Source organism: uncultured Sphingomonas sp. (assembly GCF_964021865.1).
GTDB lineage: Bacteria > Pseudomonadota > Alphaproteobacteria > Sphingomonadales > Sphingomonadaceae > Sphingomonas.
This window is the reverse complement of sequence record NZ_CAXIAM010000012.1, coordinates 1-56,464: the sequence shown is the minus strand read 5'-3', so window position 1 is coordinate 56,464 and position 56,464 is coordinate 1. Positions and strand designations below refer to the sequence as shown.

The window sequence follows — 56,464 nt, the reverse complement described above, 5'->3', positions numbered from 1 at the left end:
TGATGTAGTTGGTCGGAACCGCGGGCATCTCGACCGGCATCCCCTTGACCCGCCGTACCGACGGGATCGCCATTGCCGCGAACAGGTCCTTCATGCGGGAAACCGGCACCGATCCCTCGGTCGTGATGGCGAACACCTGCAAGCCGTGCGCCTTCAGACGCCGGTAGTAACGGTCGAGCAGCGGCAGCTCGGCGCGACATGGCACGCACCATGTCGCCCAGAAGTTGAGCAGGATCACCTCGCCCTTATGGTCGGCAAGCGTCGTCTTCGTGCCGTCGATCAGGGTCAGTTCGACCGACGGTGCCGGCTCGCCGACTTTGAACGCCTTCGCCGCGGCCGGTGCCGCTACCAGCGTGAGCGCAGCAGCCATCGCGAATGTTCGTAGCATGATCGTCCCCCCGTTGCCGAATGTGGCGCGCGCCACGCCACGTCGTCAACCGCATGGTTGACCCGCCTCCGCCACCCCGCTACCCGCGCCACCGACATTCCTGAACCGCCCGCGTGCCGAGTCCTGTCGAAGGGCGCGCGGGTTCGCAGCGGCAGGCGGGGAATCGCATTCATGGCAAATGTGGCAGTCATCGGCGCGCAATGGGGCGACGAGGGCAAGGGCAAGATCGTCGACTGGCTGGCGGAGCGCGCCGACATGGTCGTCCGCTTCCAGGGCGGGCACAATGCCGGGCACACGCTGGTGGTCGGCGAGAATGTCTACAAGCTCTCGCTGCTGCCCTCCGGCATCGTGCGCGGCACGCCGTCGGTGATCGGCAATGGCGTGGTGCTCGATCCGTGGGCGCTCAAGGCCGAGATCGAGCGGCTCGGCGCGCAGGGCGTCACCGCCACGCCGGAGACGCTGCGCATCGCCGACAATTGCGCGCTGATCCTGCCCTTCCACCGCGATCTCGACGGGTTGCGCGAGGATGCGAGCGGCGCGGGCAAGATCGGCACGACGCGGCGCGGGATCGGCCCGGCCTATGAGGACAAGGTCGGCCGCCGCGCGATCCGCGTCTGCGATCTGGCGCATCTCGACGATCTCGGGCCGCAGCTCGACCGGCTGACCGCGCATCACGACGCGCTGCGCGCTGGTTTCGGCGAGCCCCCGATCGATCGCGAGGCGCTGGTCGCCGAATTGCGCGCCATCGCCGGCTTCGTGCTGCCGTTCGCGCGCCCGGTGTGGCGCGACCTCAACATCGCCAAGGAAGCCGGCAAGCGCATCCTGTTCGAGGGCGCGCAGGGCGTGCTGCTCGACATCGATCACGGCACCTATCCGTTCGTCACCTCGTCGAACACGATCGCGGGCAGCGCGGCGGGCGGCTCGGGGCTCGGGCCGGCGGCGGTCGGCTTCGTGCTCGGGATCGCCAAGGCGTACACCACGCGCGTCGGCTCCGGCCCGTTCCCGACCGAGCTGGACGACCCGACCGGCGAGCGGCTCGGCACGCGCGGGCATGAATTCGGCACCGTCACCGGGCGCAAGCGCCGCTGCGGGTGGTTCGATGCGGTGCTGGTGCGGCAATCGGCGGCGGTCGGCGGGATCACCGGGATCGCGCTCACCAAGATCGACGTGCTCGACGGGTTCGAGGAAGTGAAGATCTGCACCGGCTATCGCCTGCGCGGGCAGACGATCGATTATTATCCCGCCCATGCCGCCGATCAGGCGCTGGTCGAGCCGGTTTATGAGACGATGCCAGGCTGGCAGGAATCGACCGCGGGCGCGCGGAGCTGGGCCGATCTGCCGGCGCAGGCGATCAAGTATATCCGCCGCGTCGAGGAACTGATCCGCTGCCCGGTGGCGCTGGTGTCGACCAGCCCGGAGCGCGCCGACACGATCCTGGTGCGCGATCCGTTCGCAGACTGAGGAACGACAAACGGCGACGAAAGCACGCTTCCGTCGCCGTTTGGCTGAATTGCTTATGACCGTCGCCCTGGGCCAAGCCCGGAACGACGAGGAGCGGCTTAGTTACGCGGTCCCGGCTGCATCGCGGTGCCCGCCGCGCCACCCTGCGGGAGCTGGTCCGGCGGCGTGTTCGTCGCTTCGGTCGGCTGACCCTGCTGCGGCTGGCCCATCGTGGTGCGCGAATTGGTTACCGCGTCCGGCCCGGTCGTCGTGGTGGTCCGGCCGCGCGCGCGCCGCGTCGAGCGGGTGGTCGTCGTGGTGCGATCGGTCGACGTGCTCGGCATGCCGGTCTGCGGCGTGCTGGTCATCGGATCCATCGTGGAGCCGCCCATCGTAGAGCCACCCATCGTGGAGCCGCCCATCGTGGAGCCGCCCATCGTTCCACCGGGCTGCATCGTGCCGCCCATCGTTCCGCCGGTCTGGCCCATCGTGCCCCCGGCGCCGGTCGTCTGCGCCATAGCGGCGGCGGGAAGCAACAGCGCAGCGGCGGTCATCGCGATATAAGTACGCATCGAACCTCTCCTTGTGGAATGGCTCGTCAACGATGCGCGGACGCCGAACGTTCCTGACAATCGGCGCAGATCATTCAATCGATGCCACATTGGGCGCGGTGGAGCAACGCCTGATCGGCGAGCACCAGCGCGACCATCGCCTCCACCACCGGCACGCCGCGGATGCCGACGCACGGATCGTGGCGACCCTTGGTCATCACCTCGGTCGCAGTGCCGTCGCGGGTGATGCTGGGCACGGGGGTGAGGATCGAGCTGGTCGGTTTGAACGCGACGCGCACGCGCACCGGCTGCCCGGTCGCGATCCCGCCCGCGATCCCGCCGGCATGGTTGGCGAGGAAGTCGGGAACGCCATCCGCGCCGGGGCGCATCGGATCGGCGTTCTGCTCGCCCGACAGCGCGGCGGCCGCGAAGCCGTCGCCGATCTCGACGCCCTTGACCGCGTTGATCGACATGCAGGCGGCGGCGAGTTCGCTGTCGAGCTTGGCATAGAGCGGCGCCCCCCAGCCCGCGGGCACCCCGGTCGCTTCGCACGCGATCACCGCGCCCAGCGACGAGCCGGCCTTGCGCGCGGTGTCCATCTTCGCTTCCCAGCGCGCGGCGGCGCCGGCATCGGGGCAGAAGAACGGATTGGCGTCGATCTGCGCATCGTCGAACGCGGCATAATCGATCGCATCGCCGCCGATCGCCTCCACCCACGCGCGGACGCGGACCTGCGGCACCACCAGACGCGCCACCGCGCCGGCCGCGACCCGCGCCGCCGTCTCGCGCGCTGAGGAACGCCCGCCGCCGCGATAGTCGCGGAAGCCATATTTGGCGTCATAGGCGTAATCGGCGTGGCCGGGGCGATAGGCCTGCGCGATCGCGGAATAATCCTTCGAACGCTGGTCGACATTCTCGATCATCAGGCTGATCGGCGTGCCGGTCGTCCGCCCCTCGAACACGCCCGACAGGATGCGGACCTGATCGGGCTCCTGTCGCTGCGTCGTGAAGCGCGACTGGCCGGGGCGGCGGCGGTCGAGCCACGGCTGGATATCGGCCTCGGTCAGCGCGATCCCCGGCGGGCACCCATCGACCACCGCGCCCAATGCCGGACCGTGGCTCTCGCCCCAGGTGGTGAAACGGAACACGCGGCCGAAGGTGTTGAAGCTCATGGCAGCGCGCTTTGCCAGAAGCGCGGGGCGGGGGACAGACCCTCTCCCGTCATTCCCGCGCACCCTCCCGTCATTCCCGCGAAGGCGGGAATCCAGACGCGCAGGTCTATCGATAGAAGCGAAACGTCAGAGGTTCTGGATTCTCACCTTCGGCTTACAGCCGAAGTTTATCCTGAGCGCCTGCCTTGCAGGCAGTCGAAGGGCGGGAATGACGAAGAGGGGGGTCACGTCACCAGTTTCTTCAATCCCGCCAGCGTATCCGCCTCCGCCGCCGGCTTGTCGGTCCTGATCCGCGCGATCCGCGGAAAACGCATCGCCAGCCCGGACTTGTGTCGCTTCGATTCGTGGATCGAATCAAACGCGATCTCCAGCACCAGCGTCTTCTCGACCTCGCGCACCGGGCCGAACCGATTGAGCGTATGCTGGCGCACGAAGCGGTCGAGCTGCGCGATCTCCTGATCGGTGATCCCCTGATACGCCTTGCCGACCGGCAGCAGCTCGCCGTCGTCTGTCCAGCAGCCGAAGGTATAATCGCTGTACCAGCTCGATCGCCGGCCATTGCCGCGTTGCGCGTACATCATCACGCAATCGGCGGTCAGCGGGTCGCGCTTCCATTTGTACCACAGCCCGGTGCGCCGCCCTGCGACATACGGCGAATCGCGGCGCTTGAGCATCATGCCCTCGATCGCGGCGTCGCGCGCACCGGCGCGAATGCCTTCGAGCGCGGTGAAATCCTCGGCCTCGATCACCCGGCTGAGATCGAAGCGGTCGGAGTCGAGCCGCGCCGCGAACGCTTCCAGCCGCGCGCGGCGTTCGGTCCACGGCAGCGCGCGCAGATCCTCGGCGCCGTCGAACAATATGTCGTAGAGCCGCACGAACGCGGGTGCCTCGGCGAGCATCTTCGCCGACACCACCTTGCGCCCGAGCCGCTGTTGCAGCGCATTGAAGCTGCCCGCTTCGCCACCCTGAAAGTCGCCGCGCACCATCAGTTCGCCGTCGACCACGCCGTGAGTCGCGAAGGCGGCGGCGACGTCGGGGAAGGCGCGCGTCACTTCGTCGCCGGTTCGGCTGTAGAGTCGTGTCTCGCCCGCAACATGGACGAGCTGGACGCGAATGCCGTCCCACTTCCACTCCGCGACATAATCGGAGAGATCGACGCGCAAATCGTCGAGTGGATGCGCGAGCATGAACGGGCGGAACACCGGCACGTCCGCGGCGGTCGGCTGCACGCCGGTCCCCTCCGCCCAGGCGAACAGCGTGGGGTAGGGCGGCTCCAGCCCGTGCCACACTTCCTCGACCGCCTCGACGTCGAGCCCGAACGCATCCGCCAATGCCTGTTTCGCGAGCCGTGACGATACGCCGACGCGCAGGCCGCCAGTCGCCATCTTCAGCAGCGCGAATCGCTCCTCCGCATCGAGCCGGTCGAGCATCGCGGCAAGCGCGGCCGGTGCATCGGATCGCGACAGGTGCGCGAGCCGGTCGACGACGTTCGCAACCGTCAGCGGCGCTGCGGCTTCGGGCGGCTGGTCGGGCTCGGGCCAGAGCAGCGACACCGTCTCGGCGGTATCGCCGACATAGTCACGGCTCATCCGGAACAGCACCGGGTCGACCCGCGATTCGACCAGCGCACGGATCACCGCCGGCTTGACGCCGGGCAGGTCGAGTTCGCCGGTCAGCGCCGCCATTGCCCAGCCGCGGTCGGGGTCCGGCGTCTCGCGTAGGTAATCGCCGATCAGCTTCAGCTTGGCGTTGCGCGACCGGGTGTAGATCAGCGCATCGAGGAGGGCGGCGAAGGCGTGCACCTCAGAAGATGCCCAGGAATTTCTTGCGCTTCTGCCCTTCGACCTTGCCTTCGCCGACATCCTTGCGCGGCTTGCCGTCTTTGTCGCGCTGTGCGGCGGCGGGCTTGGCGGCAAGCACCGGGCCGCATTGCGCCGCCTTGGCGTCACCCGGATCGACGAACGCCAGCAGCGCGGCGACCGGCGTCGCGACGATCGCCAGCCCCAGCCCCGCCCCGGCGCGCGCCACCAGTTGCGGGGAGATCACGTTGAGCGACGGCGACGCGAAATAGCCGCTGACCCCGACCGGCGATTGACCGGAGAACAGGCTGAACTTCTTGGCATCGGCGCGGAAGGCGAGATCGAGCGCTTCGCTCTTGAAGCTGAAGCCGCCGTTGCCCAGGATCACGTTCTTCTTGGTGTCGATCAGGATCGGGTCGGTCGCCGCGACGCCGTTGCGGACGGTGAAGGCGACCAGCCCGCAGTTGATCTGCACCGGCTCCTTCAGCTCCGCCTCGAACATCTTCTGGATGAACACGCCCAGATCGATCTCGGCGAGCTGGACGTTGCGCGTCCACAGGCTGCCGCTCGGGATGACGAAGGCGAGGCGGCCATTGGCGGTCGACAGCGAATCGTGGATCGTGTCACCACGGCCCTTGAGCTGGATCCGCCCGCGGATCGTGCCGCTGGTCCCCGATTCGGCGACGCCATAGCCCGCGAGCAATTGCCCGAGCGGGGTGGGGGCGAGCCGCACGTCGTAGCTCACCGCGCTCGGCCGCTGGCGCGTGTCGAACACGGTGTCGGTCGCAAGCTTGCCGCGCGCCATCGTCATCGTCAGCGGCGACAGCGCCAGCCGCCCGCGCTCCAGATCGAGCACCATGTCGATATCGGCAATCGGCAGCCGCTTCGAGCGAACGCGGTCGATATGCCATGTCAGGTCGGCGTCGAAGCGCTGCATCGTCGCGATCGGCAGCGCGGCGTCGGGCAGGATGCGCGCCGGGGCCGCACCCGCAGCCGCGGCGGCGGCAAGCGCGCCCTTGGTCGCGACGATGTCGGGATTGTAGCCGATGAACGGCGCGGCATCGACGATGTCGAGCTGGCGCGTGGTCAGTTGCGAATCGAGGTGGAGCCGCTCGCGATTGGCGATCGTCAGCCGCCCGCGCACGTCGCTGTCGCCGAACGTGCCGCGCAGGTGGGTGAAGCGATATTCCGGCCCGCTCTGCACCAGTTGCGCGCGCAGCCGATAGGTGCGCGTGTTCGGGATCGCGACGCCGATGATATCGAGCAAGGTCGCGAGGTTGCGCCCGCGCGCCTGCACCGCCAGCGGCACGTTCTCGAACGCGGCGATGCTGGGCAATGTGCCCGCGACATCGAGGGTGTTGCCCGCCGCGCGCGCGCGCATCACCAGCTCGTTCCTGCCGCGCGCGACGGTGGCGTCGGGCGACAGCAGCCGCGCAACGACGGTGAACGGCGTGCCGCGCAGCCGCCCGCCGCCGTCCAGCCCGACCGCCTCGCCGATCCGCGCATCGGTGGACCGAATGGTGTCGAGGTTCACATCGGCGAGCAACTGCAGACGCGGGTCGAGATAGCGGACCTGCGTGCCGGTAACGGTCGCGCGGTCGATCCGCGGCAGGTCGAGCGGCTTGCCGCCCTTCTTTTCGCTGAACGTCCAGCTGTTGTGATCGTGCGCCTTCGTCCATTCGAGATCGATCGCACCGTTGGTCAGCTCGAGCCAGTAGAGCCGGCGCTTGCCGAACAGCAGCGACAGCGGCGCGATCCGCGTGTCGATCCGGTCGGCGGTGAACAGATACGGCCGCGTCGCCCACGCCGGATTGGCGATCGTGAGCTTTTCGGCATAGAATTTGATCTTCAGCGGCGCGAAATAGAGCTGGAAGTCGCCGCCGACCGACACTTGGCGGTGGGTCAACCCGCCGACGACGCGCTCGAACGTACCTTTCAGGAACCGGCCCTTGGTGATGAACAGCACCAGCCAGATCGCCGCCAGCGTCGCGACCAGCACCATTGCGACGTTTCGCGCGACGCGCCGCCATCGCGGTTTCGTCTGCGGCGCTGGTGCGATCGTTGCCATCGCGGTACAATCGCGAGATCGTGGCGCGGGTTCCCTGCGCTTGCGTCCCCTCGGTGGTTGCTTTCCGGGCATCATGTCGCTATGCGGCCCGCTTCCGAGCGATCGGCGGATACGGACGGCCCGGCCAACTGGGGCTGCCGCGGCCGTCTCAGTCGATTCGCGCAGCAGAAAGGATGAAAATGCCCAAGCTCAAGACCAAGAGTGGCGTGAAGAAGCGCTTCAAGCTGACGGCCACCGGCCTTCTGAAGCATGGCGTCGCTGGCAAGCGCCACCGCCTGATGAGCCACAACGCCAAGTACATCCGCCAGAATCGCCGCACCAAGGTGCTGTCGAAGGCCGACACCGCCGCGGTGAAGGCATGGGCACCCTACGGTCTCAGCTGAGCGAGAAGGAATAAGATATGGCACGCGTCAAGCGGGGCGTAACCACTCGCGCCAAGCACAAGAATATCCTGGAACAGGCCAAGGGCTATCGCGGTCGTCGCAAGAACACGATCCGCGTCGCCCGTCAGGCGGTCGAAAAGGCCGGCCAGTACGCCTATCGCGACCGCAAGGTGAAGAAGCGCACCTTCCGTGGCCTGTGGATCCAGCGCATCAACGCCGGCGTCCGCGCCGAGGGGCTGACCTATTCGCAGTTCATGCACGGCCTGAAGCTGGCGGGCGTCGAACTCGACCGGAAGGTCCTGGCCGACATCGCGATGCACGAGGGCGAGGCATTCGCCGCTATCATCGCGCAGGCGAAGGCGGCGCTCCCGCAGGCCGCCTGAGGCGACCTGACGCGAGAACGAGATGCGGGGCGTCGGTGGCAACACCGGCGCCCTTTTCGCTTTCGGGTTCCGAGTGACCCAAGTCCGTCATCCCCGCGGAGGCGGGGATCCAGACGCGCAGGTCCGTCGATGGAGGCGCAACCGCCAGAGGTTCTGGATTCCCGCCTCCGCGGGAATGACGGAAATGGGTAACCGCCCCCCGCCGGCAACGAGGCAGCGTCTTTCACCGCCCTTGCCCCGCCGCTAACGTCATCCCCGCGGAGGCGGGGATCCAGACCCGCAGGTCTGTCGATAGAAGCGCAAACGTCAGAGGTTCTGGATTCCCGCCTACGCGGGAATGACGAAGGGGGCGGGAATTGGAGCGGCAACCGTGCGTCTACATTCTCGCCAGCCGGCCGCACGGGACGCTCTACATCGGCGTTACCTCGAACTTGCTGGCGCGGCTGATCCAGCATCGCGAGGGCGCCTTCAAAGGCTTCACCTCACGCTACGACGTGAACCGCCTCGTCTGGTACGAAACCGCCGACACGATGCCCGCCGCGATCCTGCGCGAAAAGCAGCTCAAGAAATGAAATCGCGACTGGAAGCTGCGGCTGATCGAGCAAACGAATCCGCAATGGCTGGACTTGGGCGCGAGCATCGGCTTGGACAGCGCGCATGACGGATGAGACGATGACCGACACCGACGACCTCAAGACCCACCTGCTGGTCGCGATCGACGCGTCCGCCTCGCTCGATGCGCTGGAGGCGGTGCGCGTCGATGCGCTGGGCAAGCAGGGGCGCGTTACGCAGCTGCTCAAGACGATGGGCGCGCTCAGCCCCGAGGAGCGCCAGACGCGCGGCCCCGCGGTCCACGGGCTGCGCGAGGCGGTGACCAACGCGATCGCGGCCCGCAAGGCGCATCTGGAGCAGGTCGCACTCGACGCGCAGCTCGCCAGCGAGGCGCTCGACATGACGCTGCCCGCCGACGCGCCGCTCGCGGGCACGGTGCATCCGGTCAGTCAGGTCATGGACGAACTGGCGGAAATCTTCGCCGACCTCGGCTTCGCGGTGGCGAGCGGGCCGGAGATGGAGACCGACTGGCACAATTTCGGCGCGCTCAACATCCCGGAGACGCATCCGGCGCGCGCCATGCACGATACCTTTTATCTCGCCGGACGTGAGGACAGTGATCCGAACGACCGCGAGACGCCGCGCGTCCTGCGCACGCATACCTCGCCGGTGCAGATCCGCACGATGCTGGCCAACAAGCCGCCGATCCGGATCATCGCGCCGGGGCGCACCTATCGCTCCGACAGCGACGCGACGCACACGCCGATGTTCCATCAGGTCGAAGGGCTGGTGATCGACAAGGGGATCACGCTCGGCCATCTGAAATGGACGCTGGAGACGTTCCTCAAGGCGTTCTTCGAGCGCGACGACATCGTGCTCCGCCTGCGCCCGAGCTATTTCCCGTTCACCGAGCCGTCGGCGGAGGTCGACGTCGGCTATTCGATCGTCAAGGGAAAGCGCGTGATCGGCGGCGATCCGACGAAGGGCGATGGGGGCTGGATGGAAGTGCTCGGCAGCGGCATGGTCCACCCGAAGGTGATCGCGGCGTGCGGGCTCGATCCCGAGGAATGGCAGGGGTTCGCGTTCGGCTGCGGGATCGACCGGCTGGCGATGCTCAAATACGGCATGGACGATCTGCGCCCGTTCTTCGACGGCGATATCCGCTGGCTGAAACATTACGGGTTCAGCGCGCTCGACGTGCCGACGCTGTCGGGCGGCGTCGGCACGCCGGCCTGATCGCCGTCCGGCAACGATATTTAGCCTCCTGCCTGCGCAGGAGCGACGGGATAAAAGATGAAATTCACCCTTTCCTGGCTCAAGGATCACCTCGAAACGACCGCGTCGCTCGACGAGATTCTGGTCGCGCTCACCAACATCGGGCTGGAGGTGGAAGGCGTCACCGACCCCGCCGCGAAGCTGGACGGCTTCACCGTTGCGCGCGTGCTCACCGCCGAGCGCCATCCGCAGGCCGACAAGTTGCAGGTGCTGTCGGTAGATGCGGGTGACGGTCCGTTGCAGGTGGTGTGCGGCGCGCCCAATGCGCGCGCCGGGCTGGTCGGCGTATTCGGCAAGCCGGGCGCCGCGGTGCCCGCGAACGGCATGGTGCTGAAGGTCGCCGCGATCCGCGGCGTCGAATCGAACGGCATGATGTGCTCGACGCGCGAGCTGGAGCTGGGCGAGGATCACGACGGCATCATCGAATTGCCCGAGGATGCGCCGGTCGGCACCGCCTTCGCCGATTATGCCGGGCTCGGCGATCCGGTGATCGAGGTATCGGTGACCCCCAACCGGCAGGATTGCATGGGCGTCCACGGTATCGCGCGCGATCTCGCGGCGGCGGGGCTCGGCACGCTGGTCGCGCCGACCGTACCCGAGGTAGCGGGCGAGGGCGACGGGCCCGACGTGCGGATCGAGGACGCGGCGGGTTGCCCGGCGTTCTTCGCGCAGGAAGTGCGCGGCCTCACCAACGGCGCCGCGCCCGAGTGGATGACGAAGCGGCTGCGTGCGATCGGGCAGAAGCCGATCTCGGCTTTGGTCGACATCACCAACTACCTGACGGTTGATCTCGGCCGCCCGCTGCACGTCTATGACAAGGCGAAACTGTCGGGCGGACTGGTCGCGCGTCAGGCGAAGGACGGCGAGACGGTCGAGGCGCTCAACGGCAAGACCTATACGCTGTCGGCGGGGATGACGGTCATCGCCGACGACGTCGCGGTGCACGACATCGGCGGGATCATGGGCGGCGCGCATTCGGGCGTGTCGGACGCGACCTCCGACGTCGTGATCGAATGCGCCTATTTCACCCCCGAGGCGATCGCGCGCACCGGGCAGAAGCTGGCGCTGACCAGCGACGCGCGCCAGCGCTTCGAGCGCGGGGTGGACCCGGCGTTCCTCGACGACGGGCTCGCGATCGCGACCTTTCTCGTCCTCGAATATTGCGGCGGCCAGGCCACCGGCGTCACCCGCGCGGGCGAGCCGCCGCTCGGCACGCGCTCTTACGCCTATGACCCGGCGCGCGCCGAGACGCTCGGCGGACTCGCGGTCGCGCCCGAGCGGCAGCGCGCGATCCTCGCGTCGCTTGGCTTCACGGTCGACGACGCGTGGAACGTCACCCCGCCGACGTGGCGGCGCGATATCGACGGCACCGCCGATCTGGTCGAGGAAGTGATCCGCATCGAAGGGATCGACAAGGTCGCCCCCGTGCCGTTGCCGCGCACCCCCGGCGTCGCGCGCCCGACCGCAACCCCCGAGCAGCGCGTCGAGCGCCGCGCCCGCCGCGCGGCGGCGGCGCGCGGGCTCGACGAGGCGGTGACGTGGAGCTTCCTGAGCGAAAAGCAGGTGGCGCCGTTCGGCGACGCGCCGTGGCGGCTGGCGAACCCGATCAGCGAGGAGCTGAAGGTGATGCGCCCGTCGCTGTTGCCGGGGCTGCTGTCCGCCGCCGAGCGCAACCTGCGGCAGGGCGCGGAGGGCGTGCGGCTGTTCGAGATCGGGCGGCGCTATCTGGCCGAGGGCGAGCGCGCGACGCTGGGCGTGGTGCTGGCGGGCGACCGCCGCGCGCGCGGCTGGCGCGACGGGAAGGCCGCCGGGTTCGACGCTTATGACGCCAAGGCCGAGGCGCTGGCGCTGCTGGCGGCGGCGGGCGCGCCGGTCGACAATCTGCAGGTGATGGGCGAGGCGGGCGCGGCCTTCCACCCCGGTCGCTCGGGCACGTTGCGGCTCGGGCCGAAGACGGTGCTGGCGGCGTTCGGCGCGGTGCATCCGGCGGTGATGAAGGCGTTCGACCTGTCGGGGCAGGTCGCGGCGGTTGAATTGTACCTCGACGCGATCCCCGCGAAGCGCGGGTCGGGGTTCATGCGTCCGGCCTATGCGCCGCCCGCGCTCCAGCCGGTGCGCCGCGACTTTGCGTTCCTCGTTCCCGCCGATGTGTCGGCCGAGGCGCTGGTGCGCGCGGTGAAGGGCGCGGACAAGGCGACGATCACCCGTGCGCGCGTCTTCGACGTGTTCACCGGCGCGGGTGTCGCCGAGGGGCACAAGTCGGTCGCGGTCGAGCTGGTGCTGCAGCCCGCCGACAAGAGCTTCACCGACGCCGATCTGAAGGCGATCGCCGACAAGGTGGTCGCCGTTGCCGCCAAACAGGGAGCGCAACTACGTGGCTGACGACTGGATCCGCATTGCGAACGGCACGCTGAGTGCCGCGATCAACCCGCTCGGTGCGGAATTGTCGTCGCTGACCGACGCCGCCGGGCGCGAGCTGATGACCGACGCCGACCCGCGTTTCTGGACCGGGCGCGCGCCGTTGCTGTTCCCGGTCGTCGGGATGACCGCCAGCGGCGCGATCAAGGTCGATGGCGTATCCTATCCGATCGCCAAGCACGGCTTCGCGCGGCGCAGCGTGTTTTCGGTGATCGAGACCAGCCCCGCACGTGCGGTCTTCGCGCTGACCGACGATCAGGCGACGCGCGCCGCCTATCCGTTCGCGTTCCGGCTGGAGGTGGCGTTCGAGCTGCGCGACGCGACGCTTGGCATCGAGGTGACGGTCGTCAACCCGGCCGATGCGCCGCTGCCGGCCAGCTTCGGCTTCCACCCCGCCTTCGCCTGGCCGTTGCCGTACGGGCAGGACCGCGCCGCGCATCGCATCGCGTTCGAGAAGAACGAGCCGGGTGCGCTCAAGGTGATCGCCGCCGACGGCACGATCGCCGCGACCGAGCGCCTTTCGCCGCTCGACGGTCCCGTTCTGCACCTCGCCGACGATCTGTTCGCCGACGACGCATTGGTGTGGGACCCGGTCGCCTCGCAGTCGGTTATTTACGGCGTCGAAGGCGCACCGCAGCTCCATATCGCGTTCCCCGATACGCCGAAGCTGGGGATCTGGACCAAGCCAGGCGCGGCCTATGTCTGCGTCGAGCCGTGGCACGGCATCGCCGATCCCGAAGGCTTCGATGGCGAGTATCGCGACAAGCCCGGCGTGTTCGAGGTGCCCGCGCATGGCGAGCAACGGATCACGATGAGCATCACGCTGCTCGACTGACGAAGGTATCCCCGACCAAAGTCCGCTTCACCTCCGCCTGCCCACCGGCTAGGCTGCAGGCAGGAGACGGATGATGCTGAAATCTTTGCTGATGATCGCGATGCTGGCGGCGGCGCAGGCGCCGGGCGACCCGCATCTGCCCGCGCCGGTCGTCGACACCGTCGCCCCGACGCTGCCCGCCGGGCTGAAGGGCGCGGTGCTGATCGTCTCGAAAACCAACGGCTGGCGGCATTTCGAGCATATCCCGCACTCCAACGAGGTGCTGGGCGAGATCGCCAGCCAGCTCGGCCGCAAGAGCTTCGCGACGGAGAATGCCGCGGTCTTTAACGACCGCGATCTCAGCCACTTCGCGGTCGTCGTGCTCAACAGTGCGAGCGGCAATTTCATGAGCCCCGATCAGCTGGCGGCGTTCGAGCGCTTCGTGGCGCGCGGCGGCGGGGTCGTCGCGCTCCACGCCGCGGGCGACGACAGCCATAAGGAGCCGTGGTACGACAGCACGATCATTGGCACGACCTTCATCGGCCATCCCAATGGCGACGATCATATCCAGACCGCACAGGTGATCGTCGACAAGCCGCAGCATCCGGTCATGGCCGGCGTCGCGAAGCGCTTTCCGCTCGCCGACGAATGGTATTCCTTCTCGAACGATCCCGCGATGCGCGGCATGACCGTGCTCGCGCGCGTCGACGAGCGCAGCTACCGCGTCGGCGGCAAGCTCGCGATGGGGGCGTCGCATCCGGTGGCGTGGGTCAATCCGCACGCCAAGGGTCGCGTCTTCTACTCGGCGCTCGGGCATGAGCCGGCGGTCTATGACGATGCCAACGTGCGCCGGATGCTGACCAACGCGGTCCGCTGGGCCGCGCGCTGATCGGGCAAAGCGGTAAAAGCGATGCCGAATTGCCACGTCGCGTGGCGTGGCGGTATTTTTCTGCACGGGAATGTTGCAATGCGGCCGCAACCGGCCCCATCCTCATCCCGTGTTGAGACAATATGAACTGATCGACCGGGTCCTCGATTATGACCCCGACGCCGATGAGGCGATGCTCAACCGCGCCTATGTCTTTTCGGTCAACGCGCATGGCACGCAGAAGCGCGCCAACGGCGATCCCTATTTCAGCCATCCGATCGAGGTGGCGGGCATCCTGACCGAGCTGCATCTCGACGACGAGACGATCGCCACCGCGATCCTCCACGATACGGTCGAGGATACGGTCGCCACGCCGGAGGAGATCGAACGGATCTTCGGCGCGAACATCGCGCGGCTGGTCGACGGCGTCACCAAGCTGAGCAAGATCGAGGCGCAGACCGAGAACGAGCGCGCCGCCGAGAACCTGCGCAAGTTCCTGATGGCGATGTCGGGCGACATCCGCGTGCTGCTGGTGAAGCTGGCCGACCGGCTCCACAACATGCGCACGCTGCACTTCATCCCCAAGCCGGAGAAGCGCCGCCGCATCGCCAAGGAGACGATGGACATCTACGCCCCGCTCGCCGAGCGGATCGGCATGTATGAGTTCATGAAGGAGATGCAGACGCTCGCCTTCGCGCAACTCGAGCCCGAGGCGTATGAGTCGATCACCCGGCGGCTGGAGCAGCTCAAGGAAGGATCGGGCGGCGACCGGATCGCCAAGATCGGTTCCGGGCTGAAGCTGCTGCTCGGCCGCGGCGGCGTCGATGCGCAGGTGTCGGGACGCGAAAAACATCCCTATTCTATCTGGCGCAAGATGCAGGAGCGCCACATCAGCTTCGAGCAGCTGTCCGACATCATGGCATTCCGAGCGATCGTCCCGACGATCGAGGATTGCTACCGCGCGCTCGGCCTCATCCACCGCCGCTGGCCGGCGGTGCCGGGGCGGTTCAAGGATTATATCTCGACGCCCAAGCGGAACGGCTATCGCTCGGTCCACACCAGCGTGATCCATGCCGAGAACCGCCGCATCGAGATCCAGATCCGCACCCCCGACATGCATGCCGAGGCCGAGTTCGGGCTGGCGGCGCACTGGGCGTACAAGCAATCGGTCGGCGCACACCCGGTCCGCCCCGAATCGCAGCAGGACTGGATCGCCGATCTGGTCGAGATCCTCGACACCGCGGCGACACCCGAGGAGCTGCTCGAACATACCCGCATCGCGATGTATCAGGATCGCATCTTCGCCTTCACCCCCAAGGGCGAACTGATCCAGTTGCCGAAGGGCGCGACGCCGATCGACTTCGCCTATGCGGTGCACACCGATCTCGGCGACCAGGCGGTCGGCGCGAAGGTCAACGGCCGCGTCGTGCCGCTGTCGACGGTGCTGGAGAATGGCGATCAGGTGCAGGTGCTGCGATCGAAGGCGCAGGTGCCGCAGCCGGCGTGGCTGAAGGTCGCGATCACCGCCAAGGCGCTGGCCGCGATCCGCCGCCACCTGCGCAACGAGGAGCGCGAGCAGACGATCGCGCTGGGGCGCAAGCTGTACGACGACATCGTCCAGCGGCTGCCCGCGACGCTGTCCGACCATGCGATCGACGAGGCACTCAAGCGGCTGAAGCTCGCCGACGAGGCCGCGCTGATGCAGGCGATCGCGCGGCGAACGTTGACCGACGGGCAGGTGATGGAGGCGCTGATGCCCGGATCGGCGGGTGCCGATGTCGCCAACGCGCCGCCGCAGTCGAGCGCGATTTCGATCGAGGGGCTCGCGCCGGGTGTCGCATATGAGCTCGCCGATTGCTGCCACCCGGTGCCCGGCGACCGGATCGTCGGTCTGCGTCGCCCCGACGCGTCGATCGAGGTCCATGCGATCGACTGTCGCGTGCTCGCCGATCTGGCGGAGCGCAGCGAGGACGAAACGGACTGGATCGACGTGCAATGGGGGCACGCCACCGAGGGGGCGACCGCGCGCATCTCGATCGAGGTCCGCAACCAGCCCGGTGCGCTGGGGATGCTCGCGACGATCATCGGACAGCACAAGGCGAACATTATCAACCTGCGGCTCGACAATCGCGACACGCAATTCCACACCAACGTCATCGATGTGGAGGTGCACGACGCGCATCAGCTGATGCGGCTGCTCTCCGCGCTCCGCGCCGCCGATGCGGTCAACGCAGCGGAGCGGGTCTGACGGTACGGGTCAGAACGCGCTCCAATCCTCCTGCGCGACCGTCTTCATCGCCGCGGTCGCGCGCCCGGTGGCGGCGCTGCGTAGCGGACGGCGGACCGCGGCGGGTGGGGGCGACGCTTCGGCCACGTCGCCGACGCGGAAGCGGTTGACCTGACTCTCCAGCGTCACCGTCTCGGTGGTGAGCAGGCGACATGCGGCGGTGACTTCCTCGACCATCGCGGCATTGGCCTGCGTCGCGCTGTCCATCTCGCCGATCGCGACATTGACCTGTCCGATGCTCGCCGCTTGCGAGGCGGCGCTGTCGGCGATCTTGGTCACGAACGTGGCGATCTCGTCGATCCCGCTGGTGATCGCGCGCAGCGAGGCGTCGGTTTCCTGCGCCAGTTCGACGCCGCTGCGGACGCGCTGCACGGTGTTGGTGATCCGCGCATTGATGTCGCGCGCGGCATCCGCGGAGCGTTCGGCGAGCGCGCGCACCTCGCTGGCGACCACCGCAAAGCCCTTGCCCGCGTCGCCGGCACGCGCGGCCTCGACCCCGGCGTTGAGCGCGAGCAGATTGGTCTGGAACGACAGGCCGTCGATCAGCGCGATGATCTCGGCGATCTCGTTCGACGAGCGTTCGATATCGTTGATCGCGGTCATCGTGCGGCGCACGATCTCCTCGCTATGCCGCACGTCGGCGGTGGCGCGATCGACGACGCCGATCGCGGCCTTTGCCTCATCGGCGGTGGCGCGCACCGACGATGCGATTTCGGTGACCGCCGCTGCGCTTTCGGCCAGGCTCGCCGCCTGTTGTTCGGCACGTTGGGCGAGATCGTCGGTGGCGGCGTGCATCTCGGCGGTGCTGGTCGCGATCCCGCCGGCGCTGCCGCGTACCGTGCCCAGCGCCGCCGCGAGCCGCGCCACCGCAGTGTTGAAGTCGCGCTCCAGCGCCGCATAGGAGGGCGGAAAGCCGCGCAGCGTCGCGCACAGATCCGCCTCCGCGAGCCGCGCGAGCGCGCCGCCGACGTCGGTCATCACCTGCTGCTGCTCGGCATCGGCCTGCGCCTTGGCGGCGGCGGCGTCACGAAAGACCAGCACCGCGCGCGACATGCTGCCCAGCTCGTCGGCGCGATCCGTATCCGGCACGCTCAATCCGTGATCGCCGCGCGCCAGCGTGTCCATCACCCCGGTCAGCCGCACGACCGGACGCGCCAGCGCGCGGCTCAACAGCATCGATACCAGCACCGCGATGCCGATCATCGCTAGGCCGCCGAGCGCCAGCGCGATCTTGCCGGTCAGCAACGCGCTGGTCCGGGCCGCGCTGGCCTCCTCGCCACGCGCCGTCTCCTCGTCGCGCAGCTCGCGCAACGGGGCGAGCACGGGAACGAGCGTCACCTTCTTGCTGACCGCCCGCAGCCGCTCCTGCGCTGCCATGCGATCGGTGCGCGCCAGCGCGATCATCGGGTCCGCCACCTGCTGACGCCAGTCAGCGGCGCGGGCGAGCGATTCGTCGACCTTGGCGCGCTGCGCCGGCTGGTTGGCGAACAGGGTGTGCAGCTTGGCCGTGCCGTCCGTGACCTGCGCCTGCCCTTCGCGATATTGCTTCAAATAGCCTTCGTCGCCGGTCACCAGAAAGCCGCGCATCTGGCTGTTCTGGCGCAGCATGCCGATCTCGATCTGCAACGATTGCGCCACCACTTCCTGTCCGCGTGCGCTGACATCGCTGGTCGCCTCAATCCGCGATAGCAGCATCCACAGCACGGTCATCATCACCAGCACCGCCAGGATCACCGCGCAAAAGGCGGCGGCGATCTTCTTCCCGATCGGTAGGCTGTTCAACATGGTAGCGGGGACCCCGAGTCGTCGTCGGGCAAGTTCTGCTCACTCAGGAATCAAGATCACGTTAATCAGCAGCTTAGCATGTCTGGCAACCCAGGCCATCTTGGCTGGTGGAAACCACTGCGGCCTTCCCGCATTCTGGCGGGTACGGGAGGAACGACCATGCTACGACCCATGTTGCTTGCCGCGATGCTGGCAACCACCGCGACCCCGGCTGCGGCGCAAGCGATTTCCGCGAACGACAAGGTGCTGGGCGCGCGCGCCAACCCGCAGTTGCTGACGCAGTTCGGCGGCAAATACGGCGGACTGCAGGCCGCGTATGTCGAACGGGTCGGCAAGCGGGTCGCGGTGCAGTCGGGCCTGTCCAATGCGCAAGGCGATTTCACCGTCACGCTGCTCGACTCACCGGTCGAAAACGCGTTCGCGATCCCCGGCGGCTATATCTACGTCACGCGTCAGTTGCTGGCGCTGATGAATACCGAGGCGGAGCTGGCGTCGGTGATGGGGCATGAGGTCGGCCATGTCGCCGCGCGCCATTCGGCGTCGCGCAATCAGCGCGCGACGATCGGCGGCGTGCTGGCGGCGGTGGTCGGCGCGGCGGCGGGCAACAGCGCGGCCGGGCAGCTGGTCGGCACTGCGGCGCGCAGTGGGGCGCAGCTCTACGTGCTAAAATACGGCCGCGATCAGGAATATGCCGCCGACGGACTGGGGGTGAAGTACATTACCGCCGCCGGTTACGACCCCTATGCCGCCGCCGACATGCTCGCGCAGCTCGACGCGCAGAGCCAGTTGCAGGCGGAGGTCGGCGGCAAGGGCGGGCAGCAGGTGCCGGGCTGGGCCTCGACCCATCCCAACAGCGCCGACCGCGTGCGCCGCGCCGCCGCGCTCGCCAAGGCGACCGGGCGCCCGCTGACCGAACCGCCGCAGGACGTCACCTTCCTCCGCCAGCTCGACGGGCTGGCCTATGATGAGAAGGGATCGGGCAAGCGCATCCGCATTGTCACCGTCAAGCGCGGCGACACGATCGATTCGCTTTCGCGCCAGATGGCCTATGACGATCTGCAACGCGATCGCTTCATGACGCTCAATGCGATCGAAGATGAGGCACAATTGACGCCGGGTCGCTTGGTAAAGATCGTGACGCGCGGATGAGCTTCGGCTAGATGCGGGGGCTATGCATCGTCCCGCACTTTCGGTCGTCGTCCCTTGCTATAACGAAGAGGCCACGCTGCCGCTGCTTCACGCGCGCGTCTCCGCGGCGGCGCGGGCGGCGGTGGGTGACGATCATGAGATCGTGCTGATCAACGATGGTTCGCGCGACAACAGCTGGGCGGCGATGCGGCGTCTGTCAGCCGAGGACCCGCGCGTCGTTGCGATCAACCTGTCGCGCAACCACGGGCATCAACTCGCGCTGACCGCGGGGCTGGACCTCTGCGCGGGGGAGCAAATCCTGATCATCGACGCCGATCTGCAGGATCCGCCCGAGTTGCTGGCCGACATGCGGCTGATGATGGCGCGGGAACAGGCCGATGTCGTCTATGCGGTGCGGCGGAAGCGCGAGGGCGAGACGCTGTTCAAGAAGGCGACTGCCGCGGCGTTCTACCGCGTGCTCGACCGCGTCACCGATACCGCGATTCCGCTCGATACCGGCGATTTCCGGCTGATGACCCGCCGCGCGCTTGATGCGCTCCTCGCGCTGCCCGAACAGGCGCGCTTCATCCGCGGGATGGTGGCGTGGGTCGGCTTCCGTCAGGTGCCGTTTCCCTATGACCGCGCCGAGCGCCATGCGGGTGAGACCAACTATCCGCTCGGCAAGATGGTGCGGCTGGCGCTGGACGCGGTGACGGGCTTCTCGACCGCGCCGCTGCGCTGGGCCAGCCATTTGTCGGTCGTGCTGGCGGCATGTTCGATGCTGCTGCTGGTCTATATCGGGTGGGGCTATTTCGTCGGCGACCATGTGCAGGGCTGGACCTCCACGATGCTGGTCGTCGTGGTGCTGTCGTCGATCCAGATGTTCGTGCTGGGGATGATCGGCGAGTATCTCGGCCGCCTGTATATCGAGGCGAAGCGCCGCCCGCTGTACCTGATCGCCGATGTCGCCGGCACCGCACACGGCCGTGCGACGCTGGGGTTTCAGGCCGAGCGCACCCGCATCCCGGACTCGCAGGTCGCGGGCGAGGTCGTCGCGCAAGATTGAGGCTGGCGGGGCGGCATAGCCGCCCACTTCGTCATTCCCGCAAAGGCGGAAATCCAGACGCGCGGGCTGTGTTGAAGCTGCGATGTCAGAGCTTCTGAATTTCCACCGCCGAGGGGACTACGACGAAAAGAACGGGCGGTGCTGCTCGCCCGGCCTCACGCAGCTTCGTCGGCGTCCAACCCGTAAGCCGTGTGGAGCACGCGCACCGCCAGCTCGGTCTCGTCCTCGTGGATCAGCACCGACACCTTGATCTCGCTGGTGGAGATCGCCTGGATGTTGATCCCGCGCGCGCCCAGCGTCGTGAACATCGAGCTGGCGACGCCGGCATGGCTGCGCATCCCGACCCCGACGACGCTGATCTTCGCGACGCGCATGTCGTGGATCAGCTCGCCGAAGCCGATCGTCTCGCGCGCCTGGTTGAGCGCCTCGATCGAGCGCGGCAGGTCGGCGGCGGGGACAGTGAAGGTCACGTCGGTCGCGCTGCTGCTCGCCCCGGTCGTGGAGGGGCTGCGGTGCGCGATGTTCTGGATGATCATGTCGACGTTGATGTTCGCCGCCGCCAGCGGCTCGAAGATCGCCGCGACCGAGCCCGGCTTGTCGGGCACGCTGGTCAGCGTGATCTTCGCCTCGTTCTTGTCGTGTGCGATGCCGGTGATGAGCTGGCGTTCCACGTCTTCGATCTCCTCTTCGCCCACGATCATCGTACCGGGCAATGTGTCCGCCATCGGTGCGTCTTCGCCGGTAAACGACGACAGCACCTGAACGCGGACCTTTTCCTTCATCGCCAGCCCCACCGAGCGGGTCTGGAGCACCTTGGCGCCGACGCTGGCGAGTTCCAGCATCTCTTCGTAGGTCACCTTGGCGAGCTTGCGCGCGCGCGGCACGATCCGCGGGTCGGTGGTATAGACGCCGTCGACATCGGTGTAGATGTCGCAGCGGTCGGCCTTCATCGCCGCCGCCATCGCCACCGCCGACGTATCCGACCCGCCGCGCCCCAGCGTGGTGATCCGCCTCTCGGCCGAGACGCCCTGGAAGCCGGGGATCACCGCGACCTCGCCCGCCGCCAGGCTGGCGTCGAGCGCGGCGGTGTCGATCGTCCCGATCCGCGCCTTGGCGAAGGCGTCGTCGGTGTTGATCGGCAATTGCCACCCCAGCCACGAGCGCGCCGGCACGCCGATCGCCTGCAGCGCGATCGCGAGCAGCCCGCTGGTGATCTGCTCCCCCGCGGCGACGACGACGTCATATTCGCGCGGATCGTAGAGCGGCGAGGCTTCGCGGCAGAAGCCGACCAGCCGGTCGGTCTCGCCCGCCATCGCCGAGACGACCACCGCCACCTGGTTGCCGGCGGCGGCCTCGCGTTTCACCCGCGCGGCGACCGAGCGGATCCGCTCGATCCCCGCCATCGAAGTGCCGCCGAATTTCATGACGATGCGCGCCAATGCCGTATCCAAACGCCTTGGGATGAGAGGGGCGTCCTGATAGGAAGCACGCATGACCGACGCAAGCGTATCAACCGTAACCATCCCCGCCGCCCCGCATGCCTCGGTGGTCGGGCGCGAGGCGGCGCATTTCGGCAAGCTGGCGGCGGAATGGTGGGATCCGAACGGTTCGTCGGCGATGCTCCACCGGTTGAATCCGGTGCGGCTGAAGTATTTGCGCGCCGCGATCGACCAGCATTGGGACCTAGACGATCGCTCGTTCGCACCGCTGGCGGGTAAAAGCGCGCTCGACATGGGATGTGGCGCGGGGCTGCTCGCCGAGCCGCTGGCGCGGATGGGCGGCGCGGTGACCGCGGTCGACGCGGCGGCGGAAAGCATCGCGGTCGCGCGGGTCCATGCCGAAGGGCGCGGGCTGACGATCGACTATCGCACCGGCGGGGTCGAGGCGGTGGCGGGCGAGACATTCGATCTGGTCTGCTCGCTTGAGGTGGTCGAGCATGTCGCCGACGCGCACGCGTTCGTCGCCGGCCTGGCGGCGTCGGTCGCGCCCGGCGGGCTGCTGGTGATGAGTACGCCCAACCGCACCTGGTGGTCGCGTGTCGCGCTGGTCGAGGGCGCCGAGCGGCTCGGCCAGATCCCGCGCGGGACGCACGACTGGGACAAGTTCCTGACGCCCGACGAGCTGTCGGCAATGATCGTCGACGCCTGCTGCGACGTCGTCGACGTCACAGGCCTGTTGGTAGGGCTGAACGGCTTCACGCTAGGCGGCTCGACGGCCCTCGACTACTTTGTGACGGCGGTAAGGGCGAGATGACAGCCCACAACGTCATTCCGGCGAAGGCGTTAATCCAGTCCCGCAGGTCTTCGTAAGAGCCTCGCCGTCGGAGGTTCTGGACTCCCGCTTCCGCGGGGATGGCGCTCTGTTGCTACCCCTTCGCCTTCTCCGAACCCCGCTCGACCATCTGCACGCCGTGACGTTGGCACGCCGCGCTGACGACCGGGTAATCGAGGTCGTTGTTGCGCGCGAGGACGTCGGGCATCGCGGCCTGGCATTGCTGCACCGTTGCATAATGCACGGGCGCGATTCGAGCGGTGGCACAGGTCGTCGCGGCATCGCCGCACCCCATGATCGCCATGACGAAGAAAGCAGCTTCCATCTCGTCTTCCCTTCGTAGATAAAACGAGGCTGCGGCCGGCTCGTTCCGATCCGCGGCCGGTCCCGCCGCGGGACGGTTGACGCGCGTGGTCTCGCGCACGACATCCCGGTCACCCATGCCACCCGACAGATCGACCTCCTCCGCCGCCGAGCGCCCGCTGCTGCCGACGCTCCGCCGCTTCCTGCCCGACCTCTGGCCCGCCGATGCGCCGGGGATGAAGCTGCGCGTGGTCGGCGCGATGCTGCTGGTCGTGCTGTCGAAGCTGGTGCAGGTGTACGGCGCGCCCTTCGCGTTGCAGGGCGCGGTCGACGGCATGGCGGTACCGACCACGCCGCTGTCGCTCGTCGTGCTGCTGATCGTCGGCTACGCCGCGGCGCGCTTCGGCAGCACCCTGTTCGACAACCTGCGCAATACTGTGTTCGAGCGGGTCGGGCAGGAGGCGACCCGCCGGCTGGCGGCGCGCGTTTTCCGTCACCTCCACCAGCTCTCGCTTCGCTTCCACCTCGAACGCCGCACCGGCGCGGTCACCAAGGTAGTCGAGCGCGGCACCAAGAGCATCGACACGATGCTCTACTTCCTGCTGTTCAACATCGCGCCGACCGTGCTCGAACTGACCTTGGTGCTCGGCATTTTCTGGGTAAAGTTCGGGTGGCAGCTGGTCGCGGGCACCGTCGCGATGGTCGCGCTCTACATTTGGTTCACGAGGCTCGTCACCGACTGGCGCTCGGCACTGCGCGAGCGTATGAACGATCTCGATACCGGTGCGGTCGCGCATGCGGTCGACTCGCTGCTCAACTTTGAAACGGTCAAATATTTCGGCGCCGAGGAACGCGAGGCGCAGCGCTACGACCGCGCGATGCGCGCCTATGCCGATGCCGCGGTGGTCAGCGAGAACAGCCTCGCGTGGCTCAACATCGGGCAGGCCGCGATCACCAATGCGATGCTTGGCGGCGGGATGGCGTGGGTCGCCTATGGCTGGAGTCAGGGCCGTTTCACCGCGGGCGAGGTGGTGCTGGTGTCGACATTGCTGTCGCAATTGTTCCGCCCGCTCGACCTGCTCGGGATGGTCTATCGCACGATCCGGCAGGGTGCGATTGACATGGGCGCCATGTTCGACCTGATCGATACGCCGTCCGAGGTGGTCGATGCGCCCGGCGCCCCCGCGTTGCTGGTGTCGCGCGGCGCGGTGCGGTTCGAGAATGTGGTGTTCGGCTATGACAAGGGCATGCCGATCCTGAAGGGCATCGACCTCGACGTGCCGGCCGGCACCACCTGCGCGGTGGTCGGGCCGTCCGGAGCAGGCAAGTCGACGCTCGCTCGGCTGATGTACCGCTTCTACGACGTCGGCGGCGGGCGGATCACGATCGACGGACAGGACATCGCAAAGGTGACGCAACCGAGCTTGCGCGCCGCGATCGGGATCGTTCCGCAGGACACGGTGCTGTTCAACGATACGATCGGCTACAATATCGCTTATGGTCGGGCCGGTGCGGATCAGGCGGCGATTGAGCAGGCGGCGCGCGGCGCGGCGATCGCCGGGTTCATCGAACGCCAGCCGGATGGTTATGCGACGCGCGTCGGGGAACGCGGGCTGAAGCTGTCGGGCGGCGAGAAGCAGCGTGTCGCGATCGCGCGGACGCTGCTGAAAGATCCGCCGATCCTGATCCTCGACGAAGCGACCAGCGCGCTCGACAGCCGGACCGAGGCCGAGATCATGGAGACGCTCGAGGCGATCGAGCGCGGGCGCACCACGATCGTGATCGCGCACCGGCTCTCGACGATCGTCAACGCCGACCAGATCGTCGTGCTGGAGGCGGGACGCGTGGTGGAGCGCGGCACGCACGCGGCGCTGCTCGCACACGGCGGGCTCTATGCGGAGATGTGGGCGCGACAGGCGCAGGAGCAGGAAGAGGAAGCGTTGGCGGTGGAGTGACCGTTGTCGCTGTCGAGTCGAAGGTTATCTGGAGCGACGACAGGGTCGGGGTAGCCAATGACGACACCCCACTATTCATCGATCCCGAAGTTCAGCCCGCGCGAGATCGCCGGATCCGCGACCGCGGTCAGCAGATACGCCGCGAATTGCTTGCCGCGCTGCCACCACCCGGTCGCCTTGCGATACGCGTCCACCGTCACCTCGTTCGATTGCGCGATCTCGCCATCGACATAGCCGCGGACGTGCTCGGCGAACGCCGCATCCTCGATCCGCAGCATCAGCTCCAGATTGATGAACAGGCTGCGCATGTCGAAATTGGCGCTCCCGATCCATGTCGCGTCGTCGACCACGTACAGCTTGGTATGCAGCTTGGTCGCGGCATATTCCCAGATTCGCACGCCTTTCCGCAACAATCCCGCATAGGTGAAGCGCGACGCCGCGATCGTGACATTGTTGTCGGAGCGCGCGGCGGTGACGACCCGCACCGTCGCCGCGCGCTTGCCCGCGCGGTCCAGCCGCCGCAGCACGGTCGGGCTCGGAGTGAAATAACCGGCGATGATATCGATCCGCGTCGCGTGGCGCATGTCGGCGCGGATCGCACGCGCCCACGGCGACAGATGCCGCGTCGGCCCGCCGATCAGCCAGCGCAGCTTTCCTTCGCGCTCGCTCCACTGCGCCAGCGCCTTGTTGAGCCGCCGGATCTTGCCCCCATTGTGGATGCCTTGTTCCAGCGCGTCGAAATAGCCTGCGATCCGCGCTGCCGCCGGCCCTTCGACCAGCAGCCCAAGGTCGCGCCACGCCTGCTCCTTCGGGGTACCGAAATAATCGTCCTCGATATTGAAGCCGCCGATGATGATCTTCGCTCCGCCCTCGTCAACGTCCTCGGCGTCGGCGAGCGCCAGCTTCTGGTGATTGCGCAACAGATAGCGTCGCCCGATACGCGGCGAGAAGCGGCACACCGACACGCCGGCGTCGCGCAACGGATCGAAGAAGTCGTCGCCCTCGCTCCCGAAGCCGTCGACGATCAGCTTGACCGCCACGCCCCGCCGCGCCGCCGCGATCAGCGCGTCATTGACCCGCCGCCCGCTCGTATCGTCGGCATAGATGTAATAGAGGATGCGCAGCGTGCGGGTCGCGCCATCGATCAACGCCAGCACGGCGTCCAGTCGTCGTGGCCCGGTATCGAGCAAGGTCAGCCGGTTGCCGTCGACCGTGAACACAGGTTGCGGGGCGGCGTCCTCCATGTCGCGGGAGATGGCGGCTGGGGCGGCATCCGGCAAGCGCAGCCTTTCCTTGACGAACGGCACCGGGCCGCGTACCTGCTCCAGCTTCCCTGAGTTTACCGTTTAGAGGATACGCGGATGGCGCGCGTCACTGTCGAGGATTGCGTCGACAAGATCCCGAACCGTTTCGATCTGGTCCTGCTTGCCGCCCAGCGCGCGCGGCAGGTGTCGGGCGGAGCCGAACTGACGATCGATCGCGATCGCGACAAGAACCCGGTGGTCGCGCTGCGCGAGATCGCTGAGGAGACGGTGCGGCCGAAGGATCTGCACGAATCGGTGGTGCAGAGCCTGCAGCGCGTCCAGATCGACGACGAGGAAGAGGCCGATGCGATCGGCAGCCTCGCCGCCTCGGCCGAGGCGCTGCGCCTCACCGCTGTCGCCCCGCCGCGCAACCAGAACCTCGGCGCCGATTACGACGGCTGATCCCGTCGCTTCGGTGTGGATGTGAAAAAGGCCGGTCGCTCGCTGGAGCGGCCGGCCTTTTTCGTGTCGGCAGCGCGCGCGTCATTGCGAGCGGAGCGAAGCAATCCAGGGCGTCCTGGTCCGGCACTGGATTGCTTCGCTCCGCTCGCAATGACGGTTAGCATTGGCCCTACACCCCCTCGTCGTCCCGGGCTCGACCCGGAATCCCGCTTCTTCTCCTGATCGCGCGCGCGACATCTCACCGTTCGTGCTGAGCCTGTCGAAGCACGGGCCAGAAGACAAGCTCAGGGCGAACGGGGTTGGCCCGGCGCGACAAGCCAAAGAAAAGCAGACCCCCGGATCAAGTCCGGCGCGACGACCCTTGCAAACTCACCCCGCAACCTTCCCCGGCGTGTTCACCCCCATGCTCTGCAGATAGCGCTTTACGTTGCGCGCCGCCTGCCGCAGCCGCTGCTCGTTCTCGACCATCGCGATCCGCACGAACCCCTCGCCATTCTCGCCATAGCCAACCCCCGGCGCGACCGCGACCTTGGCATGCGTCAGCAGCTGCTTGGAAAACTCCAGCGATCCCAGATGCTTCAACGCCGGTGGCAACGGTGCCCAGGCGAACATGCTCGCGGGCGGGGCGGGGATGTCCCACCCGGCGCGCCCGAAGCTCTCCACCAGCACGTCGCGGCGCTTGTGATAGAGCTGGCGGTTCTTCTCGACGATATCCTGCGGCCCGTTGAGCGCCGCGCACGCCGCTGCCTGAACAGGCGTGAACGCGCCGTAGTCGAGGTACGACTTCACGCGCGTCATCGCCGCGATCAGCTTCTTGTTGCCGACCGCGAAGCCGATCCGCCATCCGGCCATCGAATAGGTCTTCGACAGGCTGGTGAATTCGATCGCGACATCCTTCGCGCCCGGCACCTGCAGGATCGAGACGGTCGGCTTGCCGTCGAAATACAGCTCCGAATAGGCAAGGTCGGACAGGATCCACACCTCGTTCTCGCGCGCCCACGCCACCAGCCGCTCGTAGAAGGCGAGGTCAACCGTTTCGGCGGTCGGGTTCGACGGATAGTTGACGACCAGCACGCTCGGGCGCGGGATCGTGAATTCCATCGCGCGTTGCAGGCTATCGAAATAATGCTCGTCCGGCGTCGTCGGCACCGCGCGGATCGTCGCGCCGGCGATGATGAAGCCGAAGGTATGGATCGGATAGCTCGGGTTGGGCGCGAGCACCACGTCGCCCGGCGCGGTGATCGCGGTAGCCAGACTCGCCAGCCCCTCCTTCGACCCCATCGTCACCACCACCTCGGTCTCGGGATCGATGTCGACCCCGAAGCGGCGGCCGTAATAATTGGCCTGCGCGCGACGCAGCCCAGGGATGCCCTTCGATTGCGAATAGCCGTGCGCGTCGGGTTTCTGCGCGACCTCGACCAGCTTGGCGATAACGTGCTCGGGTGGGGGCAGATCGGGGTTGCCCATGCCGAGATCGATGATGTCCTCGCCGCCCGCACGCGCCTGTGCCCGCATCGCGTTGACCTCGGCGATGACATAGGGCGGCAGGCGCTTCATGCGGTAGAATTCGTCGGACACGGGGCTGATACTCCTTTGCGCCGCCGGCTATACAGCCATTCGCGTGCGCCGGGCACCCCGCGCAACAAAAAGCGATGGACCTGACTTCGCGCTGCAACGTCGTTACCCTACGGCAGCCGAGAGAGAGGACCCCGCGTGACCGAGCCCCATGCCCCGCCCAAGACGCTGCCCGATCTCGCCGATCTTCAGCATTGGACATGGCTGATGGGCCGGGCGCAGCAGTTGATGCTCGAGGCCGGCGTGCCGCTCGCGCCGCCGGAGAGTCTCGCCGAGCAGACGCGCGATTTCTGGAGCGATTATCTCGCGCTGTGGCAGCGCTTCACGACGCCCGCTGCGCCCGAGGCGGCGCGGGCGAAGGAGAAGGACCGCCGTTTCGCCAATCCCGCCTGGCGCAGCAACCCGGCGTTCGACTGGATGCGGCAGAGCTATGCGCTGATCGCCGACCACATGCTGCGCGGGGTCGACGCGCTGGAGGGCGTCGACGAGCGGACGCGCGCGCAGCTGAAGTTCGCCACGGCCGGCTTCGTCGATGCGATGAGCCCGTCGAATTTCGCGGTGACGAACCCGGAGGTGATCGAGAAGACGATCGAGACGCGTGGACAGAACCTGCTCACCGGGCTCACCAACATGCTGTCCGACATCGGACGCGGGCAGCTGACGCATACCGACGGCACCGCCTTCGAGGTCGGGCGCAATCTCGCCGCGACGCCGGGCAAGGTGGTCAAGCGCACCGACCTGTACGAACTGATCCAGTATGCGCCGGCCACCGAGACGGTGCTGGCGGCGCCGCTGGTGATCTTCCCGCCGTGGATCAACCGCTTCTACATCCTCGACCTGACGCCGGAGAAGAGCTTCATCCGCTGGGCGGTGGCGCAGGGGATCACCGTGTTCATGGTGTCGTGGAAGTCGGCGGACGCGTCGATGGCGGACGTCGTCTGGGACGATTATGTCGCGGCGCAGGTCGAGGCGATCGACACCGTCCGCGATCTGCTGGGCGTGCCCGCGGTCCACACGGTCGGCTATTGCGTCGCGGGGACGACGCTGGCCGCGACGCTGGCGTGGCTCGCCGCGCAGGAGCAGGCCGACAAGGTCGCGAGCGCGACCTTCCTGACCGCGCAGGTCGATTTCTCCCGCGCGGGCGAGCTGCTCCACTTTGTCGACGACGAACAGCTCAAGATGATCGCGACGCTCAGCCCGCAGGGGTTCCTCGACGGCCGCTATCTCGCCGCGACCTTCAACCTGCTGCGCGGACGCGACCTGATCTGGAATTACGTCACCAACAATTACCTGCTCGGCAAGGATTATGCGCCGTTCGACCTGCTCCACTGGAACGGCGACGTCACCAATCTGCCCGCCAAATGGCACCTCGCCTATCTCACCGATCTGTACCGCGACAACCTGCTGGTGCAGCCCGGCGCGATGCACGTCGGTGGCGTGCCGCTCGATCTGACGAAGGTCGAGACGCCCGCCTATGTGCAGGCGGGGCGCGAGGATCATATCGCGCCCGCCGAGAGCGTCTGGAAGCTGACCGAGCATCTGCGCGGCCCGCTGCGCTTCGTACTCGCCGGATCTGGTCATATTGCCGGGGTCGTGAACCCGCCCGACGCGGGCAAATACCAGCATTGGATCAACGACCAGCCGGCCGACACGCTCGACGCCTTCGTCGCGAGCGCGCGGGAAGTGAAGGGGAGCTGGTGGAACGACTGGGCGGCGTGGCTGCGCGACCGTGCTCCGGCGACGGTCGCGGCGGAAGGCGCGCGGGTGCCGGGGGCAGGGGCGCTGCCCGCGATCGAGGAGGCGCCGGGCAGCTACGTCCGCGCGCGGTAAGGCATCTGCTGCACCGCACGAGGTACTTGCAACCTGCGCGACGAATCATTATTGTGCAGTGCAGCAAATAACGGAGCGGGCACGATGGTGGACCAGACCGGCAAGGTTGAGGGCAGGAAGACGGGCACACCGGCCAAGGGTCGCGCACGTGCCGCGGCGAAGCCGGTTGCGTCGGCCAAGCCCGTCCTGCCGCCGGTTCCCGCCGAACCGGAAGTGCCCGCGGTGCTCGCCAATCCGGCCATCACCGAGGAGCCGGCACCGGTGGTGATCGCCCCCGAGGAGCCCGCCGCGCCCGTGGCGGAAGCACCGGCCGCACCTGCGCCCGTGATCGAAGAACCCGTAACCCAACCGCAACCGGCTGCCCCGGCAGCGCCATTGGAAGTGAAGGACACGACCATGACCGACACCGTCACGACGTTCGCCGAGAAGGCGCAGGATCAGACCAAGGCCTTCGCCGACAAGGCGCAGGAGCAGGGCCGCGCGGCATTCGCCAACGCCGGCGAGCAGGCGCGCGCCGCCATGGATAAGAGCCGCAAGGTCGCCGAGGACATGGTGGAATTCGGCAAGGGCAACGTCGAGGCGCTGGTCGAATCGAGCCGCATCGCCGCCCAGGCGTTCGAGACGATGGGGCAGGACGCCGCCGCGTTCGCGCGCGCCCGTTACGAGAGCACCGCGCAGCTCGTGCAGACGCTGGCGTCGGTGAAGTCGCCGACCGAGGCGCTCCAGCTTCACGCCGAGTACGTCCGCGCCTCGTTCGACGCGCTGGTCAAGGAAGCCTCGCGCTCGACCGAAGCGACGCTGAAGCTGGCCGGCGACGTCGCCAAGCCGCTGCAGAACCGCGTCGCGGTCGCCGCCGACAAGTTCCGCACCGCCGCCTGAGCGCGGTCGCGGTAGCGAAAGAGGGCGGCCGCAGCGATGCGGCCGCCTTTTTTGCGCGTTTGCAGGCTTGCCTGCGCGCGTCCGCGTGCCATATTCGCGCAGTGTCCATGCAGCAGCAGATTGTCCCGATGGCCGCGGGCCGGAGCGACGATGCCGACGGTGACGGCACCGGGATCGGCATCGCCACGCGCACGCGCGCCCGCACCAAGAAACCGACGCCCTACCGCGTCCTCATGCTAAACGACGATTACACGCCGATGGAGTTCGTCGTGCTGTGCCTCCAGCGCTTCTTCCGGATGAACATGGAAGAGGCGACGCGCGTGATGCTCCACGTCCACCAGAAGGGCGTCGGGGTATGCGGCGTGTTCAGCTACGAGGTTGCCGAGACCAAGGTCAGCCAGGTGATGGACTTCGCCCGGCAGAACCAGCATCCGCTGCAATGTACGCTGGAAAAGGCGTGATGTCGTCGCCCCGGACTTGATCCGGGGCCCCGCTTCTGACTGGCGCAAGAAGAAGCTGGACCTCGGATCAAGTCCGGGGTGACGTACGCGATGAAATGCCGTCGCCCCTGCGCAGGCAGGGGCCCATGTCTCTCACGGATGTCGAGACACCTGACACACAGACCGCGCTCTCGACGAGAGGCCTCCGCAGAACGCCGGCAGCCATAGGCTCCTGCCTTCGCAGGGGCGACGGCACTCTACGGCAAGCCGATCACCCCACACCTTCCGCCCCCGGCCGCTTCCCGCTACCCTCTGCGACAACCACAGCGAATCGTGAGAGGAACCGTCATGGACCCCAGCCTGCGCGACCGGGCGATCGGCCTGTACGACGCCTTCACCCATGAGCATCGCGACCGCCGCACCCTGCTGCGCCAGATGACCGCGCTCGCCGGCTCGGTCGCCGCGGCCGAGGCGCTGATCGGCGGGATCGCCGCCTCGCCCGCCGCCGCCGCGCTCACCGATCCCGGCGACGCACGGCTCGTCACCCGCAAGGGTAGCTATGCGATCGGCGGCGGGGCGCAGATGACCGGCTATTTCGCCGCCCCGCGCAACCCCGGGCGCGCGATCGGCGCGGTGATGGTGATCCACGAGAATCGCGGGTTGCAACCGCATATCGAGGATGTCGCGCGCCGCGTCGCGCTCGCCGGCTTCTTCGCGGTCGCGCCTGACTTCCTCTCCGCGCAGGGCGGCACCCCTGTCGACGAGAACGTCGCGCGCGAGATGATCGGCAAGGCCGACATGGACGCGGTGCTTGCCGCCGCGGTGGCGACGGTTGGGCGGCTGGGCAAGCTGTCGCACGGAACCGGCAAGGTCGGGACGGTCGGCTTCTGCTGGGGCGGGGCGCTCGTCGACCGCGTCGCGCTCGCCGCCGGACCGGGGCTTGCCGCTGCGGTCAGCTATTACGGCCCGGCCCCCGACCCCGCCGAGGCGCCGAAGCTGCACGTCCCGCTGATGCTCCATTACGCGGGCAAGGACGCGCGCGTCGCGCAGACCGGCGTCCCGTGGGTCGCCGCGCTCAAGGCCGCGGGCAAGCCGGTCGAGGCGTTCGACTATCCCGGCGTCGACCACGCCTTCAACAACGACACCTCGGCCGAGCGCTACGACAAGGCCGCCGCCGATCTCGCCTGGGGGCGAACGATCGACTTCTTCCACCGCCATCTGGATGCGCGCGCATGACGCTGACCTTCTACACCAATCCGATGTCGCGCGGCCGGATCGCGCGCTGGATGCTTGAGGAGGTCGGCGAGCCCTACGATACGGTGCTGGTCGACTGGACGCAGAAGCCGGCCGCGTTGCTCGACGCCAACCCGCTCGGCAAGGTGCCGACGATCGTCCACGACGGCGCGGTGGTCAGCGAGGCGGCGGCGATCTGCGCCTATCTTGCCGAGGCGTTCCCGGCCGCCGGGCTCGCGCCGCGCGCGGAAGAACGCGCGCCCTATCTGCGCTGGATGTTCTTCACCGCCGGCCCGCTGGAGGCGGCGATGGTCGACAAGGTGCTGGGGGTCGACGTGCCGGAGGGCAAGCGCGGGATGGTCGGCTATGCCGGCTTCGCGCAGGCGGTCGACACGCTCGAATATGCGGTGTCGTCGCACAGCTACATCACCGGCGATCGCTTCACCGCCGCCGATGTCTATGTCGGCAGCGCGGTCGGCTGGTTCACGCAATTCGGGCTGCTGGAAAAGCGCGAGACGTTCATGCGCTATCTCGATCGGCTCCAGCAACGCCCGGCCTATCAGCGCGCCGTCACGATCGACGACGCGCTGATCGCGGAGGCCGCTCAACGATAGCGGCGGTCGTGCTTGTCCCAGCGGACGCGCGCACTCAGCGCGTCGAAGCGGCGGTTGAGGTCCTGACGCTCCACGTTCGAGAGTCCGCCGCTGCGGCGATAGCGCGTCTCAAGCTGGACGAGCTGGCGTGAGTCGCGGCGTAGCCGGGTCGCCTCGCGGCGATCGAGCTTGCCGCTGCGGATGCCCTGATCGATCCGCTGGTCGAGTCGCGCCTGCCGCGCGTTGATCGACTGCCACGGCGCGGCGCTGGCCGCGACCGGAACGGTGATGCCGGCGAGGCCGATCCCGGCGATCAGCAGGTGAAAACGGTTCATTGTGACGCTCCTTTGCACTGGCACCGCAATCCGCGGCGGTACGGGAACGAAGATAGGCAGCGTCTGTCGCAACCCCGTCCCGCCAAACCGCCGAAAGTGTGTCACTTTGTCGCGATCGGGACCGGTTCGTTCAGCTTTGGGGATCCGCGGCCAGCGCGCTGCGCAGCGCGGCGATCTGCTGGTTGAGGCTGGCGAGTTGGTCGAGCGACATGCCGCTACGCGCGACCAGTTCCTCGGCGAGGCATCCGCATTGCTGCCGCAGCGCGCGCCCGCTGTCGGTCAGCAGCACGCGTACCTGTCGTTCGTCGTCCGGGTTGCGCTGGCGCGCGACATGCCCCGCCGCCTCCAGCCGTTTGACCAACGGCGTCACCGTGCTCGATTCGAGCGCCAGTCGCTCCGCGATCGCGCCGATCGTCCGCGCGTCCTGTTCCCACAGCGCGTGCAGCACGAGATATTGTGGATAGGTGATCCCGATCGCGTCGAGCAGCGGCTTGTACGCGCGTCCGACGGCCATGCTTGCGGAGTAGAGTGAGAAGCAGAGCTGCTCATCTAGGGGACGGGCGTCAGCCATGTCAGACACGTAGCAGCCTTTTCCTTATCGCGATAATCTTTTTGGTGGACAAGTGTGTCGCTCAATCTTTATATACTGCGATACTGATTATCGAGATAAGGATCATCGCCATGTCCGTCGACGTCAAATACGCCACCACTGCCTCCGCCACCGGTGGTCGCGACGGCCGCGCGCGCAGCGAGGACGGCCGCTTCGAGGTCGCGCTCTCGACGCCGAAGGAGCTGGGTGGCGCCGGTGGTGAGGGGAGCAACCCCGAACAATTGTTCGCCGCCGGCTACTCGGCGTGTTTCATCGGCGCGCTCAAGGTCGCCGGGCAGCAGCTCAAGGTGAAGGTGCCCGCCGAAACCACGGTCACCGCAACCGTCGGGATCGGCCCGCGTTCGGCTGGCGGGTTCGGCATCACCGCCGACCTCGTCGTCGATCTGCCCGGCGTGGACAGGGATCAGGCGCAGCAGCTGGTCGACACCGCGCACCAGATCTGCCCCTATTCCAACGCCACGCGCGGCAACCTCGAGGTCGGCCTGACGCTCGCCTGATCCGGAGAAAACCATGTCCCGCACCCCCGGCACCGAAGGGTTCGCGCTCAACCAGACGATGCTCCGCATCCGCGATCCGGAGCTGTCGCTGGCCTTCTACCGCGATGTGCTGGGCATGGCCCTGCTCCAAAAGCTCGACTTCCCCGACATGCGCTTCTCGCTCTACTTCCTCGCCTATCTGGGCGAGGGCGAGACGGTGCCCGACGATCCGGCCGAACGCGCGCGCTTCATCTTCACGCGCGAGACGACGCTGGAGCTGACCCACAATTGGGGAACCGAGAGCGACCCGGCGTTCGCGGGCTATCACAGCGGCAACGACGATCCGCGCGGCTTCGGCCATATCGGCATTTCGGTGCCCGACGTGGCGGCGGCCTGCGCGCGGTTCGAGGAACTGGGCGTGCCGTTCAGGAAGCGCCCGCAGGACGGCACGATGAAGGACATCGCCTTCATCACCGATCCCGACGGCTATTGGATCGAGATCCTGTCGCCGTCGGGGATGGCTGGCTTTCTCTAGGACGGGTCGCATCCCCTTCGCCGTTCGGGCGATCAGAACCGCCCGCGCACTCCCACGCGGAAGAACCGCCCGAGCGTGTCGTACAGCGCCGGATTGACGTCCAATCCGGTATTGGTCTGCGGCGACGGTTCGGGATCGCGGTCGAATAGGTTGTCGACCTTGACGAACATGCTGACCTGCGGGGTGACGTTCACCGTCGCGCCGATGTCGAAGTAGAAAGCACCCTTCATCCGGTTGAAATCGATCGTCGGGTGGTCGTTGGTCGATTCCGGGCAACTGCCTGCCGAACAGACGACATATTGGTTGCCGTACACGCCGTCGCTGAACCAGCGCTCCTGCAGCAGCAGGCTGAAAGTGTCGTTCTGATAGGTCTGGATCGCCAGCCACTTCCAGCTCGGCGTCGCCCCCGAATTGGCGCCCGCCGAATCGACCGGCGCGACCGGCTTGCCGTTCGAGTTGAGCCCGGAGTCGGTGATATAGTCGATCACATGCGTACCCAGCCCGCGCAGCGTCAGGCTGCCCGGCAGCCCGAGCGGCCGGCGCCACTGGTAGCTCGCCTCGATATCGAAGCCGCGCGTCTTGATCGAGGCGAGGTTGAACGCCTGCACGTTGACGAAATTCGGCCCGGCGGTGTTCTGCAGGTTGAACGCGCTGCACGTGTCGGCATTGCCCTCGCGGCACAGGTTGACGATCTGCTGCGCCGACAGCGACGAGACGACGTCGTCGATCCTGATATCGTAATAGTCGAACGACAAGCTCAGCCCCGGCAGCCATGACGGCTGCGCGAGCACCGCGCCCAGTTCGGTGCTGCGCGCGATTTCGGGGCGCAGCGCGGTGTTGCCGATCGTGTTCTGGATGATCAGCACCTGCGTGTTGTTGAACGGATCGGTGAAGTTCGGGACGGTGGTGGTGGTCGGCGCGGCGAACAGCTCCGACAAATTGGGCGCGCGCACGTCGCGCGAGGTGACCGCGCGCAGGCGGAACCCGCTGAGCGGCGTCTCCCACGTCCCGCCGATCTTCCACGCATAGACGACGCCCGACGTCGAATAGCGCGTCGCGCGCCCCGCACCGTTCAGGTTCGCGCGCCCCACGGCGGGCGAGTCGATCAGCGGCAGGTTGAGTTCGAGGAAGCTCTCGACGACGTTATATTTGCCCGAGCCGTTCTTGTAATTGCCCGCATACCAGTTGTTCCCGGTGGCGAGCAGCGACGGATCGGCCGGATAGGCGGCGTTGTTCGGGCTCAGGTCGGACACGCCTGCGCCGTAGGCGTCCGCGCGGACGCGGTACGCCTCCTGCCGCCACTCGATCCCCGCCGCGATCGCCAGCGGCCCGGCCCACAGGTCGACCGGTGTGCCCGAGATGCTCGCCGCCGCCGCGTCCTGCGTCTGGCGCGTATGCTGGAATGGCCCGTTGTCGGGGACGATGTACGACAGCGCTGCGGCGGACGGCTTGTTGTTGCCGAAGATGTTGATCGGCTGGCACCCGCTGGCGCGCGCCGCGGCATCGGCGCAGACGATCTCGCCGTTCAGCCGCACCGCATTCACCGCCTGCGTGTAGCGGCCGTTGAGGCTGATATTGTCGACGTCGATGTCGGTGACGTTGATGCCGTGCTCGTAATACAGATCGTAGGTCCAGCTGTCGCCGAGGATCTCCGCCTTGCCCTTCAGCCCGCCGACGAAGCGATATTGCCGGCGATCGGTGTTGACCTTGATGTTCGGCAGGATCGCGTTGCTGAGACCATAGCGGAATTGCGTGATCCCCGCGGTCGCGCACTGCGCCTGGATCGTGGCGGGCAGGTACGGGTTGGCGCACTGGACGATGACATTGTCCTTGGCCGCGCCCGGGTTCGGCTGGTTGCTGGTCTTCACCTGCGCGATGTTCGCGGTCAGGTACAATTCGGTGTCGGGCGCGACGTCATAGCCGATCCGCGTATAGCCGTTGATCCGCTCCAGCGCCGATTGCAGCGACGTGCCCGAGCCGACATGCCCGGACTGGTCGCCGCCGACGCAGAAGCCGACGTAGCAGCCGATCACGTCGCCATTGGCGTTCTTGGCCGGCACCCCGTTCGACCCATAATTGAACGCGAACGGCCGCCCGTCGCCATCGAACGCGATCCCCTGCAACGGCCCGTTGTTGATGAGGCCCCATTTCGTATATTTGAACGCCTGCCCGTGATCGCGGACCAGGAATTGCGGGTTGGTGCTGTTGCGGATGTTGGTGTCGACGAAGGTCGTCGCGCGATACCAATCGCGCCCGCTCGCCAGATCCTCGCCGAAATTGCCCGGCCCGACGCCCTGATCCTTGGCATACTCGCCGCTGACGACGACATGCAGCCGGTCGCCCGCGAAGCTCTTGCCCAGTGCTGCCTGCACCAAAGCCTGCCCGCCGTCGCCATAGGTGGAAACACCGGTCTGCGCGTTGAACTTCGCGCCCTGGAAACGCGTGTCGGTGATGAAGTTGATGACGCCGCCGACCGCGTCCGAGCCATAGGAGGCCGAAGCGCCGCCGGTCACGACGTCGACGCGCTTGATCAGCAGTTGCGGGAACTGGCTGATGTCGGGCACGCCGGTCACGTTCGCGCCGACCACGCGCTGCCCGTCGAGCAATGTCAGCGTGCGGATCGTCCCCAGCCCGCGCAGCGAGAAGGAACTGAGCCCCTGTTGCCCGCTCGACGTGCTGAACGTGCCGGTCGCCGCGCCGGTCGAGCCTTGCAGCGACGGCAATTGTGCAATCGTGTTGAAGATGTTCGGCTGCGCATTCGCCTGGATCTGCGCCTCGCCGATCACCGTCGTCGGGGTCGGGGCGTTGAAGCCGCTCGCGGTAATGCGCGTGCCGGTGACGACGATGTCGGAGGCGGTGGCGGGGGTCGCGTCCTGCTCGGCCGGCGCGTTCGGCGTGACGAGTTGGTCGGGGGTGGCCGGCGCGGCACTGCGCGTTGAGTCCGGGAGGTCGCTCGCCTGCTGCTGCGCAACCGCCGGGCTCGCCAGCAGCATCAAGGCCAGCGCCGCGACACTGGTAGCGGTATCATATCGCGGCGAACGCCGACGTGCCTCGACCATATCTCCATCCCCTAAATGGCGGCGCGCCTCCGCCGCTGCGGGCACGCGATTGTGTGATGCAGGTCATACAAGAGGGGGCGGGCACGGGCATCTACGACCAAGGTCGCGCGCCGCGCCGACAAAGGTCGTAATGGTCAGACAGCGACCGCGCGGCCGATAGCGCGGGCGGTGCGGCGGGAGGAACGATAGTGGCAGGCGGAATGGACGGCGAGCCGCTGGCGGTGGTGGTGATGGGGGTCAGCGGGACGGGCAAGTCGACGCTCGGCCGCTTGCTCGCTGATCGCTGGCAAGCGCCGTTCCTTGAAGGCGACACGTTCCATTCGGCGGCGAACGTCGCGAAGATGGAGGCGGGCGCGCCGCTGACCGACGCGGATCGCTGGCCGTGGCTCGACCGGCTCGGCGCGGCCTTGGGCGAGGCGGCGCGCGCCGGGGGCGTGGCGGTGGCGGCCTGCTCCGCGCTGCGCCACGCCTATCGCGCGCGGCTGGAGGCGGCCGCGGGGCTGCCGCTGCACTTCGCGTTCCTCGACACCGATCGCGGCGAGATCGCCCGCCGCATGGGCGCGCGCACCGGCCATTACATGCCGCCTAGCCTGCTCGACAGCCAGCTCGCGACGCTCGAACCGCCCCATGCCGACGAATGCGCGCTCCGCCTCGACGCCGGCCACGCGCCCGAGGCGCTGTGCCGCCAGGTGCAGGCGTGGGTCGAGAAGCGGCAGGCGTAGCCCTTTCCGTCGTCCCGGGCTCGACCCTTGCTTGTCATTCCCGCGAAGGCGGGAATCCAGAACCTCTGACGTTGCGGCTCCATCGCCAGACCTGCGCGTCTGGATTCCCGCATGCGCGGGAATGACGGAGGGAGGCGAAAGAAACCCTATGGCATCAACCGCTTGCGCCCCTGCGACAGATGCCACCGCATCGCCAGCGCCGCGCCATCGGCGTCGCGGGTGCGGATCGCGTCGACGATCGCGTCATGCTCCTCCATCATCGCCCCTATCACCTGCGGCGGGCGCGATCGCGAGATGTCGACCCCCGCGCGCAGGATTTGCATGACGCTGTCGCGCAGATGGTCGAACACCGGCGTGAATGCGGCATTGCCGGTCGCCGCGACGATCGCCAGGTGCAACGCCCAATCCTCGTCATGCGCCGGCGCGTTCGAGAACAATGCCGCGCGCAACGCCTCCAGCGCCGACTCGATCGCGTCGAGCTGCGCCTGCGACCGCCGCAGCGCCGCCAGCCGTGCCGCCTCCGCCTCCAGCACGAACCGCACCTCATAGGTGCCGAGCGTCGCCGCCAGCGCGTCGAGCGGCAGATGCGTCCCCAGCCGCTCCGATGGCCGCCGCTTGACGTAACTCCCCGCGCCGCGCCGCGCCTCGGTGATGCCGTCGGAGGCCAGCCGCGCCAACGCCTCGCGGACGATCGTGCGCGACATGCCGAACGTCTCGGCCAGCCGCGCCTCGGACGGCAGACGCTCGCCGGTCGTCAGCCCCTCGTCGTTGATGATCCGCACGATGGCGGCATAGGCGCGGTCGGCCAGTCGTCCCTCGCTCACCGGCGCTCCCCTCCCGTGCGATGTCCGCCGAACGTAGCGAACGGCCGCCAGCGTGGCGAGAGGCTGTGCGGCCTGTCCGACAACTTCACTGCGCAATCTATCGCATGTTACTTGAAAAGCGCTAACATCGCGGCGCATAGTGCACAAAGCTGTCCAACCGAATCCGCTCGAAAGCGCGACGGGACGGCGATGTTACGGGAGGAAGGAATGGAAGCCATCGCTCAGGAGATGCCCGCGCCGATCAGCGGCGCGATGCTGGCGCAACTCACCCCGACGCAGCTCAAGGTGATGCGCGGCGTCCATTCCGGGCTGCTCAACAAACAGATCGCCTATGACCTCGGCATCGCCGAGGCGACCGTGAAGGCGCACATGACTGCGCTGATGCGCAAGCTGAACGTCCGCAACCGCACGCAGGTCGCGATCGCCGCCCAGGCGCTCAGCAGCGACACCAGCTACGCCTGACGCCAGCAAAGCCCCTCCCCCTCGGGGGAGGGGTTGGGGGTGGGGGATGAGGCTCAGGCCCGCTCCTCGACCACCTCACTGGATTGGGGAGGGGCAAAGAAGCCCACCTACGACCATCGTCGCGCATGAAGCATCCGTCTGGTACCGCTAGCAAAAGTGCGAAAACAGACGGGAGACGGGCGATGCGGGCAGGATGGCGGATCGGGGCGGCATTGGCGGCGGTGCTCGCCACTCCGGCACTCGCGGCAACCGGCATCAAACCGGGCGTATCGGTCTACCAGACCATGCCCGACGATCCGCGCGCGATCGTCCTCAAGGCCGGCGGTGACGGCCGCGCCGACGACAGCGTCGCGCTGCAACAGGCGATCGACGCCGCCGCGGCGGGCGGGCACGGCGGCGTCGTCTTCGTCCCTTCGGGCACCTATCGGATCTCGCGCACGATCTTCGTCCGTTCGGCGGTGCGGCTGTTCGGCGTCGGCAAGACCCGGCCGCAGATCGTCCTCGGCGACAACACCGCCGGCTTCGGCAGCGGCGTCGCGGCGATGGTCGCCTTCACCGGCGAGGACCAGTATCGCGTCGGCAAGGCGCCGGTTCCGCCGCGCACCAGCGTACCGTTCGATCCTGCGATCTTCGACGCCACCTCCAGCACCTTCTATTCCGCGCTGTCGAACATCGATTTTCGGATCGGCGACGGCAATGCCGGCGCGGTCGCGGTGCGCTTCCGCGTCGCGCAGCACGGTTATCTGCGCCACGTCGACTTCCACATCGGGTCGGGGCTGGCGGGCGTCTATCAGGCGGGCAACGAATTCGAGGACCTGCGCTTCTTCGGCGGCCGCTACGGCATCATGTCGGAAAAGACCTCGCCGGCGTGGCAGTTCACGCTGATCGACAGCGAGTTCGCCGGGCAGCGCGACGCCGCGATCCGCGAGCATGAGGTCGACCTCACCTTGGTCAACGTCGCGATCCGCGACACGCCGGTCGGGATCGAGATCGACCGCGGCTATTCGGATTCGCTGTGGGGCAAGCAGGTCCGCTTTGAGAAGGTGTCGCAGGCCGCGGTGGTGATCTCGGAGGAGAACAGCGTCTTCACGCAGATCGGCTTCGACGATGCGGTCGCGATCGACACGCCGACCTTCGCGCGCTTCCGCGACTCGGGGAGGACGATTGCGGGGAAGGGCGCGCGCTACCGGGTCGCCGACTTCTCGCACGGGCTGAAGCTCGCCGGGCTCGGCACGATCGGCGAAACCGCGACCGCCGTCTCGGTGACCCCGCTGGCGCGCGCGCCGAAGCGTCCCGCCAACGCGATCCGCGCGCTTCCCCCGGTCCGCGAATGGGCGAACGCGCACGATCTCGGCGTCAAGGGCGACGACGCGACCGACGACACCGCCGCGTTGCAGCGCGCGATCGACACCCATCGCGTCGTCTACCTGCCCCTTGGCCGCTACCGCGTCACCGACACGATCCGCTTGCGTCCCGACACCGTCCTGATCGCGCTCCATCCCAGCCTGACGCACGTCTATCTGCCCGACGAGACCCCCGGCTTCATCGGCGTCGGCGGCGCGAAGGCGATGATCGAGAGCGCGAAGGGCGGCAATGCGATCGTCCACGGCCTCGGGCTGTGGACCGGTGCGATCAACCGCCGCGCCACCGCCTTGCTGTGGAAGGCCGGCGCGGCGTCGGAGGTCAACGACGTCAAGATCCAGGGCGGCGGCGGGACGGTGCTGACCAAGGGCAGCCCGATCAACCAGAACGACCCCCGCGCGCGGCCCGATGGCCAGTACCCCAGCATCATGGTCACCGATGGCGGCGGCGGGACCTTCTCGGCGATCTGGTCGCCCAACACGCTCGCGTCGGCGGGTTTTCACGTTTCTGACACCAGCACGCCCGGACACGTCTATCAGCTATCGGCAGAGCATCATTATCGTGCCGAGATCGTGCTGGAGCGGGTTAAAAACTGGGAGTTTCTGGCACCGCAGACCGAACAGGAGGTACGCGACGGCGTCAACGCGGTCTCGACCGAGTTCCACGACTCGAGCGATATCCTGTTCGCCAACTATCACGGCTATCGCGTCACGCGGACGATCAAGCCGATGGACGCCGCGGTCAAGCTGTTCAATTCGGGCAATATCCGCTTCCGCAACGTTCATGTGAACGCCGAAAGCGGCTTTGCGAGCTGCGATGCCAAGGGCTGCGGCACCTATCTGCGCGCCAGCAAATTTCCTTTTGAAAACAGCATCAAGGACATGACCCGCCATCAGGAGGTCCGCGAACGCGAATTCGCCCGGCTCGACGTCCCCGGAGCCATCACTAGTGCAGCGATTCCAGTAACTTCCGGCGTGACCAAAGTCGCGGACGGCTTCTATTCCATCTCCGGCGGGGCGGTGGACGCGAACGGCAAGCTGTACTTCGTCGACCGCTTTTTCCAGCGGATTCACGGCTTTACGCCGGCGGAGGGGCTGACGACCGTCTCCGACGCGCCGCTCGATCCGGTCAACCTCGCCGTCGACCGCTCCGGCCGCCTGCTGGTGCAATCCTCCGCCGGCCGCGACGGCAGCGTCTACAGCATCGACCCCGCAAGGCCCGACGACATCCGCCCGATCGAGCCGACCGCCGTGCGCTCAGGCGATAAGGCGACGACGCTACTGCCGGTAAATGTCTGGGCGAACGGCGAATTCGCAGATCGTATCGATCCGTCGACCTATGAGTATCCCCCGATCGCCTCGTTCTTCACAAGCAAATTGGGCGAGGTGAAGCCGCAGGAATATCGCTCGCCCGACAGATCGCTGGCGCTGCCGGCGTTCCGCGTCTGGAACCAGGGGCCGGACGATCATCTCGGCTGGCGCTGGTCCGACACGCTTGATTCCTATGGCTTTGTCGGGGCGGTGCCCGGCAGCCGGGTTACGCTGACCAATGCCTCCGAAAACCTCACCTACAGCGGGCTGGTCGGTGCGGGCGGACAAGTGACCGACCTCAAGGTCGTTGCCCCACGCGGCGGCGAAAGCGTCGCGCGCGACGCGGCGGGCAATCTGTACGTCGCCAACGGGCAGGTGTTTGTCTACGCCCCTGACGGTTCGCTGACCCGTCGCATCGACGTCCCCGAACGCCCGCTGCAACTGCTGCTCGGCGGCGCGGACCGGCGCACGCTCTACATCCTCGCGCATCACGCTTTGTACGCGATGCCATTGTAACGGCGTCCTTAAGCTGTCGATCGGTCAGCTCGGATGCGCCTCGACCTCGGCTTCCGCCTTCACATCGCGGCGGGTTTCGGCGAAGCGCTCGCCGGCCGCGATTGCCCAGCCGGCGACGCGCTCGGCCAGCCAGCCGATCACCGCGCCGGCCACGACGTCGCTGCCATAATGTGCGCCGCGCGCGACCTGCGCTACGCCGGCGGAGCCCGCTGCCAGCCGTGCGACCCCGCCGATCCCCGGCGCTTCGTGCGCCACCGATTGCGCCACCGCCACCGCGCCGGCGGTGTGTCCCGACGGAAAGGCGTTGAAATCGGTGTCATCGGTGCCATGCCCCTTGCGCGGTACCGCGTCGGTGCCCGGAACGTTGGGACGCGCACGGTCGACCCCGGCCTTCAACACCGTTTTCAGGCCCGTCGCCAGCAAATGGCTCGCGACCATCCGCGCGCCGCTGCGCGCCAGCGCCGGGCGACGCAGCACCGCACCGATCGCCAACGTGCCGAGTCCAAGCGCGAGCAACGGCGGCTCATCGGTGGCTTTCGCAATGGGCGACAGCGCCCGCATCGCCCCCGCCGCCGCCAGCGCGCGCAGCGGCGCGGTGGCGTCATGCTCGCGTTCGGCGGCGGCGCGCAGCGCCTTTTTCTTCTTCTTGCCCATATCGGCTCCGCTTCGATGTCCGCCTGCCAACGACCCGCGCGCGCTTTCGGTCCCGCTCAGGACGCGGCGGTATAGGCGACGAACGGCTCCGCGAGCAGCATCCGCCCGTCGCGCCACACCTGCACCCCGCCGCCGCCCTTCGCTGGATCGACCGACGCCAGCACGCGATAGACATAACCGCCGTTCGCGAATTGATAGATGCGCCGTCCGCCGCGTTCCTCGATCAACCGCCCGCCGGTGATCGTCAGCGAGGCGCGCGTGTCGCGCCCGCCCCACGGCTGCTCGATCGCGGGCAGATCGGTATCGTAATTGTAGCTGCGATAGACGAACCCGTCGCGCTCGCTGCGCGTCAACTGGATCGAGCGTTTCGCGGTCACTCCCAGCACGCGCGTCTGCGGCGCGAAGCGGCACGACGTCGTTTCGCGACCGTACGTCACCGCGGTGACGGTCGGCGTCGTAGCGCCGGGTTCGACCATGCCGGGATTGATCGCGTGGATGTTGCCCATCGTCCGCCCGGCGGCGTTGGTGAGCGGATAATAGATCTGCCCCATGCCCGGATCGCCAGCGCCGACGCGCACCTGCACCTGATAGCGGACGAGGCCGGGCTTCAACAGGCTGGTCAGCGTCGCGCCGCGCTGCGCATCGGGGGCGGACAGCACCAGCACGCGGTCGCGATCGGTCGAGTCGCAGACGAACACCGCCGGCGTCCAGCCGCCGTCGCCGTTCAGCATCGAGATCGATGTCTGACTCGACAGTTGCGACCATGCCGGCACCGCCGCCGCCACGGCAACCAGCGCCACTCCGCTCCACCACGCACGCATCGCTTCCTCCGTTTCGTTTCGCGCGCCCGTGCGGTAGGCGCGCCTGCATGAACGATCCCACAACGATCCGCCGCCTGTATGGCCGGCGTCAGGGCCATGCGTTGCGCGCCGGGCAGGCGGCATTGGTCGAGGAACTGCTGCCGCGCATCGCGGTGCCCAGCGACGGCGCGCTCGATGCGGTGCAGTTGTTCGGCGACGATCGCCCGTTGCAGGTCGAGATCGGCTTCGGCGCGGGCGAACATCTCGCCGGGCAGGCGGCGACCGCGCCCGGCACCGGCTTCATCGGCTGCGAGCCGTTCCTCAACGGCGTGGTCGGCGCGCTCGGCCATGTCCGCGACGGCGCGCTCGACAATGTCCGCATCCACATGGGCGATGCGCTGGAGGTGATCGAACGCCTTCCCGACGCGTCGCTGGAGCGCGTCTATCTGCTCCACCCCGATCCGTGGCCCAAGGCGCGCCACGCCAAGCGCCGGATGATGAACCACGGCCCGCTCGACCTGATCGCCGCCAAGCTGAAGCCGGGCGCGGAGTTCCGACTCGGCACCGACGACCCCACCTATTGCCGCTGGTCGATGATGGTGATGAACCAGCGCTGCGACTTCGTCTGGCAGGCGCAGGGGCCGCGGGACTTCCTCGACCGCCCCGAAGATTGGCCGGAAACCCGGTACGAGCGCAAGGCGCGCCGCCAAGGGCATGAGGTCTGGTATTTTCGTTACACGCGCATATGATCCCCTCGGCAGTATCGTTAACGATCTGTTAACGATTTGCTGTAAGACGCCGTTAAAGGTCGGCCCCTGCCGGCCAGACAGGGGAGTGACATGAAGAAGCACATTTTGGGCAGCCTCGCGCTGATCGGCGCGTTCCTTACCGTTCCTGCCTCTGCGACGGTGTCGGTGGGTGATCAGGTGACCTGCGGCGGGGTCGATCTGGAATGCTCGACCAACGACGCGGTTGTCGGCAGCGGCGGCGAATTCGGCATCGGATACGACGTCTACGGCACGACGCTGAACGCGGATTTTTCGGCCGGGCTGTTGACGATCAGCTTCAACAACAACTTGAATCTGCCCGACGGCGCGGCGCTGGCGGGGACATACTCGCTGTCCTTCTCCAACGTCACCGACCCGTTCACCTATGCCGAGCTGGGCGACGTGAACAAGGTCGTCAACTTCGATGCGGACTTCAATGAGTTCGCCTTTGATCCCAACAACATCAGCTTCGACGGCGGTTTCGTCACCATCAATCTGTCGAACACCTATTTTGCGCCTAGCAGCTCGCTGCAGGTCCGGTTCGATCGCGGCACCACCCCGCCGACCGATGCGGTGCCCGAGCCTGCGACCTGGGCGATGATGATCCTCGGCTTCGGCCTCGTCGGCGCGGCGATCCGTCGTCGTAAGACCGCGACGATCCAGCCGCTGTTCGCCTGAGATCGATCCGGCGGCACGGGCCTTGGCGTCCGTGCCGCCTTGTCAATCCCTGTCCGGCGCCTGTCCTGTTTGTAACGGGACAACGCCTTCCGAACGCCTATCTTCGCTCCATCGATCAAGGAGAGAAGAAATGCGTTCCGTTCTCATCGCTGCCATTGCTGCCACGGTGCTCGCCGCCTCGCCCGCCTCGGCCAAGGGCTGTCTGCGCGGCGCCGCGGCCGGCGGTCTTGCCGGGCATATGGTCGGCAAGGGACATGGCGTGATGGGCGCCGCCGCCGGCTGCGTGGTCGCGCACCATCATTATGCCAAGAAGGCTGCCGCCGCGCGCAAGCATTGAGACAGACGGCGGGGGTCAACCCCGCCCAACGGCCAGCGCCAGCGCCAGCGTCAGCCCGCCGAGCCCGCTCGACAGCGTCAGCCGCAACTGTCGCCACGCCGGCACGCCGCGCAACAATGGGCCGATCTCGCGATCGCCCAGCGGGCTGGCGAGCAGCGCGAGCGCCAGCGCCATCAACGCGGCCGTGGGTGGCGCGACTCCGCCGATCACGGCGAGCAGCGCTGCCCAGCCGATCAGGCTCGGTGCGACCGCCAGCAGATACGGCCACCAGCGCTCGTCGCTGCGCAGTAGCGCCTGCATCCACCACATCCCGCCAAGAAACGACAGGATCAGCGCGGCATAGCCGCCGCCAACCACGCCGGCCGCCATCCGTGCTTCGGGTTCGGCCAGTGCAATCGCCACGCACGCCATTTGTGGCAACAGCCCCGCGACACCCAGCACCGCCGGTGGTGTGCGGACCTGCGGCAGCGGGGTCATCGCTCAGGCGACTTGCGTCGATGCCGATGCCGGACCGACCGGTGCTTCCTCGCCGCGCGAATAGGTGCCGACGAGCATCCCAGCTGCGATCACGTGTCCGCGGATCGCGTCGAGCAGCGCGCTGCGCCCCGGATTGACATCGACCGCCGCGGCGCTCTCGAGCGCGAAAAGCTGGAAGACATAATCGTGGCTGCCATGTCCGGTCGGCGGGTCGGGCGGCAACCAGCCCTCCTGTGCATAGCTGTTGCGCCCCACATCCGATCCGTTGTCCGCGCCGCGGCCATCGGGCGCGATCGCGCCTTCGGGGAGCGATCCGTCCTCGGGCGGCAGGTTCCACACCACCGCATGGACCAGAGGATTGGGGGTAGGGGCGTCGGGATCCTCGACCAGCAACGCCAGCGCGGCGGTATTCGCCGGCACGCCGCGCCACGTCAGCGGCGGGGACACCCCCTCGCCATCGGCGGTGAACCGCTCCGGCAGCCGCCCGCCATCGGCGAACGCGAGGCTGGAAAGTTCCAGCCGCGCGTCGCCGGTGACGATGCCGTCCTGCACGATCGCCAGCTTGGCATGGCCAGCGCGGACGTTGTGCATCAGGCTGCCCAGCCAGTGCGGGACGTGTTCGAGCATGATCCGTGCTCCTTCAGGCCAGCGTGCGGACGTTGGGCTCGCGGTCCCAGTAACGCTGCTTGGCCGCATCGACGAACGCTTCGAGGTCGGTCACGCCGGCATCGGGCTCCACCCCGGCCTTGTCGAGCAACGGCTTTGCGGCATCGTTATGTCCGATCGCCTTGAGGTGCCCGAAGGCATCCATGACCCATTGTACCGCCGCGCCCTCCTTGACGAGCTTGGCGCATGCTTCCGCGGACAGGATCACCGCACAGGCGTCAACCGTCACCGAGGGCTGGCCGAACAATTGCGCGTCAGCGGCCACCTTGGTGCCGTCAGACAGCGGCACCGCACCGACCTTGGGCGCGATCGTCAACGGGTTGCCGCCCGCCGCCTTGATCGCTGCGATCGTCGACTCGAAATCCTCGCGATCGGTGCCGTCGGCGAACAAGATGCCGACCGTGCGCCCCTCCAGCGTATGCTTCTCCAGCGGCCCGCGCACGATCCGCAGCGCCGGCGACGGATCCATGTCGAGCACCGGGGCGCTGGTCGGCGACGCCTCGGGCAGATCGATCGCCAGCCCGTCTGCGACGCGCTGTGCCAGTTCCTCATCGACGTTGCGCAGATTGGCGAGTTGCGCGACGCGGATATGCGCGATCGACACCTTGCTCAGCTCGAACACGAACGCCGAGGCGATATGCGCCTGTTCGGCCGGGTCCATCGAGCGCCAGAACAGCCGTGCCTGCGAATAATGGTCGGCGAACGTCTCGGCACGGATACGCAGCTTCTGGCCGCTTTCCTCGGCGGGGAAGCTCTTGAAGCCGTTCGGATCCTCGCGCGGCCCGCCGACCTCTCCTGCCAAATGAAGACTGTTCGGCTCGTAATTGGCGCGACCCTTGGGCACCTGCATCTGCATATGCCCATCGCGCTGCATGTTCAGGAACGGGCAGCCGGCCGCATCGGCGCGGCCCTTGGCCTGGTTGATCGGCAGCTGGTGCCAGTTGGTCGAGCCCAGTCGCTTGATCTGCGTGTCCTGATAGCTGAACAGGCGGCCTTGCAGCAGAGGATCGTTCGAATGGTCGATCCCGGGCACCATGTGGCTGGGGCAGAAGGCGACCTGCTCGGTTTCGGCGAAAAAGTTATCCGGATAGCGGTCGAGCACCATCTTGCCGACGATGCGGACCGGCAGCACTTCCTCGGGAATGATCTTGGTCGCGTCGAGGACGTCATAGGGCTGGCTGTTCGCGAACTCTTCGTCGAACAATTGCACGCCCAGATCCCACTCCGGATAGTCGCCGCGGTTGATCCGCTCGAACAGGTCGCGGCGCTGGAAATCGGGGTCGGCACCGGCGATCTTGACCGTCTCGTCCCAGATCGTCGAGGCGAGCCCCGCGCGCGGCTTCCAGTGGAATTTGACGAAGGTGCTTTTGCCTTCGGCGTTGACGAAGCGGAAGGTGTGGATCCCGAACCCCTCCATCGTCGCGAAGCTGCGCGGCAGCGTGCGGTCCGACATCGCCCACATGATCATATGGGTCGCCTCGGGCATCAACGAGATGAAATCCCAGAAGGTGTCGTGCGCGGTCGCGGCCTGCGGATAGCCGCGGTCCGCCTCCATCTTGGCGGCATGGATCAGGTCGGGGAACTTCATCGCGTCCTGGATGAAGAACACCGGGATGTTATTGCCGACGAGGTCCCAATTGCCCTCGCGGGTGTAGAATTTCACCGCGAAGCCGCGCACGTCGCGCGGCGTGTCGACCGATCCGGCGCCGCCAGCGACCGTCGAAAAGCGTGCGAACACCTCGGTCCGCTGTCCCTTCTTCTGGAACAGGTCGGCGCGCGTGATGTCGGCCAGGCTGTCGGTGCACTCGAAATAGCCGTGCGCCGCCGAGCCGCGCGCATGAACGATCCGCTCCGGGATGCGCTCATGGTCGAAATGGTTCATCTTCTCGCGATAGACTTCGTCCTCCAGCAGCACCGGGCCGCGCGGACCGACTTTCAGCTGGTTCTGGTTGTCCGAGACCGGCGTACCGTGGTTGGTGGTCAGCACCGGATGATCGGCGTCGGTCGTCTGGTGCGTCTCGCCACCGTTGCCGGCCGGGCGGGTTTTGATGTCGGTCATGGACGATCCTCATTACTCCCGCGCGCAAGGACGCGCAGGTGTCTTGGATCAAAGAGACGGCGCGCGCTGCGGTTCCGTGCGACGAAGGGTTTCATCGCACTGTCACACGCGGGAAAGGCGGCTTTTACCAAAGGCGGATAACCGTGTCGTCATGACATCAGCCCTCCGCCTGCTGCCGCCGCTGACGCCCGCGCCTGTCGCCGAGGTGGGCGATGATGTGGTCGAAGGGCGATGGGCCACCGATTTCAGCGTGTTGAAGGATGATGCCGCGCTGCTCGATGCGGTCACGCTGTTGCGCGCCGCGCCGCGTCTGCGGATGATCGCGATCGTCGATTCGCACGATCGACCGCACGGCGCCCTGTTTGAGCGCGACATACGCTCGTTGTTGTTCAGCCCGTTCGGCCATGCCTTGCTCAGCAATCGCGGCCTGCCGATGGGCGTGGCGGGCAAGTTGCGCGCGTGTCCGACGATCGAGATCGGCGCGCCCGCGGTCGCTGCCCTCGCCGCGTGGCGGGCGGCGGACGCAGCGGAGGGACTGATCCTGACCCGCGGCGGGCGATTCGCCGGTATCGTCGATCAGCCCAGCCTGTTGCGGATCGCGGCCGAACGAGCCGGGCGCACGCATCTGGCCGAACGCCGTCGTGCCTTGCGGATCGAGGAGGCGGCACAGCGCTTCCGCGGCGACGCGCGCGATCTGGCGCGGGGGCTTGGCGAGGTGTCGCAGGCGGTCGGCACCGCCTCGCGCCGCATCGCCGAACGGGCGCAAACCATCGACGCGCGCGTCGGTGACGTTGCCACCGCGGCGGGCGGCGCGGCGGTCAATCTGCAACGGATCGCCACGCGCGCACAGGATTTCGCTGGCGCGCTGGACGCGGTCGAACAGCACATGCGCGCGGCGGAGGCGGCGACGCAGCGCGCAGTGACCCGCACGCATTCGGGCGCCGAGCAGATCCGTGCGCTCAGCGACGCCGCCGAGGCGATCGCCACCGTCAGCGAGTTGATCGACACGATCGCGCAGCAGACCGGGATGCTGGCGCTCAATGCCGCGATCGAATGCGCGCGCGCGGGGGATGCCGGGCGCGGGTTCACCGCGGTGGCTGGCGAGGTCAAGTCGCTGGCGACGCAGACCCGGGCCGCGGCGGGCGGCATCGCCGATCATGTCGCGCGCATCCGGACCGCGATCGGCGCGGTGTCGGATGGCCATGCCGGGATCGTGCGCGCGGTGGATGCGATCGAGGGACTGTCCGCCAGCGTGATCGCCGCGGTGCGCGAACAGGGGGTCGCCGGGCGCGCGATCGGCGAGAACGTCGGTCAGGCCAGCGTCGCGGCGATGCAGATCGATACGGGGGTGGGCGACGTGCTCGCCCGCGCGCGCGAGGCCGGCGACGATGCGAGTGCGATGCGCGCGCTGGCCGAGCGGCTCGCCGCCATCGCCGCCACGGCAGACGCGGGCGTCACCGCCTTCCTGGCCGATCTAGAGGAGCCGTTGGGCTAATCCCTCACGCTTCGGCCAGCAGCGCTCGGACCTTCGCGGCCAACCCCTCCATCGTGAACGGCTTGGTGAGCAAGGCGACATGCGGGTCGAGCTGCCCGCTGCCGATCACCGCATTTTCGGCATAGCCGGTGATGAACAGGACGCTTAGCGCCGGGAAGCGTGCCAGCGCGGCATCGGCGACCTGCCGCCCGTTCATCTGCCCAGGCAGCCCGACGTCAGTGACCAGCAGGTCGGGCTTGATGCCGCTGTCGAGCATCCGCAGCGCCCCCGCGCCGTCGCCCGCCTCCAGCACGGTATAGCCCAAGCTGTCGAGCACCTCGATCACCAGCATCCGTACCGTCGGCTCGTCGTCGACGACCAGCACCGTGGGCATCCCGTCAACCTGCTGCGCCTGATCGAGCGGTAGCGTCGCCTCGTGCTCGTCGTCGACGCTGCCGTGATGGCGCGGCAGATAGATGCACACGGTCGTGCCGTCGCCCGGCTCGCTGTAGATCCGCACCTGCCCGCCCGACTGGCGCGCGAAGCCGTAGATCATCGACAGCCCCAGCCCGGTGCCCTCGCCCATCGGCTTGGTGGTGTAGAACGGATCGAAGGCGCGCGCCTGCACCTCGGGGGTCATGCCGGTGCCGGTGTCGCTGACGCACAGCGAGAGATACTGCCCCGGCGGTAGATCGCGCGGTCGGGCGGCGCGCTCGTCGAGCCATTTGTTGGCGGTCTCGATCGTCACGCGGCCGCCATCGGGCATCGCATCGCGCGCATTGATGCACAGGTTGAGCAGCGCGTTCTCGAGCTGGTTGGGATCGACCAGCGTGTTCCACAACCCGGCCGCCCCCACCACTTCCAGCGTGATCGCGGGGCCCAGCGTGCGGTGGATCAGCTCCTGCATTCCGGCGACCAACCGGTTGACGTCGGTCGGGCGCGGGTCGAGCGTCTGGCGGCGCGAGAAGGCGAGCAGCCGATGCGTCAGCGCCGCCGCCCGCCGAGCCGCGCCTTGCGCCGCCGCGACATAGCGGTCGAGCTCGCCGATCCGCCCCTGCGCGACGCGGACCTGCATCATTTCCAGCGCGCCCGAAATGCCGGTCAGCAGATTGTTGAAATCATGGGCCAGCCCGCCGGTCAGCTGCCCGACTGCCTCCATCTTGTGTGCCTGACGCAGCTGTGCCTCGGCGGCCATCAGCGCGGCGGTGCGCGTCTCGACCTCCTGCTCCAGTCGTTCGTTGAGCGTTGCCAATTCCTGTTCGGCGCGGCGACGCTCGACCGCGTCGCGGGTGCGCTCCGCCACCTCGCGGACCAGTGCGAGTTCGTCCTCCGTCCATTCGCGCGGCTGGGCGTGGTTGAGATACAGCAGCGCGACGAATCCGCCCTGTTCGGTGACCGGCATGTTGATGAACGACATCGCCGACAGTTCGCGAAGCCCCTCGGCCGTGTCGCGGGTGCGGTCGTCCTCGCGCACGTCGGCGATCGCGACGGTCACGCCGCGCTTCAGGTCCTCGATATAGCTGCCGTAATCGCGAAAGTGCAGCACCGCGGGCAACGCGCTGATCCCCGCGGCACAATAAGCGCGTTCGGTGGTGATCGTCTCGGCCACCGGGTCGACGGTGCCATAGCCCGCGCGGCTGACGTCGAGGGCCATGCCCAGCACGCGCGCCGCCGCCAGCGCCAGATCACCCGCGTCGCCCGGATCGCGCAATCGGTCGCCCAGCTCGACCAGCGCCGCCAGCCGCAGTTCCGCGCGTTTGCGCGCGTCGATGTCGAAGCTGATCCCCGGCAAATGTGTGACGCGTCCGTCGGCATCACGCTCGACGCGCCCCTGCGCGGCAACCCAGCGCCAGCGGCCACCGGGGCCGGCGACGCGATATTCTTCCTCGAAGGGAACGCCCTCGTCGATGCTGCGCGCAATTGCCGCCTTCACCCGCGGCAGGTCCTGCGGCGCGATGCCATCGAAAAACTCGGCGATCGGCGCCCCCGCCGCTGCGGTATCCGGCGCCACACCGTATAAGGTGGCGAAACCGGCGTCCGAGGTGACGCGATCGGCGATAATGTCCCAATCCCAGCGACCCAGCGGTGGTGAATCGGGCGCATGACGCAAGGTGGCGGCGGGTTGGTCGGTCATGGCGGGGTTGCGAACGCGATACGTTCGCAACGGTTGCGGCATCAACTCGCGAAAGGTCTGACCTTGACTTCGGTAAGCGCATTCGCCATGTGACCCAGCATCGAGGCGTTGGCAGCGTGATCGGACCAGTTGGTCCCGGCTCCGCCTCGGTCGTTTTTCACGGGCTTCCCAAGTCACGCGGGGTGTCAATCTTCCCCGCCACTCGTGTGCCTGTTCGGGCGTGCGGGTAGCGCCTGTATTTAGGACCGTACTTCCATGTCTTTCGCCACTCTCGGCCTTGCCGAGCCGCTCGTCCGTGCGCTCGAAGCCAAGGGCTATACCGAACCCACCCCGATCCAGCGCGACTCGATCCCGCAATTGCTGGAAGGCCGCGACCTGCTCGGGATCGCGCAGACCGGCACCGGCAAGACCGCTGCGTTCGTCTTGCCGTCGATCCAGCGCCTGACCGCGGGTAAGAAGGTGCTGCCGACGCATTGCCGGATGCTCGTCCTCGCTCCGACGCGCGAGCTGGCCAGCCAGATCGCCGACTCGGCGCGTGCCTACGGGCAGTTCTCCAAGATGTCGGTCGCGACCGTGTTCGGCGGCACCAGCATCAACAAGAACCGCAACGATGTGGCGCGCGGCGTCGACATTCTCGTCGCCACGCCGGGCCGGCTGATCGATTGCGTCGAGCAGGGCTATATCAACCTCTCGATGATCGAGATCCTGGTGCTCGACGAGGCCGACCAGATGCTCGACCTTGGGTTCATCCACGCGCTCAAGAAGATCGTGCGGATGGTCCCGCGCAAGCGTCAGACCCTGTTCTTTTCCGCGACGATGCCGACCGCGATCCGCGATCTGGCGTCGCAATTCCTCAACGATCCGGCGACGGTATCGATCAAGCCCGCGTCGACCACCGCCGAGCGCGTCGACCAGTCGGTGATCTTCTGCAACCAGTCGGAAAAGCAGGCGCTGCTGACGATCCTGCTGCGCGACATGCCCGTCGACCGCGCATTGGTATTCACGCGCACCAAGCACGGCGCGGACCGCGTCGTGAAGCTGCTGGCGGGCAACGGCGTCGCCGCCAACGCGATTCACGGCAACAAGAGCCAGCCGCAGCGCGAGCGCGCGCTGGCGGCGTTCAAGTCTGGCGAGGTGCCGATCCTGGTGGCGACCGACATCGCCGCGCGCGGGATCGACGTCTCGGGCGTCAGCCACGTCTTCAACTTCGAGCTGCCGAACGTCGCCGAGCAGTACGTCCACCGTATCGGGCGTACCGCCCGCGCGGGGCGCAGCGGCGAGGCGATCGCCTTCTGCGCGGACGATGAGCGTCCGTACCTTAAGGACATCGAGAAGGTCACGCGGCAGAAAATTCCGGTCAGCGAGCTGCCCGAAGATTTCCTCAAGCAGGCCGAGCAGTTGAAGGCGCAGCGCGTCAAGACGATCGGTGCCGATCCCGCCCCGCGCGAGGATCGCCCACGCGGCCAGCGCGGCCCGGCGCGTCCGAAGGCCAGCCACGCCCCGCGCGCGACGCCGGGTTCGGCGCAGGGCGGCCGCAACTACGCGAACGCCAGCGCCGGCGGCGGGGGTGCTCGCCGCAGCCGTGGCGGCCGCGGCCGTGGTCGCGGTGGCAGCGGCGCATCGGCCGGCGCGTAAGCTTCGTCGTCCCGGGCTCGCCCCGGGGTGACCGCTGGATCAGCCGGGTTGAACGCTGAACCGTTCGCGCTGAGCCTGTCGAAGTGCGTGTCCCGTGCGGTCCGCCTGGCTCACGTGCTTCGACAAGCTTAGCACGAACGGAGAGCGAAAGCGGGGTGGCGCTCCCCGTCACCGTTATTCCCGCGCAGGCGGGCATCCAGAAGCTCCGACGTCAGTCGCTTCCACAAAGCCCCGCGCGTCTGTATCCCCGCCGCTGCGGGGATGACGGCCGCAGCGAAGCGCTATGACTTCGCCGCCTTGCGCAATGCCAGGCGCACCAGCGCATCCAGCGACGCCCCATCGCCCAGATCTTCCTCCGCCGCCGCGACCGCGCTCGCCGCTTCTGCCGGCCGGAACCCAAGGTTGAGCAGCGCCGACACCGCGTCCGACGCGGCACCGACCGGCACCACCTGCGCCGCGGCCGCCGGGCCCAGCGCTACCCCGCCGACCTTATCCTTCAGCTCGCGGACGATCCGCTCGGCCAGCTTGGGCCCGACGCCGTTGGCGCGCGCCACCGTCGCCTTGTCCTGCGCCATCACCGCACGGCTGATATCGGCGGGCTCCAGCGCCGACAGGATCGCCAGCGCCACCCGCGCGCCCACCCCCTGCACCCCGGTCAGCAACCGGAACCAGTCGCGCTCGGCCGCGCTCGCGAAACCGACCAGCCGGATGAAGTCCTCGGCGACCAGCATGTCGGTGAACAGCGTGGCGGCCTCGCCGACCGGCCCGATCGTGGCGAGCGTGCGCGCCGACGCGCCGACCAGATAGCCAACCCCGTGAACGTCGATCACCGCATGGTCGGTGCCGGTCGAAGTCAGGATGCCCTTGAGATGCGCGATCATGGGGAAGCGCGGTAGAACAAAGCGGGGGCTGCGTCACGCGGGGTGTGTGTCACTCCCTAACGTCATTGCGAGCGCAGCAAAGCAATCCAAGGCCGGATCAGGACGCCCCGGACCGCGTCGCTGCGCTCGCAGTGACGTAAAAGGGAGCGGTCCGGTCGAACCGCTCCCAATTTCAATCAGGCGACCGCCTGCTTCAGCGCGTCGACCAGATCGGTCTTTTCCCAGGTGAACAGGTCGCCCTCGGCCTCGCGGCCGAAATGGCCATAGGCCGCGGTCCGGGAATAGATCGGCTTGTTGAGCGCCAGATGCTCGCGGATGCCCTTGGGGGTCAGGCGGACGAGCTGCGGGAGCGCCGCCTCCAGCTTTGCCTCTTCGACGGTCCCGGTGCCGTGCAGGTCGACATAGACCGACAGCGGCTCGGCAATGCCGATCGCATACGACAGCTGGATCGTGCAACGCCGGGCCAGCCCGGCCGCGACGACGTTCTTGGCCAGATAGCGCGCGACATAGGCGGCCGAACGGTCGACCT

50 protein-coding genes and 1 pseudogene (1 of these 51 cut by a window edge) are annotated in these 56,464 nt (G+C 67.7%); 29 read left to right on the top strand and 22 right to left on the bottom strand.

Features of this window, described 5'->3' with window-relative positions; translation table 11 throughout:
• A protein-coding gene (locus tag AADI75_RS05200) for a TlpA disulfide reductase family protein (protein WP_341207981.1) crosses the window boundary here: on the bottom strand, positions 1-370 show its 5' portion. The gene continues 95 nt to the left of window position 1, outside the view; the window shows 370 of its 465 coding nt (coding positions 1-370); the start codon lies at positions 368-370; the stop codon falls past the left edge of the window.
• Positions 371-559: 189 nt separating this feature from the next.
• Here AADI75_RS05200 and AADI75_RS05195 point away from each other — a divergent pair, with 189 nt between their 5' ends.
• The gene (locus tag AADI75_RS05195; protein WP_341207980.1) at positions 560-1,849 is read left to right on the top strand and encodes an adenylosuccinate synthase; all 1,290 of its coding nucleotides are present in this window, start codon (positions 560-562) and stop codon (positions 1,847-1,849) included.
• A gap of 98 nt (positions 1,850-1,947) precedes the next feature.
• Here AADI75_RS05195 and AADI75_RS05190 read toward each other — a convergent pair whose 3' ends face one another.
• From AADI75_RS05190 to AADI75_RS05175, 4 genes are all read right to left on the bottom strand, one after another.
• Positions 1,948-2,400 carry a hypothetical protein gene (locus tag AADI75_RS05190; protein ID WP_341207979.1) on the bottom strand — a complete coding sequence of 151 codons (453 nt, stop codon included), beginning with the start codon at positions 2,398-2,400 and terminating at the stop codon, positions 1,948-1,950.
• A gap of 74 nt (positions 2,401-2,474) precedes the next feature.
• Positions 2,475-3,551: a chorismate synthase gene (aroC, locus tag AADI75_RS05185; RefSeq protein ID WP_341207978.1), complete on the bottom strand. Its 1,077-nt coding sequence runs from the start codon at positions 3,549-3,551 to the stop codon at positions 2,475-2,477.
• A 224-nt stretch (positions 3,552-3,775) separates the two neighbouring features.
• Positions 3,776-5,353, bottom strand: a complete 1,578-nt coding sequence (locus AADI75_RS05180) for a cisplatin damage response ATP-dependent DNA ligase (RefSeq protein WP_341207977.1) — start codon at positions 5,351-5,353, stop codon at positions 3,776-3,778.
• Position 5,354: 1 nt separating this feature from the next.
• A complete protein-coding gene (locus tag AADI75_RS05175) occupies positions 5,355-7,418 on the bottom strand; it encodes an AsmA family protein (protein WP_341207976.1) in 2,064 nt (687 codons plus the stop codon).
• A 179-nt stretch (positions 7,419-7,597) separates the two neighbouring features.
• Between AADI75_RS05175 and rpmI the strand changes: the two genes are divergently transcribed.
• The 8 genes and pseudogenes from rpmI (at position 7,598) to AADI75_RS05135 (ending at position 16,359) form a co-directional block, all read left to right on the top strand.
• The gene (gene rpmI, locus AADI75_RS05170; RefSeq protein ID WP_028967242.1) at positions 7,598-7,801 is read left to right on the top strand and encodes a 50S ribosomal protein L35; all 204 of its coding nucleotides are present in this window, start codon (positions 7,598-7,600) and stop codon (positions 7,799-7,801) included.
• A 17-nt stretch (positions 7,802-7,818) separates the two neighbouring features.
• The gene (rplT, locus tag AADI75_RS05165; protein ID WP_159753934.1) at positions 7,819-8,184 is read left to right on the top strand and encodes a 50S ribosomal protein L20; all 366 of its coding nucleotides are present in this window, start codon (positions 7,819-7,821) and stop codon (positions 8,182-8,184) included.
• 356 nt (positions 8,185-8,540) lie between these two features.
• A pseudogene (locus AADI75_RS05160) lies at positions 8,541-8,852 on the top strand (GIY-YIG nuclease family protein).
• A 4-nt stretch (positions 8,853-8,856) separates the two neighbouring features.
• Entirely contained in the window at positions 8,857-9,972 is a 1,116-nt protein-coding gene (gene pheS / locus AADI75_RS05155; protein ID WP_341207975.1) for a phenylalanine--tRNA ligase subunit alpha, read from the top strand.
• A gap of 57 nt (positions 9,973-10,029) precedes the next feature.
• Complete coding sequence (pheT, locus tag AADI75_RS05150) at positions 10,030-12,393, top strand: phenylalanine--tRNA ligase subunit beta (RefSeq protein ID WP_341207974.1); 2,364 nt, start codon at positions 10,030-10,032, stop codon at positions 12,391-12,393.
• Positions 12,386-13,264, top strand: coding sequence for an aldose 1-epimerase family protein (locus AADI75_RS05145; RefSeq protein ID WP_341207973.1), 879 nt, complete (start codon positions 12,386-12,388; stop codon positions 13,262-13,264). The genes pheT and AADI75_RS05145 overlap by 8 nt, the downstream gene beginning before the upstream one ends.
• Positions 13,265-13,337: 73 nt before the next feature.
• A complete protein-coding gene (locus tag AADI75_RS05140; protein ID WP_341207972.1) occupies positions 13,338-14,132 on the top strand; it encodes a ThuA domain-containing protein in 795 nt (264 codons plus the stop codon).
• A gap of 109 nt (positions 14,133-14,241) precedes the next feature.
• Positions 14,242-16,359 carry a bifunctional (p)ppGpp synthetase/guanosine-3',5'-bis(diphosphate) 3'-pyrophosphohydrolase gene (locus tag AADI75_RS05135; protein ID WP_341207971.1) on the top strand — a complete coding sequence of 706 codons (2,118 nt, stop codon included), beginning with the start codon at positions 14,242-14,244 and terminating at the stop codon, positions 16,357-16,359.
• 9 nt (positions 16,360-16,368) lie between these two features.
• Here AADI75_RS05135 and AADI75_RS05130 read toward each other — a convergent pair whose 3' ends face one another.
• Entirely contained in the window at positions 16,369-18,183 is a 1,815-nt protein-coding gene (locus AADI75_RS05130) for a methyl-accepting chemotaxis protein (protein WP_341207970.1), read from the bottom strand.
• 159 nt (positions 18,184-18,342) lie between these two features.
• Here AADI75_RS05130 and AADI75_RS05125 point away from each other — a divergent pair, with 159 nt between their 5' ends.
• Positions 18,343-19,332, top strand: a complete 990-nt coding sequence (locus AADI75_RS05125) for a M48 family metallopeptidase (protein WP_341207969.1) — start codon at positions 18,343-18,345, stop codon at positions 19,330-19,332.
• A gap of 22 nt (positions 19,333-19,354) precedes the next feature.
• Positions 19,355-20,377 carry a glycosyltransferase family 2 protein gene (locus AADI75_RS05120; protein WP_341207968.1) on the top strand — a complete coding sequence of 341 codons (1,023 nt, stop codon included), beginning with the start codon at positions 19,355-19,357 and terminating at the stop codon, positions 20,375-20,377.
• A gap of 155 nt (positions 20,378-20,532) precedes the next feature.
• On the opposite strand, the gene AADI75_RS05115 is transcribed toward AADI75_RS05120, so the two are convergent.
• Positions 20,533-21,816 carry an aspartate kinase gene (locus AADI75_RS05115; RefSeq protein ID WP_341207967.1) on the bottom strand — a complete coding sequence of 428 codons (1,284 nt, stop codon included), beginning with the start codon at positions 21,814-21,816 and terminating at the stop codon, positions 20,533-20,535.
• Positions 21,817-21,868: 52 nt separating this feature from the next.
• Between AADI75_RS05115 and ubiG the strand changes: the two genes are divergently transcribed.
• Positions 21,869-22,630, top strand: coding sequence for a bifunctional 2-polyprenyl-6-hydroxyphenol methylase/3-demethylubiquinol 3-O-methyltransferase UbiG (gene ubiG / locus AADI75_RS05110; RefSeq protein WP_341207966.1), 762 nt, complete (start codon positions 21,869-21,871; stop codon positions 22,628-22,630).
• A gap of 112 nt (positions 22,631-22,742) precedes the next feature.
• Here ubiG and AADI75_RS05105 read toward each other — a convergent pair whose 3' ends face one another.
• Positions 22,743-22,973, bottom strand: coding sequence for a hypothetical protein (locus AADI75_RS05105; RefSeq protein WP_341207965.1), 231 nt, complete (start codon positions 22,971-22,973; stop codon positions 22,743-22,745).
• A 115-nt stretch (positions 22,974-23,088) separates the two neighbouring features.
• On the opposite strand from AADI75_RS05105, the gene AADI75_RS05100 reads away from it, so the two are divergent.
• Complete coding sequence (locus AADI75_RS05100) at positions 23,089-24,906, top strand: ABC transporter ATP-binding protein/permease (RefSeq protein ID WP_341207964.1); 1,818 nt, start codon at positions 23,089-23,091, stop codon at positions 24,904-24,906.
• A 71-nt stretch (positions 24,907-24,977) separates the two neighbouring features.
• On the opposite strand, the gene AADI75_RS05095 is transcribed toward AADI75_RS05100, so the two are convergent.
• Positions 24,978-26,150 carry a phosphatidylserine/phosphatidylglycerophosphate/cardiolipin synthase family protein gene (locus AADI75_RS05095; protein WP_341207995.1) on the bottom strand — a complete coding sequence of 391 codons (1,173 nt, stop codon included), beginning with the start codon at positions 26,148-26,150 and terminating at the stop codon, positions 24,978-24,980.
• 117 nt (positions 26,151-26,267) lie between these two features.
• On the opposite strand from AADI75_RS05095, the gene rpoZ reads away from it, so the two are divergent.
• Positions 26,268-26,612 (top strand): DNA-directed RNA polymerase subunit omega, encoded by a 345-nt coding sequence (gene rpoZ / locus AADI75_RS05090; RefSeq protein WP_022687961.1) that lies wholly within the window; start codon positions 26,268-26,270, stop codon positions 26,610-26,612.
• A gap of 369 nt (positions 26,613-26,981) precedes the next feature.
• Here the strand turns inward: rpoZ and AADI75_RS05085 are convergent, their stop codons facing one another.
• On the bottom strand, positions 26,982-28,190 hold the full coding sequence (locus AADI75_RS05085) for an LL-diaminopimelate aminotransferase (protein ID WP_341207963.1): 1,209 nt from the start codon (positions 28,188-28,190) through the stop codon (positions 26,982-26,984).
• A gap of 135 nt (positions 28,191-28,325) precedes the next feature.
• On the opposite strand from AADI75_RS05085, the gene phaC reads away from it, so the two are divergent.
• The 5 genes from phaC (at position 28,326) to AADI75_RS05060 (ending at position 33,183) form a co-directional block, all read left to right on the top strand.
• Positions 28,326-30,017 carry a class I poly(R)-hydroxyalkanoic acid synthase gene (gene phaC / locus AADI75_RS05080; RefSeq protein ID WP_341207962.1) on the top strand — a complete coding sequence of 564 codons (1,692 nt, stop codon included), beginning with the start codon at positions 28,326-28,328 and terminating at the stop codon, positions 30,015-30,017.
• Between the two features lie 84 nt (positions 30,018-30,101).
• Positions 30,102-30,896 carry a phasin family protein gene (locus AADI75_RS05075; RefSeq protein WP_341207961.1) on the top strand — a complete coding sequence of 265 codons (795 nt, stop codon included), beginning with the start codon at positions 30,102-30,104 and terminating at the stop codon, positions 30,894-30,896.
• 128 nt (positions 30,897-31,024) lie between these two features.
• Positions 31,025-31,357 (top strand): ATP-dependent Clp protease adapter ClpS, encoded by a 333-nt coding sequence (gene clpS, locus AADI75_RS05070; RefSeq protein WP_341207994.1) that lies wholly within the window; start codon positions 31,025-31,027, stop codon positions 31,355-31,357.
• Positions 31,358-31,684: 327 nt separating this feature from the next.
• Positions 31,685-32,572: a dienelactone hydrolase family protein gene (locus AADI75_RS05065; RefSeq protein WP_341207960.1), complete on the top strand. Its 888-nt coding sequence runs from the start codon at positions 31,685-31,687 to the stop codon at positions 32,570-32,572.
• Positions 32,569-33,183 (top strand): glutathione S-transferase family protein, encoded by a 615-nt coding sequence (locus tag AADI75_RS05060; protein ID WP_341207959.1) that lies wholly within the window; start codon positions 32,569-32,571, stop codon positions 33,181-33,183. Before AADI75_RS05065 ends, AADI75_RS05060 begins: the two co-directional genes overlap by 4 nt.
• Here AADI75_RS05060 and AADI75_RS05055 read toward each other — a convergent pair.
• Positions 33,174-33,497 (bottom strand): hypothetical protein, encoded by a 324-nt coding sequence (locus tag AADI75_RS05055; RefSeq protein ID WP_341207958.1) that lies wholly within the window; start codon positions 33,495-33,497, stop codon positions 33,174-33,176. The genes AADI75_RS05060 and AADI75_RS05055 overlap by 10 nt on opposite strands.
• 130 nt (positions 33,498-33,627) lie before the next feature.
• Positions 33,628-34,068, bottom strand: a complete 441-nt coding sequence (locus AADI75_RS05050; protein WP_341207957.1) for a MarR family transcriptional regulator — start codon at positions 34,066-34,068, stop codon at positions 33,628-33,630.
• Between the two features lie 110 nt (positions 34,069-34,178).
• Here AADI75_RS05050 and AADI75_RS05045 point away from each other — a divergent pair, with 110 nt between their 5' ends.
• Together AADI75_RS05045 and gloA are read left to right on the top strand one after the other, a co-directional pair.
• Positions 34,179-34,604, top strand: a complete 426-nt coding sequence (locus AADI75_RS05045) for an organic hydroperoxide resistance protein (protein ID WP_341207956.1) — start codon at positions 34,179-34,181, stop codon at positions 34,602-34,604.
• A 13-nt stretch (positions 34,605-34,617) separates the two neighbouring features.
• Positions 34,618-35,118, top strand: coding sequence for a lactoylglutathione lyase (gloA, locus tag AADI75_RS05040; RefSeq protein WP_341207955.1), 501 nt, complete (start codon positions 34,618-34,620; stop codon positions 35,116-35,118).
• 32 nt (positions 35,119-35,150) lie between these two features.
• On the opposite strand, the gene AADI75_RS05035 is transcribed toward gloA, so the two are convergent.
• On the bottom strand, positions 35,151-38,177 hold the full coding sequence (locus AADI75_RS05035) for a TonB-dependent receptor (RefSeq protein WP_341207954.1): 3,027 nt from the start codon (positions 38,175-38,177) through the stop codon (positions 35,151-35,153).
• Positions 38,178-38,407: 230 nt separating this feature from the next.
• Between AADI75_RS05035 and AADI75_RS05030 the strand changes: the two genes are divergently transcribed.
• On the top strand, positions 38,408-38,899 hold the full coding sequence (locus AADI75_RS05030) for a gluconokinase (RefSeq protein ID WP_341207993.1): 492 nt from the start codon (positions 38,408-38,410) through the stop codon (positions 38,897-38,899).
• Positions 38,900-39,045: 146 nt separating this feature from the next.
• Here AADI75_RS05030 and AADI75_RS05025 read toward each other — a convergent pair whose 3' ends face one another.
• Positions 39,046-39,723 (bottom strand): FCD domain-containing protein, encoded by a 678-nt coding sequence (locus AADI75_RS05025; RefSeq protein ID WP_341207953.1) that lies wholly within the window; start codon positions 39,721-39,723, stop codon positions 39,046-39,048.
• 207 nt (positions 39,724-39,930) lie between these two features.
• Between AADI75_RS05025 and AADI75_RS05020 the strand changes: the two genes are divergently transcribed.
• Positions 39,931-40,185, top strand: a complete 255-nt coding sequence (locus tag AADI75_RS05020) for a LuxR C-terminal-related transcriptional regulator (protein WP_341207952.1) — start codon at positions 39,931-39,933, stop codon at positions 40,183-40,185.
• Between the two features lie 182 nt (positions 40,186-40,367).
• Positions 40,368-43,373, top strand: a complete 3,006-nt coding sequence (locus AADI75_RS05015) for a glycosyl hydrolase family 28-related protein (RefSeq protein WP_341207951.1) — start codon at positions 40,368-40,370, stop codon at positions 43,371-43,373.
• Positions 43,374-43,397: 24 nt separating this feature from the next.
• On the opposite strand, the gene AADI75_RS05010 is transcribed toward AADI75_RS05015, so the two are convergent.
• Both AADI75_RS05010 and AADI75_RS05005 read right to left on the bottom strand, forming a co-directional pair.
• Positions 43,398-44,027, bottom strand: coding sequence for a phosphatase PAP2 family protein (locus AADI75_RS05010; RefSeq protein ID WP_341207950.1), 630 nt, complete (start codon positions 44,025-44,027; stop codon positions 43,398-43,400).
• Between the two features lie 56 nt (positions 44,028-44,083).
• A complete protein-coding gene (locus tag AADI75_RS05005) occupies positions 44,084-44,848 on the bottom strand; it encodes a hypothetical protein (protein ID WP_341207949.1) in 765 nt (254 codons plus the stop codon).
• Between the two features lie 47 nt (positions 44,849-44,895).
• Here AADI75_RS05005 and AADI75_RS05000 point away from each other — a divergent pair, with 47 nt between their 5' ends.
• From AADI75_RS05000 to AADI75_RS04990, 3 genes are all read left to right on the top strand, one after another.
• A complete protein-coding gene (locus AADI75_RS05000; RefSeq protein ID WP_341207948.1) occupies positions 44,896-45,576 on the top strand; it encodes a tRNA (guanine(46)-N(7))-methyltransferase TrmB in 681 nt (226 codons plus the stop codon).
• A 90-nt stretch (positions 45,577-45,666) separates the two neighbouring features.
• Positions 45,667-46,272: a PEPxxWA-CTERM sorting domain-containing protein gene (locus AADI75_RS04995; RefSeq protein ID WP_341207947.1), complete on the top strand. Its 606-nt coding sequence runs from the start codon at positions 45,667-45,669 to the stop codon at positions 46,270-46,272.
• A gap of 130 nt (positions 46,273-46,402) precedes the next feature.
• On the top strand, positions 46,403-46,609 hold the full coding sequence (locus tag AADI75_RS04990; protein WP_341207946.1) for a hypothetical protein: 207 nt from the start codon (positions 46,403-46,405) through the stop codon (positions 46,607-46,609).
• Between the two features lie 15 nt (positions 46,610-46,624).
• On the opposite strand, the gene AADI75_RS04985 is transcribed toward AADI75_RS04990, so the two are convergent.
• The 3 genes from AADI75_RS04985 to AADI75_RS04975 are packed head-to-tail and all read right to left on the bottom strand — an operon-like array spanning position 46,625 to position 49,811.
• Positions 46,625-47,086 carry a DUF3429 domain-containing protein gene (locus AADI75_RS04985; protein ID WP_341207945.1) on the bottom strand — a complete coding sequence of 154 codons (462 nt, stop codon included), beginning with the start codon at positions 47,084-47,086 and terminating at the stop codon, positions 46,625-46,627.
• A 3-nt stretch (positions 47,087-47,089) separates the two neighbouring features.
• Positions 47,090-47,713, bottom strand: a complete 624-nt coding sequence (locus AADI75_RS04980) for a YbhB/YbcL family Raf kinase inhibitor-like protein (protein WP_341207944.1) — start codon at positions 47,711-47,713, stop codon at positions 47,090-47,092.
• 13 nt (positions 47,714-47,726) lie between these two features.
• Positions 47,727-49,811, bottom strand: coding sequence for a catalase (locus AADI75_RS04975; RefSeq protein ID WP_341207943.1), 2,085 nt, complete (start codon positions 49,809-49,811; stop codon positions 47,727-47,729).
• Between the two features lie 151 nt (positions 49,812-49,962).
• On the opposite strand from AADI75_RS04975, the gene AADI75_RS04970 reads away from it, so the two are divergent.
• Positions 49,963-51,306 carry a methyl-accepting chemotaxis protein gene (locus AADI75_RS04970; protein WP_341207942.1) on the top strand — a complete coding sequence of 448 codons (1,344 nt, stop codon included), beginning with the start codon at positions 49,963-49,965 and terminating at the stop codon, positions 51,304-51,306.
• A gap of 4 nt (positions 51,307-51,310) precedes the next feature.
• Here the strand turns inward: AADI75_RS04970 and AADI75_RS04965 are convergent, their stop codons facing one another.
• Positions 51,311-53,419 (bottom strand): ATP-binding protein, encoded by a 2,109-nt coding sequence (locus AADI75_RS04965; RefSeq protein WP_341207941.1) that lies wholly within the window; start codon positions 53,417-53,419, stop codon positions 51,311-51,313.
• A 255-nt stretch (positions 53,420-53,674) separates the two neighbouring features.
• Here AADI75_RS04965 and AADI75_RS04960 point away from each other — a divergent pair, with 255 nt between their 5' ends.
• Positions 53,675-55,054 (top strand): DEAD/DEAH box helicase, encoded by a 1,380-nt coding sequence (locus tag AADI75_RS04960; protein WP_341207940.1) that lies wholly within the window; start codon positions 53,675-53,677, stop codon positions 55,052-55,054.
• 281 nt (positions 55,055-55,335) lie between these two features.
• Here AADI75_RS04960 and ruvA read toward each other — a convergent pair whose 3' ends face one another.
• Both ruvA and AADI75_RS04950 read right to left on the bottom strand, forming a co-directional pair.
• Positions 55,336-55,935, bottom strand: a complete 600-nt coding sequence (gene ruvA / locus AADI75_RS04955) for a Holliday junction branch migration protein RuvA (RefSeq protein WP_341207939.1) — start codon at positions 55,933-55,935, stop codon at positions 55,336-55,338.
• Between the two features lie 176 nt (positions 55,936-56,111).
• Positions 56,112-56,464, bottom strand: a 353-nt coding sequence (locus AADI75_RS04950; RefSeq protein ID WP_341207938.1) for a methionine adenosyltransferase domain-containing protein, incomplete at its 5' end; no start/stop codon positions are given.

What these genes read in the sequence shown, in the direction of transcription:
- AADI75_RS05095 (WP_341207995.1), bottom strand. Translation starts at nt 26,150, where the DNA reads ATGGAGGACGCCGCCCCGCAACCTGTGTTCACGGTCGACGGCAACCGG.
- AADI75_RS05000 (WP_341207948.1), top strand. Translation starts at nt 44,896, where the DNA reads ATGAACGATCCCACAACGATCCGCCGCCTGTATGGCCGGCGTCAGGGC.
- AADI75_RS05140 (WP_341207972.1), top strand. Translation starts at nt 13,338, where the DNA reads ATGCTGAAATCTTTGCTGATGATCGCGATGCTGGCGGCGGCGCAGGCG.
- AADI75_RS05175 (WP_341207976.1), bottom strand. Translation starts at nt 7,418, where the DNA reads ATGGCAACGATCGCACCAGCGCCGCAGACGAAACCGCGATGGCGGCGC.
- pheT (WP_341207974.1), top strand. Translation starts at nt 10,030, where the DNA reads ATGAAATTCACCCTTTCCTGGCTCAAGGATCACCTCGAAACGACCGCG.
- AADI75_RS04990 (WP_341207946.1), top strand. Translation starts at nt 46,403, where the DNA reads ATGCGTTCCGTTCTCATCGCTGCCATTGCTGCCACGGTGCTCGCCGCC.
- AADI75_RS05055 (WP_341207958.1), bottom strand. Translation starts at nt 33,497, where the DNA reads ATGAACCGTTTTCACCTGCTGATCGCCGGGATCGGCCTCGCCGGCATC.
- rpoZ (WP_022687961.1), top strand. Translation starts at nt 26,268, where the DNA reads ATGGCGCGCGTCACTGTCGAGGATTGCGTCGACAAGATCCCGAACCGT.
- AADI75_RS05015 (WP_341207951.1), top strand. Translation starts at nt 40,368, where the DNA reads ATGCGGGCAGGATGGCGGATCGGGGCGGCATTGGCGGCGGTGCTCGCC.
- AADI75_RS05005 (WP_341207949.1), bottom strand. Translation starts at nt 44,848, where the DNA reads ATGCGTGCGTGGTGGAGCGGAGTGGCGCTGGTTGCCGTGGCGGCGGCG.
- AADI75_RS05030 (WP_341207993.1), top strand. Translation starts at nt 38,408, where the DNA reads ATGGGGGTCAGCGGGACGGGCAAGTCGACGCTCGGCCGCTTGCTCGCT.
- AADI75_RS04970 (WP_341207942.1), top strand. Translation starts at nt 49,963, where the DNA reads ATGACATCAGCCCTCCGCCTGCTGCCGCCGCTGACGCCCGCGCCTGTC.
- AADI75_RS04975 (WP_341207943.1), bottom strand. Translation starts at nt 49,811, where the DNA reads ATGACCGACATCAAAACCCGCCCGGCCGGCAACGGTGGCGAGACGCAC.
- AADI75_RS05075 (WP_341207961.1), top strand. Translation starts at nt 30,102, where the DNA reads ATGGTGGACCAGACCGGCAAGGTTGAGGGCAGGAAGACGGGCACACCG.
- AADI75_RS05130 (WP_341207970.1), bottom strand. Translation starts at nt 18,183, where the DNA reads ATGTTGAACAGCCTACCGATCGGGAAGAAGATCGCCGCCGCCTTTTGC.
- AADI75_RS05190 (WP_341207979.1), bottom strand. Translation starts at nt 2,400, where the DNA reads ATGCGTACTTATATCGCGATGACCGCCGCTGCGCTGTTGCTTCCCGCC.
- AADI75_RS05195 (WP_341207980.1), top strand. Translation starts at nt 560, where the DNA reads ATGGCAAATGTGGCAGTCATCGGCGCGCAATGGGGCGACGAGGGCAAG.
- AADI75_RS04965 (WP_341207941.1), bottom strand. Translation starts at nt 53,419, where the DNA reads ATGACCGACCAACCCGCCGCCACCTTGCGTCATGCGCCCGATTCACCA.
- rplT (WP_159753934.1), top strand. Translation starts at nt 7,819, where the DNA reads ATGGCACGCGTCAAGCGGGGCGTAACCACTCGCGCCAAGCACAAGAAT.
- AADI75_RS04985 (WP_341207945.1), bottom strand. Translation starts at nt 47,086, where the DNA reads ATGACCCCGCTGCCGCAGGTCCGCACACCACCGGCGGTGCTGGGTGTC.
- AADI75_RS05100 (WP_341207964.1), top strand. Translation starts at nt 23,089, where the DNA reads ATGCCACCCGACAGATCGACCTCCTCCGCCGCCGAGCGCCCGCTGCTG.
- AADI75_RS05060 (WP_341207959.1), top strand. Translation starts at nt 32,569, where the DNA reads ATGACGCTGACCTTCTACACCAATCCGATGTCGCGCGGCCGGATCGCG.
- AADI75_RS05065 (WP_341207960.1), top strand. Translation starts at nt 31,685, where the DNA reads ATGGACCCCAGCCTGCGCGACCGGGCGATCGGCCTGTACGACGCCTTC.
- AADI75_RS04960 (WP_341207940.1), top strand. Translation starts at nt 53,675, where the DNA reads ATGTCTTTCGCCACTCTCGGCCTTGCCGAGCCGCTCGTCCGTGCGCTC.
- ubiG (WP_341207966.1), top strand. Translation starts at nt 21,869, where the DNA reads ATGACCGACGCAAGCGTATCAACCGTAACCATCCCCGCCGCCCCGCAT.
- gloA (WP_341207955.1), top strand. Translation starts at nt 34,618, where the DNA reads ATGTCCCGCACCCCCGGCACCGAAGGGTTCGCGCTCAACCAGACGATG.
- pheS (WP_341207975.1), top strand. Translation starts at nt 8,857, where the DNA reads ATGACCGACACCGACGACCTCAAGACCCACCTGCTGGTCGCGATCGAC.
- AADI75_RS05120 (WP_341207968.1), top strand. Translation starts at nt 19,355, where the DNA reads ATGCATCGTCCCGCACTTTCGGTCGTCGTCCCTTGCTATAACGAAGAG.
- AADI75_RS05010 (WP_341207950.1), bottom strand. Translation starts at nt 44,027, where the DNA reads ATGGGCAAGAAGAAGAAAAAGGCGCTGCGCGCCGCCGCCGAACGCGAG.
- AADI75_RS05050 (WP_341207957.1), bottom strand. Translation starts at nt 34,068, where the DNA reads ATGGCTGACGCCCGTCCCCTAGATGAGCAGCTCTGCTTCTCACTCTAC.
- AADI75_RS04995 (WP_341207947.1), top strand. Translation starts at nt 45,667, where the DNA reads ATGAAGAAGCACATTTTGGGCAGCCTCGCGCTGATCGGCGCGTTCCTT.
- AADI75_RS05045 (WP_341207956.1), top strand. Translation starts at nt 34,179, where the DNA reads ATGTCCGTCGACGTCAAATACGCCACCACTGCCTCCGCCACCGGTGGT.
- AADI75_RS04980 (WP_341207944.1), bottom strand. Translation starts at nt 47,713, where the DNA reads ATGCTCGAACACGTCCCGCACTGGCTGGGCAGCCTGATGCACAACGTC.
- clpS (WP_341207994.1), top strand. Translation starts at nt 31,025, where the DNA reads ATGGCCGCGGGCCGGAGCGACGATGCCGACGGTGACGGCACCGGGATC.
- AADI75_RS05035 (WP_341207954.1), bottom strand. Translation starts at nt 38,177, where the DNA reads ATGGTCGAGGCACGTCGGCGTTCGCCGCGATATGATACCGCTACCAGT.
- ruvA (WP_341207939.1), bottom strand. Translation starts at nt 55,935, where the DNA reads ATGATCGCGCATCTCAAGGGCATCCTGACTTCGACCGGCACCGACCAT.
- AADI75_RS05105 (WP_341207965.1), bottom strand. Translation starts at nt 22,973, where the DNA reads ATGGAAGCTGCTTTCTTCGTCATGGCGATCATGGGGTGCGGCGATGCC.
- AADI75_RS05125 (WP_341207969.1), top strand. Translation starts at nt 18,343, where the DNA reads ATGCTACGACCCATGTTGCTTGCCGCGATGCTGGCAACCACCGCGACC.
- AADI75_RS05020 (WP_341207952.1), top strand. Translation starts at nt 39,931, where the DNA reads ATGGAAGCCATCGCTCAGGAGATGCCCGCGCCGATCAGCGGCGCGATG.
- aroC (WP_341207978.1), bottom strand. Translation starts at nt 3,551, where the DNA reads ATGAGCTTCAACACCTTCGGCCGCGTGTTCCGTTTCACCACCTGGGGC.
- rpmI (WP_028967242.1), top strand. Translation starts at nt 7,598, where the DNA reads ATGCCCAAGCTCAAGACCAAGAGTGGCGTGAAGAAGCGCTTCAAGCTG.